At 61.7% G+C, this 56,621-nt stretch carries 49 protein-coding genes and 1 pseudogene; 25 read left to right on the top strand and 25 right to left on the bottom strand.

The window, feature by feature from the left end:
- Positions 1 to 246: 246 nt before the first annotated feature.
- The 4 genes from CLV45_RS17555 to CLV45_RS17540 all read right to left on the bottom strand — a co-directional run bounded on the left by CLV45_RS17555 (position 247) and on the right by CLV45_RS17540 (position 6,171).
- A complete protein-coding gene (locus tag CLV45_RS17555; protein ID WP_100337786.1) occupies positions 247 to 3,219 on the bottom strand; it encodes a DEAD/DEAH box helicase in 2,973 nt (990 codons plus the stop codon).
- 178 nt (positions 3,220 to 3,397) lie between these two features.
- Positions 3,398 to 4,627 carry an FtsX-like permease family protein gene (locus tag CLV45_RS17550; RefSeq protein ID WP_100337785.1) on the bottom strand — a complete coding sequence of 410 codons (1,230 nt, stop codon included), beginning with the start codon at positions 4,625 to 4,627 and terminating at the stop codon, positions 3,398 to 3,400.
- Between the two features lie 177 nt (positions 4,628 to 4,804).
- Entirely contained in the window at positions 4,805 to 5,614 is an 810-nt protein-coding gene (locus tag CLV45_RS17545) for a class I SAM-dependent methyltransferase (protein WP_100337784.1), read from the bottom strand.
- 113 nt (positions 5,615 to 5,727) lie between these two features.
- Positions 5,728 to 6,171 (bottom strand): ribosome-binding factor A, encoded by a 444-nt coding sequence (locus CLV45_RS17540; protein ID WP_100337783.1) that lies wholly within the window; start codon positions 6,169 to 6,171, stop codon positions 5,728 to 5,730.
- Between the two features lie 200 nt (positions 6,172 to 6,371).
- On the opposite strand from CLV45_RS17540, the gene CLV45_RS17535 reads away from it, so the two are divergent.
- Complete coding sequence (locus tag CLV45_RS17535) at positions 6,372 to 7,787, top strand: hypothetical protein (RefSeq protein ID WP_157807614.1); 1,416 nt, start codon at positions 6,372 to 6,374, stop codon at positions 7,785 to 7,787.
- Between the two features lie 67 nt (positions 7,788 to 7,854).
- Here the strand turns inward: CLV45_RS17535 and rpiB are convergent, their stop codons facing one another.
- The 3 genes from rpiB to CLV45_RS17520 form a co-directional block, all read right to left on the bottom strand.
- Positions 7,855 to 8,283 carry a ribose 5-phosphate isomerase B gene (rpiB, locus tag CLV45_RS17530; RefSeq protein WP_100337781.1) on the bottom strand — a complete coding sequence of 143 codons (429 nt, stop codon included), beginning with the start codon at positions 8,281 to 8,283 and terminating at the stop codon, positions 7,855 to 7,857.
- Between the two features lie 145 nt (positions 8,284 to 8,428).
- Positions 8,429 to 9,289, bottom strand: a complete 861-nt coding sequence (gene tatC / locus CLV45_RS17525) for a twin-arginine translocase subunit TatC (protein ID WP_317045120.1) — start codon at positions 9,287 to 9,289, stop codon at positions 8,429 to 8,431.
- 152 nt (positions 9,290 to 9,441) lie between these two features.
- On the bottom strand, positions 9,442 to 10,734 hold the full coding sequence (locus tag CLV45_RS17520) for a serine hydroxymethyltransferase (protein WP_100337779.1): 1,293 nt from the start codon (positions 10,732 to 10,734) through the stop codon (positions 9,442 to 9,444).
- A gap of 176 nt (positions 10,735 to 10,910) precedes the next feature.
- Here CLV45_RS17520 and CLV45_RS17515 point away from each other — a divergent pair, with 176 nt between their 5' ends.
- Together CLV45_RS17515 and CLV45_RS17510 are read left to right on the top strand one after the other, a co-directional pair.
- Positions 10,911 to 11,435, top strand: a complete 525-nt coding sequence (locus tag CLV45_RS17515; protein WP_100337778.1) for a sigma-70 RNA polymerase sigma factor region 4 domain-containing protein — start codon at positions 10,911 to 10,913, stop codon at positions 11,433 to 11,435.
- 63 nt (positions 11,436 to 11,498) lie between these two features.
- The gene (locus tag CLV45_RS17510; RefSeq protein WP_157807613.1) at positions 11,499 to 12,293 is read left to right on the top strand and encodes a tetratricopeptide repeat protein; all 795 of its coding nucleotides are present in this window, start codon (positions 11,499 to 11,501) and stop codon (positions 12,291 to 12,293) included.
- Positions 12,294 to 12,313: 20 nt separating this feature from the next.
- Here CLV45_RS17510 and CLV45_RS17505 read toward each other — a convergent pair whose 3' ends face one another.
- The 3 genes from CLV45_RS17505 to CLV45_RS17495 form a co-directional block, all read right to left on the bottom strand.
- Positions 12,314 to 13,012 carry a metallophosphoesterase gene (locus tag CLV45_RS17505; protein ID WP_100337776.1) on the bottom strand — a complete coding sequence of 233 codons (699 nt, stop codon included), beginning with the start codon at positions 13,010 to 13,012 and terminating at the stop codon, positions 12,314 to 12,316.
- Between the two features lie 206 nt (positions 13,013 to 13,218).
- On the bottom strand, positions 13,219 to 13,434 hold the full coding sequence (locus tag CLV45_RS17500; protein ID WP_100337775.1) for a hypothetical protein: 216 nt from the start codon (positions 13,432 to 13,434) through the stop codon (positions 13,219 to 13,221).
- 96 nt (positions 13,435 to 13,530) lie between these two features.
- Positions 13,531 to 14,034 (bottom strand): hypothetical protein, encoded by a 504-nt coding sequence (locus CLV45_RS17495; protein WP_100337774.1) that lies wholly within the window; start codon positions 14,032 to 14,034, stop codon positions 13,531 to 13,533.
- Positions 14,035 to 14,142: 108 nt separating this feature from the next.
- Between CLV45_RS17495 and CLV45_RS17490 the strand changes: the two genes are divergently transcribed.
- The 9 genes from CLV45_RS17490 to CLV45_RS17450 all read left to right on the top strand — a co-directional run bounded on the left by CLV45_RS17490 (position 14,143) and on the right by CLV45_RS17450 (position 21,661).
- Positions 14,143 to 14,736, top strand: coding sequence for an NADAR family protein (locus CLV45_RS17490; protein WP_100337773.1), 594 nt, complete (start codon positions 14,143 to 14,145; stop codon positions 14,734 to 14,736).
- Between the two features lie 360 nt (positions 14,737 to 15,096).
- Positions 15,097 to 15,366: a 4a-hydroxytetrahydrobiopterin dehydratase gene (locus CLV45_RS17485; RefSeq protein WP_100337772.1), complete on the top strand. Its 270-nt coding sequence runs from the start codon at positions 15,097 to 15,099 to the stop codon at positions 15,364 to 15,366.
- A gap of 443 nt (positions 15,367 to 15,809) precedes the next feature.
- Entirely contained in the window at positions 15,810 to 16,508 is a 699-nt protein-coding gene (gene rsmI, locus CLV45_RS17480) for a 16S rRNA (cytidine(1402)-2'-O)-methyltransferase (protein WP_100337771.1), read from the top strand.
- The gene (lnt, locus tag CLV45_RS17475) at positions 16,456 to 18,165 is read left to right on the top strand and encodes an apolipoprotein N-acyltransferase (RefSeq protein WP_245882905.1); all 1,710 of its coding nucleotides are present in this window, start codon (positions 16,456 to 16,458) and stop codon (positions 18,163 to 18,165) included. The genes rsmI and lnt overlap by 53 nt, the downstream gene beginning before the upstream one ends.
- Before the next feature lie 56 nt (positions 18,166 to 18,221).
- On the top strand, positions 18,222 to 18,440 hold the full coding sequence (locus CLV45_RS17470; protein ID WP_100337770.1) for a hypothetical protein: 219 nt from the start codon (positions 18,222 to 18,224) through the stop codon (positions 18,438 to 18,440).
- Positions 18,441 to 18,484: 44 nt separating this feature from the next.
- A complete protein-coding gene (locus tag CLV45_RS17465) occupies positions 18,485 to 19,297 on the top strand; it encodes an inositol monophosphatase family protein (RefSeq protein WP_100337769.1) in 813 nt (270 codons plus the stop codon).
- Positions 19,298 to 19,602: 305 nt separating this feature from the next.
- Entirely contained in the window at positions 19,603 to 19,800 is a 198-nt protein-coding gene (locus CLV45_RS25225; protein ID WP_211289966.1) for a FeoB-associated Cys-rich membrane protein, read from the top strand.
- Positions 19,801 to 19,930: 130 nt separating this feature from the next.
- Positions 19,931 to 20,272: a hypothetical protein gene (locus CLV45_RS17455; protein ID WP_100337768.1), complete on the top strand. Its 342-nt coding sequence runs from the start codon at positions 19,931 to 19,933 to the stop codon at positions 20,270 to 20,272.
- Positions 20,273 to 20,362: 90 nt separating this feature from the next.
- Complete coding sequence (locus CLV45_RS17450; protein ID WP_245882904.1) at positions 20,363 to 21,661, top strand: erythromycin esterase family protein; 1,299 nt, start codon at positions 20,363 to 20,365, stop codon at positions 21,659 to 21,661.
- A 244-nt stretch (positions 21,662 to 21,905) separates the two neighbouring features.
- Here the strand turns inward: CLV45_RS17450 and CLV45_RS17445 are convergent, their stop codons facing one another.
- The 4 genes from CLV45_RS17445 to CLV45_RS17430 all read right to left on the bottom strand — a co-directional run bounded on the left by CLV45_RS17445 (position 21,906) and on the right by CLV45_RS17430 (position 28,835).
- Positions 21,906 to 22,925, bottom strand: coding sequence for an SPASM domain-containing protein (locus CLV45_RS17445; RefSeq protein WP_100337766.1), 1,020 nt, complete (start codon positions 22,923 to 22,925; stop codon positions 21,906 to 21,908).
- A 180-nt stretch (positions 22,926 to 23,105) separates the two neighbouring features.
- Entirely contained in the window at positions 23,106 to 24,575 is a 1,470-nt protein-coding gene (locus CLV45_RS17440) for a TlpA family protein disulfide reductase (RefSeq protein WP_100337765.1), read from the bottom strand.
- Between the two features lie 198 nt (positions 24,576 to 24,773).
- A complete protein-coding gene (gene radA, locus CLV45_RS17435) occupies positions 24,774 to 26,159 on the bottom strand; it encodes a DNA repair protein RadA (protein WP_100337764.1) in 1,386 nt (461 codons plus the stop codon).
- A 150-nt stretch (positions 26,160 to 26,309) separates the two neighbouring features.
- Positions 26,310 to 28,835: a T9SS type A sorting domain-containing protein gene (locus tag CLV45_RS17430; protein WP_100337763.1), complete on the bottom strand. Its 2,526-nt coding sequence runs from the start codon at positions 28,833 to 28,835 to the stop codon at positions 26,310 to 26,312.
- Between the two features lie 137 nt (positions 28,836 to 28,972).
- On the opposite strand from CLV45_RS17430, the gene CLV45_RS25505 reads away from it, so the two are divergent.
- The 4 genes from CLV45_RS25505 to CLV45_RS17410 all read left to right on the top strand — a co-directional run bounded on the left by CLV45_RS25505 (position 28,973) and on the right by CLV45_RS17410 (position 33,944).
- Positions 28,973 to 30,373 carry a sensor histidine kinase gene (locus tag CLV45_RS25505; RefSeq protein WP_100337762.1) on the top strand — a complete coding sequence of 467 codons (1,401 nt, stop codon included), beginning with the start codon at positions 28,973 to 28,975 and terminating at the stop codon, positions 30,371 to 30,373.
- A gap of 202 nt (positions 30,374 to 30,575) precedes the next feature.
- Positions 30,576 to 32,231 (top strand): FAD-dependent oxidoreductase, encoded by a 1,656-nt coding sequence (locus CLV45_RS17420; protein WP_100337761.1) that lies wholly within the window; start codon positions 30,576 to 30,578, stop codon positions 32,229 to 32,231.
- A gap of 250 nt (positions 32,232 to 32,481) precedes the next feature.
- A complete protein-coding gene (locus CLV45_RS17415; protein ID WP_100337760.1) occupies positions 32,482 to 33,312 on the top strand; it encodes a metallophosphoesterase family protein in 831 nt (276 codons plus the stop codon).
- On the top strand, positions 33,312 to 33,944 hold the full coding sequence (locus CLV45_RS17410) for a hypothetical protein (RefSeq protein WP_100337759.1): 633 nt from the start codon (positions 33,312 to 33,314) through the stop codon (positions 33,942 to 33,944). The genes CLV45_RS17415 and CLV45_RS17410 overlap by 1 nt, the downstream gene beginning before the upstream one ends.
- A gap of 225 nt (positions 33,945 to 34,169) precedes the next feature.
- Here CLV45_RS17410 and CLV45_RS17405 read toward each other — a convergent pair whose 3' ends face one another.
- The 8 genes and pseudogenes from CLV45_RS17405 to CLV45_RS17365 form a co-directional block, all read right to left on the bottom strand.
- A complete protein-coding gene (locus tag CLV45_RS17405; RefSeq protein ID WP_157807612.1) occupies positions 34,170 to 35,561 on the bottom strand; it encodes a lysophospholipid acyltransferase family protein in 1,392 nt (463 codons plus the stop codon).
- Positions 35,562 to 36,219: 658 nt separating this feature from the next.
- Positions 36,220 to 37,290, bottom strand: a complete 1,071-nt coding sequence (locus tag CLV45_RS17395; RefSeq protein WP_100337756.1) for a chorismate mutase — start codon at positions 37,288 to 37,290, stop codon at positions 36,220 to 36,222.
- A 292-nt stretch (positions 37,291 to 37,582) separates the two neighbouring features.
- Positions 37,583 to 38,425, bottom strand: coding sequence for a prephenate dehydrogenase (locus CLV45_RS17390; RefSeq protein ID WP_100337755.1), 843 nt, complete (start codon positions 38,423 to 38,425; stop codon positions 37,583 to 37,585).
- Positions 38,426 to 38,502: 77 nt separating this feature from the next.
- A complete protein-coding gene (locus CLV45_RS17385; RefSeq protein ID WP_100337754.1) occupies positions 38,503 to 39,687 on the bottom strand; it encodes a pyridoxal phosphate-dependent aminotransferase in 1,185 nt (394 codons plus the stop codon).
- A gap of 182 nt (positions 39,688 to 39,869) precedes the next feature.
- Positions 39,870 to 40,703, bottom strand: a complete 834-nt coding sequence (locus CLV45_RS17380) for a prephenate dehydratase (RefSeq protein WP_170061885.1) — start codon at positions 40,701 to 40,703, stop codon at positions 39,870 to 39,872.
- 461 nt (positions 40,704 to 41,164) lie between these two features.
- The gene (locus CLV45_RS17375) at positions 41,165 to 42,796 is read right to left on the bottom strand and encodes a vWA domain-containing protein (RefSeq protein WP_100337752.1); all 1,632 of its coding nucleotides are present in this window, start codon (positions 42,794 to 42,796) and stop codon (positions 41,165 to 41,167) included.
- Between the two features lie 586 nt (positions 42,797 to 43,382).
- A pseudogene (locus CLV45_RS25650) lies at positions 43,383 to 43,742 on the bottom strand (carboxypeptidase-like regulatory domain-containing protein); the annotation flags it as partial.
- A 475-nt stretch (positions 43,743 to 44,217) separates the two neighbouring features.
- Positions 44,218 to 46,224, bottom strand: a complete 2,007-nt coding sequence (locus CLV45_RS17365) for a vWA domain-containing protein (protein ID WP_100337750.1) — start codon at positions 46,222 to 46,224, stop codon at positions 44,218 to 44,220.
- A gap of 411 nt (positions 46,225 to 46,635) precedes the next feature.
- On the opposite strand from CLV45_RS17365, the gene CLV45_RS17360 reads away from it, so the two are divergent.
- Both CLV45_RS17360 and CLV45_RS17355 read left to right on the top strand, forming a co-directional pair.
- Positions 46,636 to 47,253: an RNA polymerase sigma factor gene (locus tag CLV45_RS17360; protein WP_100337749.1), complete on the top strand. Its 618-nt coding sequence runs from the start codon at positions 46,636 to 46,638 to the stop codon at positions 47,251 to 47,253.
- Positions 47,240 to 48,373 (top strand): energy transducer TonB, encoded by a 1,134-nt coding sequence (locus CLV45_RS17355; protein ID WP_100337748.1) that lies wholly within the window; start codon positions 47,240 to 47,242, stop codon positions 48,371 to 48,373. Before CLV45_RS17360 ends, CLV45_RS17355 begins: the two co-directional genes overlap by 14 nt.
- Positions 48,374 to 48,587: 214 nt before the next feature.
- Here the strand turns inward: CLV45_RS17355 and CLV45_RS17350 are convergent, their stop codons facing one another.
- Complete coding sequence (locus tag CLV45_RS17350; RefSeq protein ID WP_100337747.1) at positions 48,588 to 48,971, bottom strand: dodecin family protein; 384 nt, start codon at positions 48,969 to 48,971, stop codon at positions 48,588 to 48,590.
- A gap of 350 nt (positions 48,972 to 49,321) precedes the next feature.
- Here CLV45_RS17350 and CLV45_RS17345 point away from each other — a divergent pair, with 350 nt between their 5' ends.
- From CLV45_RS17345 to CLV45_RS17315, 7 genes are all read left to right on the top strand, one after another.
- Positions 49,322 to 50,086: a porin family protein gene (locus CLV45_RS17345; protein ID WP_100337746.1), complete on the top strand. Its 765-nt coding sequence runs from the start codon at positions 49,322 to 49,324 to the stop codon at positions 50,084 to 50,086.
- 279 nt (positions 50,087 to 50,365) lie between these two features.
- Positions 50,366 to 51,769 carry a class II fumarate hydratase gene (gene fumC, locus CLV45_RS17340; protein ID WP_100337745.1) on the top strand — a complete coding sequence of 468 codons (1,404 nt, stop codon included), beginning with the start codon at positions 50,366 to 50,368 and terminating at the stop codon, positions 51,767 to 51,769.
- A gap of 136 nt (positions 51,770 to 51,905) precedes the next feature.
- Entirely contained in the window at positions 51,906 to 52,502 is a 597-nt protein-coding gene (locus tag CLV45_RS17335; RefSeq protein WP_100337744.1) for a GNAT family N-acetyltransferase, read from the top strand.
- Positions 52,495 to 52,878: a diacylglycerol kinase family protein gene (locus CLV45_RS17330; protein ID WP_211289965.1), complete on the top strand. Its 384-nt coding sequence runs from the start codon at positions 52,495 to 52,497 to the stop codon at positions 52,876 to 52,878. The genes CLV45_RS17335 and CLV45_RS17330 overlap by 8 nt, the downstream gene beginning before the upstream one ends.
- Before the next feature lie 61 nt (positions 52,879 to 52,939).
- The gene (locus CLV45_RS17325) at positions 52,940 to 53,407 is read left to right on the top strand and encodes a DUF6970 domain-containing protein (RefSeq protein ID WP_100337743.1); all 468 of its coding nucleotides are present in this window, start codon (positions 52,940 to 52,942) and stop codon (positions 53,405 to 53,407) included.
- 60 nt (positions 53,408 to 53,467) lie between these two features.
- Positions 53,468 to 53,965 carry a DinB family protein gene (locus CLV45_RS17320; protein WP_100337742.1) on the top strand — a complete coding sequence of 166 codons (498 nt, stop codon included), beginning with the start codon at positions 53,468 to 53,470 and terminating at the stop codon, positions 53,963 to 53,965.
- Positions 53,966 to 54,062: 97 nt separating this feature from the next.
- A complete protein-coding gene (locus tag CLV45_RS17315) occupies positions 54,063 to 54,671 on the top strand; it encodes a thioredoxin family protein (RefSeq protein WP_100337741.1) in 609 nt (202 codons plus the stop codon).
- A 76-nt stretch (positions 54,672 to 54,747) separates the two neighbouring features.
- Here CLV45_RS17315 and CLV45_RS17310 read toward each other — a convergent pair whose 3' ends face one another.
- A complete protein-coding gene (locus CLV45_RS17310; RefSeq protein WP_100337740.1) occupies positions 54,748 to 55,368 on the bottom strand; it encodes a DUF4382 domain-containing protein in 621 nt (206 codons plus the stop codon).
- Positions 55,369 to 55,699: 331 nt separating this feature from the next.
- The gene (locus CLV45_RS17305) at positions 55,700 to 56,542 is read right to left on the bottom strand and encodes a DUF4382 domain-containing protein (RefSeq protein ID WP_100337739.1); all 843 of its coding nucleotides are present in this window, start codon (positions 56,540 to 56,542) and stop codon (positions 55,700 to 55,702) included.
- Positions 56,543 to 56,621: the final 79 nt, after the last annotated feature.

Raw genomic sequence — 56,621 nt, 5'->3', positions numbered from 1 at the left:
GCATTACAGCATTGCTTGGCAGCTCTTCGTTCTTGAAGTTAAGAAAGCGCCAGCTCCTTCTTCGGAGCCAATATTCTGTTTGCCCTACTCGCAACATAAGGCGGTATCTGTATCCGTAGGACTGCTCGGGCTTGTATTTGCGTTGACCTTCCTGATTACAGGAGAATAACAGACAGCAAAATACTATTGGCGCTACTCGCTGCCATCGACTGCAAAAGAGTAAACTGTAATAAGGAGCTGCTGGCATTACCCCAGCAGCTCCTCAATGTCCTCCTTGGTCAGGCTCTTGATAATGGCTTCGTCGGTGGTTATCAGGTCGGTTACCAGCTGAATCTTCTTGTTCTGCAGGGCCAGGATTTTCTCCTCCACCGTGTTCTTAGTGATGAACTTGTAGGTGAATACTGTGCGCTGCTGCCCGATGCGGTGGGCCCGGTCCACGGCCTGGGCTTCCACGGCGGGGTTCCACCAGGGGTCCAGGATGAAGACGTAGTCGGCAGCGGTGAGGTTGAGGCCCACGCCGCCCGCTTTCAGGCTGATCAGGAACACCCGCAGCTCCTCGGTTTCCTGGAAGCGGGTCACTTCCTTGTGCCGGTCCCGGGTGTTGCCGTCGAGGTAGGCGTACTCCACCTGCTTTTCATCGAGCGAAGCCCGCACGATGTCGAGGTGTTTTACAAACTGACTGAACACCAATACCTTGTGGCCTTCCGAAACTACGCTGCGAATCATGCGAATCACCTCCCGCAGCTTGCCCGACTCGTGCTCGTAGTCCTCGTGGGCCATGCGCGGGTGGTTGGCAATCTGGCGCAGCTTGGTCAGGCCCTGCAAGAGCATAAACTGGGTGCCGGCCGTACCGTGCTCCTCAATGTTCTTCAGGATCTTGTTGCGGTAGTAGCTCTTGGTTTCCTCGTAGCACTGGGCCTGCTCCTCGGTCATGGGGCAGTAGCTCAGGTGCTCAATCTTGCTTGGCAATTCCTTAGCTACCTGGGCTTTGTGCCGACGCAGAATAAAGGGCTTAATCAGGGCGTGCAGCTTGCGGGTGCGCACCTCGTCCTTGCCCTTCTCAATGGGCTTGAGAAACTCCTTACGGAAAAACGTTTGGGTGCCCAGCAAGCCGGGGTTGATAAACGACATCTGGGACCATAAGTCCATCGTGCTGTTTTCCACCGGCGTCCCGGTCAAAATCAGGCGGTGGCGGGAGCGGAGGCCCCGCACGGCCTGGGACGTCGTGGAACTCGGGTTCTTAATAGCCTGCGACTCGTCCAGAATCACGTAGTCGAAGCCGTAGGAGCGCAGCAGCTCCGCATCCAGGCGCACAATGCCGTAGCTGGTCAGCACCACGTCGTAGTCGGCAAACTGCTCCACGTTTTTGTCGCGGTAGGTGCCGGTGTAGGTCAGGATGCGCAGGCCGGGCGTAAACTTGGTAGCCTCGCTCAGCCAGTTGTACACCAGCGAAGTGGGCATGACCAGCAAAGAAGCCGCGCCTTTCGACTCCCCGCTTTCCTTGCGCTGCAGCAGCAACGCCAACGTTTGCACGGTCTTGCCCAGGCCCATATCGTCGGCCAGACAGCCGCCGAAGTGGTAGTCTTTCACGAAGTGCAGCCAGTTGTAGCCCGCCTTCTGGTAGGGTCGCAGCTCGCCCATGAAGCCGGCCGGCATGGGCTGGTCTTCCACGGTTTCGAAGCCTCGCAGCCGTTCCAGCTTCCGCGACATAGTCACGGTGGCCAGGTTGCCGTTCTGCAAATCCGACACCAGCGCCAGGTGGTGCTTGCGCAAGGTCAGGGTAGAATGGTGCTCCTCGGCAAAGGCAAACAGCTCCAGGTACTGCGTAAACCACTCCTCGGGAATGATGGCAATCTGCCCGTTGGGCAGGCGGAACTCGTGGCGCCGCCCCAAGATGTAGGGCCGCAGCTTAATAAACGGTATTTCAAACTCCCCGAAGCTCACCGTGCCGTGCACGTCAAACCAGTCGTTGCCCTCGGTGATGCCCACCTGCACCGTTACGGCGCCGATGAAGTAGTCCTTGCTGGAGGAAGTGCCCTGCTGCACCGTAAAGCCCATGCGGGCCAGCTCCTCGGCGTGGCTGTGCAGCCAGCGGAAGGCGGTGGCTTTTTCGAGCACCGCGCGGCCGTTGCGCACTTCCAGGGCCCGGTCGGCCAGCTCCCGGATGATTTCCTGCTCCCGGTCCAGGTTGCGGATGAGGCGGTGGAAGATGTAGGAGTCCTCGTTCTTTTCCAGCTTCACGCACACCCGCTTGTCGTAGCTGTTGTGCACGGTATGGTCGCCGTAGCGGAACGACAGGTCAAAGTGAATATGCTCGGAAGGCGCAGCCAGCACGGCCGTCGTCCCCGAGTCGCTGCTGCCGTTGCGGCGCACGGCGGCGGGGCGGCTGCGGTCCTCGTCGGCCACCACCACGGCGCCGGGCACGTCGGTAAACGTGAGCTGGGGCCGGGCCACGTAGCGCTCCGAGCGAATGTCGAAGCCCCGGGCGTGCACGTCGAACGACTCTACCAAGGGAGCTACGAAGCGCTGGAAGTAGCTGTCCTCGACCTGGCGCGGAATGACGATAAACTTCTTATTCAGAAACGGCTGCAGCTTTTTGCCATCCACATCGTTGCGGAAGTTGTGCAGCACGTCGTTGAGCAGCATCCAAGCAGGCTGGAAGCACACCATTACGGCGTTCTTAAACTGGAAGTCGAGCTTCTGGCCCTGGTACTGAATGGTGGGGAAATAATGGGTACTGTCCTCGTTGCGGCGGAAGTGAAACAAGACCGAAGCCGGCTCCGGAGCCACCCCGATTTCCTTCCAGGTCGGCTCCCCGTCCTTGCCCATGATAAAGACGCACTTGCCCTGCAGGCGCTCCAGAATCTGGCCCATGCGGTCCTGCACGTAGCGGCAGATGGCGTCCTGCAGGCCTTTGTCGCCCTTTTCGGGGTCGTAAATCTTGAAGAAAAAGTCGGCGGGCGTCGTTTTTTTCGCCCAGAACTCCTTAATCACCGCATCCTGCTGGATTTGGTCGGTCAGGGCAATGAGCTCGAAGTCGATTTCATCCAGGCCATCCGCGAATTCCGGCGCATTTTTGGCCGAGACTGTCTGGTGCTGGAGCGTGAGTTGGCCTTTGGCGTTACGCTGAACCACGTAAGACTCAAATAGATAGCCTAAATACTCGTGCTCAAGCAGCGAATAGACAATCTGAAAAGGCTGTGAAGTGGAAACCTTCATAGTCGGATGAGAAGCCTGAATAAGGCATTGAAATTAAGGACAAATCCTAAATACCACGGTATTTAGAGAAAAGTAAAATTTATTATTGAAATAGTGAAATTATGAAGACATAAGTAGTGCAACCAGGGGACGAACGATGCTTATGAGTAGATGAACTACTATAGTAACCGCGAAAGGGTTACAAGTTCTCACGCAAATCCAAGCGGGCCGCATTCAGGGCCGGGCGGATGGAAACGGTGATAGTAATGACGATAATAGCAATGCCGGTAAGTACAATATCGGTCAGCTGCATCTTCACTGGGTATGAGTCGACTACGCTCGTGGCCATGCCCATCGATACAATATGGAAGGTCTGCTGAGCCCAGCAGATGGCCACGCCCAGCGTGAGGCCGGTAATGGCCCCGACCTGAGCCACAATGGCGCCTTCGAGCAGGAAGATGTTGCGCACCATGCGGCTGGTGGCGCCCATGGCCAGCAGAATGGCCACGTCCTTCTTCTTATCCAGCACTAGCATCGAGAGTGAGAAGAAGATATTGAGCGAAGCAATGAGCAGGATGAAGGCGAAGGTGATGAAGACGAACATCTTCTCGACCTTAATGGCCTTGAGCAGGCTCACGTGCTGCTCGTCGGAGTCGTGCACGTAGAACTTGTTGCCCAGCACGTGCTGTAAGTCCTGCTTTACTTCCTCAATCGTGCGACTGGCTCCGACCTTGACTTCCAGGGCCGTGCGGCGGTTGCCGTAGTTGAGCAGGCTCTGGGCAAAGTCGATGGGCACGAAAATGTAGCTGTCGTCGATGTGCTGCTCGATCAGGAAGACGCCGCCGGCAATGATGGTTTGCTGGCTGAAGGCCGTTTCCGGGTTCATCGACAACGTTTTCTTGCCCGTGTTGCGCGGGTAGAGCAGGTGCAGGGGCGCAAAGCGGTTGTCGAGGGCAATGCTGAGCTCGTGCTGCACGCCGGCCCCGAGCAGGGCGTAGTTTTCGCCGCCGCGCACCAGGCGGTGGTCACCTTCCACAATGGCCGAGTCGATGTCGCTCTGGGCAAAGTAGTTCTCACTGACGCCCTTCATCTTGACGACCATCTGCCGGTCGTGGTACTGTAGCAGGGCGTTGTCCTCGATTACCTCGGTAAGCAACCCCACGCCGGCCGTGCTGCGGATGCGCTGCATCAGTTGCTCGTTGGTTTCGAAGGACTTACCCTGCACGGCGGTAATGAGCAAATCGGGGTCCGACTTGCCGTAGAGCGTGCGGACCAGGTCCTCCAGCCCGTTGAACACCGACAGGACGATAATCAGCGCCATGGTGCCCACGGCCACCCCCACCATCGAGATGTTGGAGATGATGCTGATGATGTTCCGCTTGTTCTTGGACGAGAAATAACGCCGGGCGATGAGCAGGGACACGTTCATGCAGGGCGCTGTTTAGGGTTGGAGGAAGGAGAAGGTCGACAACACGAAGCACTTGTACGAAAGAAGCCGCAGAAAGCCGTGTTTACTGGCTGCGGGCCCCGGAGAATTAGCAGGCAAGATAACGGGCCCCGGGCAATTAAGCCCCACGGTAGCCCGCTTACTTCGGGTGGCCCGACGTTATTTCCAGGCTTTGACAATCAGGCCCGTGCCCGAGTCGTGCTTGGCCGTGGAGTCAATCCAGTTCAGCAGCAGGCAGAAGGGGAAGGTGATGAGGTAATAGAAGGGCAACAGGATGAAAAACCACTTCGAGATGCCCAGCATCAGAATCGGGTATTTCATGCTCAGGCGCCACGATACCTGGCCCGGCTCGCCGTAGCTGTAGCGGGCCTCAATCCGCTCGAAGCCGGCGGTGCGCAGCTTCTGCTGAATCTCGTGGATGTTGTAGCCGTCGCGCACGTGCTCTTCGATAAAGCTCGTCTCGCCGTCGGCGTGCACGTCGGAGCCGCCCTGGTCACTGGGCGTCGAAATGAGCAGCATGCCCCCGTCCTTGAGCGAGGCGTGGATGTTGCGGAACACTTCCACGTCTTCCAGAATGTGCTCCATTACGTCGACCGACAAAGCCAGGTCAAACGAGTTGGGCTCCTGGTACAAAACCAGGTCCTGGACGGCAAACTGCACGTTGGTGCGCCCGATCTGGCGGAAGAACTGGTTGGAGTCGGCAATCTGCTCGTCCTTTACGTCGACGGCCAGGATGTTCCACTTCTTGCTTAGGCCCGACAGCCAGTAGGTGTACTGCCCGTAGCCCGAGCCGGCGTCCAGAATGGTTAGGTTCTCATCCTGGCGGCCGGCGGCCCACTGGCGCAGCTCGCGGTGCACGTGCCAGGTGCGCAGCAGCAGCAAATCGAGCAGGGTATAAAACAGGCGGCGCAGCCACGGCGTCCGGTTAAATACCTGGCCCAGTGACTTCTTAATCGGGTCGTAATACAAAGCAGTGAAGGAGTGAAATGGTGAATGAGTGAGGTGGTGAGTGGGTGAATAAGTGAAGTGTTCAATTGGCGCGGTCCGGCGCCGTAGGCTGCTTCACTCATTCACTCACTCACTCATTCACTATCCTCGTCGGCGAAGAGCTTGGGGCGGGCGGGGCCTTTGGGCTCGTCGGTGGTTTTGGGGTCGGTGGGGTCCTCGGGCGTTTCAGCCGGAATGTCGAGCTTGCCCAGCACGGCGTCCATGTGGGCGGCGTACTCGGCGCTGTCGTCGAGGAAGAAAACCAGTTCGGGGATGATGCGCACCTGCTGGCGAATCCGCTTGGCCAGGGCCTGGCGGATTTCCTTGCTGTTGTCACGCACCAGTTCGAGCAGGGCCGGGCCAGTGTTGGCCAGCAGGCTGCTCAGGTACACGCGGGCCACGCCCAAGTCGGGCGACACCCGGATGGTGCTGATGCCCGGCGGTAGGCCGGGAAACAGGTGCGGTAAGTCGCGTTGAAAGACGGCTGCCAGGTCCTGCTGCAGGAGGCTGGCAAACTTTTGCTGTCGTTTACTTTCCATAAGAATCAGCAAAGATAGGAAGTTGGGGGCTTGGGGACTTAGGAACTTCGGACTTAGATTTTTCAGCCGTAGATACGGACTCCGGTTTGGGTGGGCCAACGACCCGCCGGGAAACCCGGAAAAGCGGCCGTGCGGCTTGCCCGGATGCGCGTACCTTTGCCGCTGCTTGTCTTCGAGCTTCCTAGAACCCCGCTCCCGCTGTGCTTCGTTTCTTTAAAAGTCCGCTCCCGACGCGCCTGGTGGCTTTGCTGCTGCTGGTGCTGGCTTTGCGCCTGCCGCTGCTCTGGCTGGGAGTTCCGCTTACGGCCGCCGAGCTGCGCGCCCTGCTCATTGGTGAACGGCTGAATGAAGGCGCCCTGCTCTACCGCGACATCTACGACAGCACCGCCCCGCTGGCGGCCCTGCTCTTCGGAGCCCTCAACGCCGTGCTGGGCCGGCCGCTCTGGCTCTACCGGATTCTGGCCCTGGTGCTGCTGCTGTTTCAGGCCCTGCGCCTGAACCTGGTGCTCAACCGCGCCGACGTGCACCCCGACCGGGGCTTCGTGGCAGCGCTTACCTATCTGCTGCTGGCCAGCCTCACCACCGACCTTGATACCCTCTCGCCCCTGCTTATCGGGCACACGTTTATCATCACGGCCCTGAGCGCCCTGCTGCCGACCTCGCGGGAAGGCTACGACAACCGGCGCCTGTTTCGGGCGGGCTTCCTGATGGGCGTGGCGGCCTTGTGCTACCTGCCGCTGGCGCTGTTTCTGCTGGTGGGCTTGTTTGCCGTTATCATCTTTGCAGCCAACTCGTTCCGGAGCTTTCTGCTGCTGCTCTGCGGCTTTCTGTTCCCGTACGCAGCCGTGGGCACCTTCTTTCTCTACACCGAGTCGTTGCCTAACTTCTCCCAGTTTCACTTTAAGCCCACGCTGAGCGGCCTGGTGGCGGGCACCGATGGAATGCCGCTGTTTGTGCAGCTACGCCTGCTGATTCTGCCCGGTATCGTGCTGGTGCTGGCCTTGTTCCGCTCGTTCACCACCTCCCTGGGCCTGGTGTTTCAGGTCAAGTTTCAGCAGCTGATGCTGGTGTGGCTGCTGGTAGCCGTGGCTATGGCGGCGGCGGGCCGGGGCATGGCGCCGGGTACGATGGTGCTCGTACTGCCGCCCATCACCTATTTCTGCCTGTATCTGTGGCAGAAAGCGTCCCGGGCCTGGGTACCCGAGCTACTGCTGCTGCTCGTTATCGGGGCCGTGGTGCTGGTGCGCTACCGCACCACGCTGGGCCTGGAAACCGTGATTCAGATTCCGGCCGAGCAGCGTTACGCCGTGCAGCCCAACCCCGCCTATGCGTCCTTGCAGGGCCACCGCCTGCTGGTGCTGGGGCCCGACCGGCGTTCCTACCTCTACAACCGCCTGGCCACGCCCTACCTCGACTGGCGCCTGGCCCAGGTCGATTTCGGGCACCTGAACGAGTACGGCGCCATCTTCCGCCTGGCCCACAACTTTGCCCAGCTACCCCCGGAGTACATCATCGACGAAGCCGGCCTCGTGCCCGAGCTCCAATACAAAGTGCCCGCCGTATTTGCCCGCTACCAGCTCACCCGCATTCCGAAAGTGTACCAGCGCAAGAAGTGAATGAGTGAAGTAGCCTACGGCGCAGTACCGTGCCAATTGAACACTTCACTCATTCACTCATTCACCGCTAGCAGTCAATCTTGCTGACGCGGTTTTGGTGGCGGCCCCCTTCGAAGGTGGTGTTCAGGAACTTGCTGACGATGGCGCGGGCAGTTTCTTCGCTCACGAACCGCTCGGGCACGCAGATAATGTTGGCGTTATTATGCTGCCGGGCCAGCTCGGCCAGCTCGGGCTGCCAGGCAATGGCCGCCCGGATGCCCTTGTGCTTGTTGGCCGTAATGGCTACGCCGTTGGCCGAGCCGCAGACCAGAATGCCCTGCTCAAACTCGCCGGCCGTAATGGCGTTGGCTACGGGGTGCACAAAGTCCGGATAGTCCACGGAATCAGCGGAATGAGTACCGAAGTCCTTCACCTCGTAGCCGTTGTCGCGCAGCCAGTGGGCCAGCATTTCCTTGTACGCAAAGCCGGCGTGGTCCGAACCAATGGCAAGTTTCATAGCTAATGTGCTGATTGTGGGTTGAATGTGCTGATGTGCGAATGTTTGGGTAATGTGCGAATGTGAAAAATGCGGGTAATGTGCTGCCTCCCGAAAGAAGTTGGTCTGACCATTAGCACATTACCCGCATTAGTACATCAGCACATTAAGAAGATACTCCGTCGTTTTCGGCCAGCTGGGCGTTCAGGGCGGCGGTGCGGCCCCGGGCTACTACGCGGGCAATGTTGATGCTGAGCTCGTAGAGAATCAAAATCGGGATGGTGACGATGATCTGAGCCGAAATGTCGGGGGGCGTAATGACGGCCGCCACAATGAGGATGACCACAATGGCGTGCTTGCGGTAAAGGCGCATGATTTCGGGCGTAATCAGGCCGGCCTTGGCCAGGAAGAACACTATCATGGGCAGCTCAAACACGAAGGCCGTGGAAATGGACATCGTGGTGAGCGTGCTCAGGTAGCTCTGCAGGTCAATCTGGTTTTCGATGGTCGGGTCGACGGTGTACGAAGCCAGGAAGTTGATGCTCAGCGGGGCGGCAATGTAGTAGCCAAACAGCAGGCCCAACGCAAACAGCACCGAGACGAAGAATACCGCGCCCTGGGAGTTTTTCTGCTCGTGCGGGTAGAGGCCGGGCTTGATAAAGCGCCAGATTTCCCAGAATGTGTAGGGGAAGGCCAGCACCAGCCCCACCATAAACGAGGTGCTGATGTGCATCGTGAGCTGCCCGCTCATCTCCCGGTTCTGGATGATGAAGCCCACCTTGTCCATGCACAAATCCGGGGCCCCGATCCACTGGCCAAACCGGCAGAACATGCGGTAAGTCCAGAAGTCGGCCCGTGAGGGGCCCAGAATCAGGTCGTGAAACAGGAAGTCTTTGGCAAAAAACGCGGCCGTCGCAAACACGACAATCGAGATGGCCGAGCGGATAATGTGCCACCGCAAGGCCTCCAGATGGTCGATGAAGGACATTTCGTGTACTTCACCCACAGTGGGTTGGTCAGTATTCAAGGAAGCAGTGAATGAGTGAATGAGTAAATGAGTGAGCCGAGCGTGGAATGAATAACAAAAGACAAACGAAAACGAACGGGTTCAGGATGCTACCCGGCTGGTTTTTACAAGTCAATTCACTCATTTACGCATTCACTCATTCGCTCATTGAATTAGGCAAAAAGTGGGTACTGCTGCATCCATTCGTTGATCTGGCCGCGCACTTTGAGCAGGTGGGCCTCGTCGCTGTGGTGCATCAGCACGTCGTCGATAAACTCCACGATGCGGGCCATGTCGGCCTCGCGCAGGCCGCGGGTCGTGACGGCGGCCGAGCCGATGCGCATGCCGCTGGTTACGAAGGGCGACTTATCATCGAAGGGCACCATGTTCTTGTTGATGGTGATGTCGGCCTTGATGAGGGTGTTTTCGGCCAGCTTGCCGGTCAGACCCTTGCTGCGCAGGTCGATGAGCATCAGGTGATTGTCGGTGCCGCCGCTGATAATCTGGTAGCCGCGGTCCACGAAGCCTTTGGCCAGGGCCTGGGCGTTGCGGATTACCTGGTGGGTGTACTCGGTATAGGCGTCTGAGAGGCATTCACCAAAGGCCACGGCCTTGGCTCCGATGACGTGCTCCAACGGGCCGCCCTGGGTGCCGGGAAATACGCCCGAGTCGAGCAAAGCCGACATCATGCGCAGCTCGCCCTTGGGCGTTTTCAGGCCGAAGGGGTTTTCGAAGTCCTTACCCAGCATGATCAGGCCGCCGCGGGGGCCGCGCAGGGTTTTGTGGGTGGTCGTCGTTACGATGTGGCAGTGCTCGAAGGGCGAGTTGAGCAAGCCCTTGGCAATCAGGCCCGAGGGGTGGGAAATATCGGCCAGCAGCAGGGCACCTACTTCGTCGGCGGCTTCGCGCAGGGCTTTGTAGTCCCAGTCGCGGGAGTAGGCCGAGGCCCCGCAGATGATGAGCTTGGGCTGCTCGCGGCGGGCCGTTTCCTTTACTTTCTCCCAGTCGATCAGGCCGGTTTCGGGCTCCACGCCGTAGAAGCTGGGCTGGTAGAGCTTGCCCGAGAAGTTTACCGGGGAGCCGTGGGTGAGGTGGCCGCCGTGGCTCAGGTCGAAGCCCAGGATTTTGTCGCCGGGGTTCAGAATGGCCAGCATGACGGCCGCATTGGCCTGGGCCCCGGAGTGGGGCTGCACGTTCACCCACTCCACGCCGAACAACTCCTTGGCCCGGTCGATGGCCAGCTGCTCGACCTGGTCCACAATTTCGCAGCCGCCGTAGTAGCGCTTGCCGGGTAGGCCCTCGGCGTATTTGTTGGTCAGGATGGAGCCCTGCGCCCGCATCACTTGCTCGGAAACGTAGTTTTCCGAGGCAATCAGTTCAATACCGTGGGTCTGACGTTCCTTTTCCTGGCGGATGAGGTCGAACAGGACCGTGTCCTGTGCAATGGGGGCAGTGCGAGTTTCCATAGGTTCAAAGGTACGGGTGAATCGTTTATCAGGGAACATCCGGCCGGCAACAATCGGCGGGGCAGCCCCGACGGGCTGCTTGGCGGTGCGAACTTACGAGAGTGGGCGCAGGAATGCCGGGCTCGGCTTTTTGCCGGCTTCGCTCGTATTGTCATCCATTCGTTGTTACTTGAAGCATGAACCAGCCTCTGGCCGAAGCCCTGACCCATCTGCGGATGGGAAATCAGACGTTTTTGATTACGTTTTACGAGGCCCAGCGGGACCATTTTGCCCGGTGGGCCCGCCGGCAGCACCAGTTGGAGCCCGCCGCCGCCCACGAGCTGCTGCGCGCCGTGCTGGTCGACTTCTACGACCAGGTGGCCGACGGCCGGGTGACCAAGCTACCGCCCGATTTGCGCAACTACCTCTACGGCATGGCCCAGGAGCAGATTCAGGCCCAGAAAACTACCGCCGAGCTGCCCCAGGTGGAAGCCGGCCGCCGCCAGCAGCTGCTCAAGGTGTTCACCCAGCTGGGTGCCGACTGCCAGCAGGTGCTCATGTACTTCTACTTCCGGGGCTACAATTTTGAGAAGGTGGCCGGCAAGATGGGCTTCGCCAATGCTACCGTGGCCCGCTTGCAGAAAGCCAGCTGCCTGCGCAAGCTCATCGAGCTGCGGGCCCGGGCCCTGGACCCGAACGACACCCCGGCCGCTGCCGTCTGATTCTGCGTAGCTTAGCGCCTCGTTACCGTTATTTACTTCCGCCTTTTCTTTGCTTGAACCTGCATGATGTCGCCCGCTGAGCTGCGCCCGTTTTTGGATGAGCTGGAACGCTTTGCCGACGGCCAAATGACGACTATCGAGCAGGATGCCTTCGAGGAGCGCCTGCAGCGGGACCCGCATTTGCGGGAAGCTTACGAAACCTACGAGCAGGTGACGGCTGACCTGCGCTGGGTGGCCGGGCACGAAACCCTGCGCCACCGCCTGCTGGCCCTCGACCGGCGGCTCGACCAGCGCCAAACGGCTCTGGTGCGCATCAAGCGGCGGCAGCGGCGGGCCCAGACGCGCTGGGGCACCGTGTTTACGGTGCTGGTCGTGGTGTTGCTCGGGCTCTGGTTTGTGCTGCGGCCCGGCGGCCGGCCGGCCGACAAAGCCTGGAGCACCTACTACGTAGCCGACCCGGGTCTGCCGCAGTCGGCCACGCTGGATGAGCACCGGCCGCTGCTGGCCGAAGCCATGGAGCAGTACCGGCAGGGCCACTACCCGGCCGCTTTGCACGCCCTGCGCCGGGTGCCTACCGACAACCTGGGCCCCGACACGATGCTCTACTACAACGGGGTTTTCCTACTCAGCGCCGGGGATGGCCGCGCGGCTCGCCCCTACCTGCGCCGCGTGATTCAGCAGCCCGGCTCGTTGTTGTCACGCAAGGCCCGCTACCACCTGGCCGTGGCCCACTGGGCGGCCCAGCAGTGGCCCGAAGCCCGCGCCGCCTTTCGCGAAGTTGCCATCGACTCGCTCAACCCGTACCGGCGCGCTGCCCAGCAGGTGCTGCGGGCCAACGTGCTGCGGGACGAAGATTAAGCCGGCCCCGAGGGCACTGGTTAGCGCTGCGTGATAAAGTAGGGCGGCTCGATATTGGGCTGCAGCGTGAGCTCAAACGAATCCAGCTCCAGCACGGCCAAGTGGGAAAGCTCGGGGTTGAGCCGGTACACGCAGCCCGTATCTAGGCCGATGGCCCCGGCCTTCAGCTTCACTTTCTGCTTTACCTGGGCCGTGGGCGTGGGCACGTGGCCGTGCAGCAGGCGCCGGCCCTGCAGGCGGGAAGCATCGAAGGTAAACTGCTTGGTATTGAGCATCGTGTGCCAGTCGGTGCGCATCTTCTCGGGCGGCAGGCGGAAGTTGAAGCCGGCGTGGACCAGCGTAAAGCCCTCAATATCGAGCTGGTAGGGCAGCGCCTCCAGCCACTGCAGGTAGGGTTCCGGAATGGCCTGGCAGTCGGGCACGCCGAAGCTTTTGAGCGTCAGGCTGCGGTCGGCCTGGGAAGCCCACGAGAGGTGAGTCCGCCCCCGGGCCGCGTCGAGCAGCTCCTGGTCGTGGTTGCCGCGCAGGCTCTGCACCTGGTAGCCCTGGGCCGTGAGCTGCATCAGGTAATCGAGCAGGCCGCGGCTGTCGGGGCCCTTGTTGACGTAGTCGCCCAGCAGGTAAAGCTCATCCTGCGGCCGCAACGCCAACACTTTCTCGACTAGGTGTCGGAAGGTGTGTAAGCAACCGTGGATATCAGTGGTGACGTAGCGGGCCATGCAGAAATGGAAGCCAGCCCAGGAGGTTGGGCCGAATTAGTTCTATACGGTACCGCCGCGGCTTCCGGTTTGCTCCTCCTTGCAGGCAGGGATTAACGGGCCCCATTGAAGCGCCTCCTAACTTGTATAACAAACCAGCGCCCGGCCTACGAAACAGAGTCGTGGGCCGGGCGCCGGGGTACTGGTAAGAAGGAAGTCAGACTAGCCTAGCTGTAGGGCGGCTTGTCGAGGTCGGGCTTTTCGAGGTTGCGGTTGGGATGGCGCTGGGGCGCATCCTGGGCTTCCTGCTCCAAGCGGTTTTCGGTTTCCTCGTCCTGCATGTTCACCGGCAGGTTGCCGGCGCCTTTGGGCTGCTCCGACTGGGAGGGGCTGCCGTGGTTTTCCTTGGACTGCTGGTTGGTGTTATTGCTCTTGTAAGGCATGGCGTTCTTCGGGTTAAAGGTTGAAAAGCAATGCAATAGAAAAAATAAACCACCGGGCACCAGGGCTGCCGCGTGGGTAGCGGCGGCCCCGCGGCCTTACTGGTCAATAGCCGTGTCGGTGGCGTTGGGGTCGGTTAGTTCGGCGTTGGTCTGGGTGGAGGCGCCTACTTTGGAAGGGTCGGGCTGAATCTGCTCCATCTGGCCCATGCCCACGCGGGAGTTGGGGTTTTGCATTTCGTCGCGGCCCCGACGGTCGTCGGCTTCGAGCTCATCCATCGGGGGCGCTACGCGGCGCTCGTCCATATCATCGTCGGCGGGCAGGTCCTGGTTGGGGCGCTGGTCGGCGCCTTCGTCGGCGGTGCGGAAGTTGTCGGCGGGGTGGTCGGGGCGGTCAGCGTCTTCGTTGACCGAAACGGCCGTGCTGCCCGTACCGCTGTCGGTGCCGTAGCCTTCCTTGCCTTCGCGGTTGCCGAAGCCCCCGCGGGCGGCTTCGTTCTTGGGCGGATCCGCGTCGGGAATGATGTGGCCGGCCTGAAACTCCTCGTTGGTCGTGTCGTCGTTTATCACCCGCACAGGGCGGTTATTTGGGTTAATAGCCATGGGGGTCGGTTGGGGGTTAGGTTGATAGGGTGGTAGGGAAGTGTACTAGGTTTTGCGGAATAGGGTTTTGCTGGGCGGTTGCGGGAAAGGCCGTAAACTGCGCCTGCTATGACGAACTCCGCTTCCTCCGCCCCTATTTATTCCCTGGATTCCCTCCGCGCCGCCCTGGCCGCCGGGCAGTCGTTCGAGTACCTCTATTTTTGGGGCCACACGCCCAAGCCGGGTGCCGTGGGCAAGGAGTGCTTCAGCCAGTGGTACCCGGCCGCTTTCGAGCTGGAAGGCCACAGCTACCCCACGGCCGAGCACTACATGATGGCCGAAAAAGCCCGGCTCTTTCAGGACGAAGCTACCCGGGCCGCTATTCTGGCCGCCAAGAGTCCCAACGACGCCAAAAAGCTGGGCCGGCAAATCCAGAACTTCGAGGAGGCCGCCTGGCTGGCCGCCCGCTTCGACATTGTGGTGCGCGCCAACGCGGCCAAGTTCAGCCAACACCCCGCGCTGCGGGAGTTTCTGCTGAACACCGGCCAGCAAGTGCTGGTCGAGGCCAGCCCCGTGGACGCCATCTGGGGTATTGGCCTGGCCCAGGACCACGCCGCCGCTGCCAACCCAGCTACATGGCGTGGGCTTAACCTGCTGGGCTTTGCCCTAATGCAAGTGCGCGACCTGCTGACTGGTTCAGATCATATACCTGAAATCAAATAGACATCATAAAAACATCCTATGCTGAGCCATGTCACGCTAAAATTTCCGGCAGTACCACCCGCTTTTGATACTGTTATCAGCAGAATCAGTAGTGTCGTAGGGCATGAATTAAGCTTTGACCCAGAAACATTTATTCTAAGTAGCAAGGAAATAGGGCGTCATATTGACCTGGATTTGGACATAAAAAAGCGCAGTTATTATGTCACGGCTTTTAACTCAACAGAGGGTAACGTTAGATACCTAGGGCTTACAGCTATATTCGTATTAGAGCAGCTGGGTGGAGCAATTCAGATAGATGTGCCTTTAACATCCCCTCGGCGGATACCAGAATGGGTTGGCCTTAGCTGGGAACAGGCCAAAATGCACCGTCTCGCTGAAACTACGTGGACCGAACAGGACAACAGCCTCTGCCGCAGCTTTCAATTCGCCGATTTCAAAACGGCCTGGGCCTTTATGAGCGAAGTGGCCGCCGAAGCCGAGCGCCTCGACCATCACCCCTGGTGGGCCAACGAGTACGGCCGGGTGGAATTTCGTCTGCGCACCCACGACGCGGGCAACACCGTCACCAAGCGGGACCACCGCCTGGCCGCCGCCATCGACGCCGCAGCCGCCCGCTACGGGGTGGGCTAACGAGTATCGAGAAAGGGCATCTCTGTATCGAAACTTCTTGTCTGTGTATAGAAAGTTATCTTCAATGGATAGATATATCTCTTCAATGAATAGAAATTTCCCTTCGATGAATAGAAGTTTCTCTTCGATGAATAGAAGGTCCTCTTCGATGCATAGAAATATCCTTGCGATGCATAGTGCAACCTCTTCGGTGCATATAAAGACCTCTTTGATGGATAGAAAAGCCGCTTCGGTAGATATAAGAAGCTCTTCGATGAATATATGGAGCCTCGCTGTAGATATATGAAGCATGAGGATATATCTATCAGTTTCGTCAACCTATCGAGTTTGCCTTACTATGTATCTATACCTTCCATATGCATATCTAGCACGGAGGAGGTAGTGAAAGTGGCTGGGCTAGTAAGCTTCCGCCAGGAGTGACGCCGCGTGTTACCTTTGCCTCTATGTCTGACTCGTCTGAAACGCCTACCGTTCTGTACCTCGTGCCCACGCCCATCGGCAACCTGGAGGATATCACCCTGCGGGCCATCCGAATTCTGGGCGAAGTGGATGTGGTGCTGGCCGAAGACACCCGCACCAGCGGCCGGCTGATGCAGCATTTGGGTTTGAAAAAGCCCATGCTGAGCTACCATCTGCACAACGAGCACCAGACCGTGCAGCGGGTGCTGGACCGCCTGGAGAAGGGCGAGAAGATGGCCTTGGTGTCGGATGCGGGTACGCCCGGAATTTCCGACCCCGGGTTTTTGTTGGTGCGCGAGTGCCTGGCTAAAGGGCTGAAAGTGGAGTGTTTGCCCGGGGCCACGGCCTTCGTGCCGGCGTTGCTCAAATCGGGCTTCGGGGCGGAGCGGTTCACGTTTGAGGGCTTTCTGCCGGTCAAGAAAGGCCGGCAAACCCGCATCCGGGAGCTACAGCAGGAGCAGCGCACCATGATTTTTTACGAGTCGCCCCACCGCATCGTCAAGACCCTGGAGCAGCTGGCCGAGGCCTTCGGGCCCGAGCGGCTGGCCTCGGTAAGCCGGGAGCTGACCAAGTTATTTGAAGAAACCGTGAACGGGACGCTGGCTGAGCTGGCGGCCGATTTTGCGGGTCGTGCAGCCATTAAAGGAGAAATCGTTGTCGTCGTTCAAGGAAATCGGGAATAGCAAGTGGGGGCCGGCGGGGCTGGCTTTCCTCACCGCGGCATTGTTATGGGTAGGCTGGCCGGTGCACCCTGCGCCCCTGGCCCTGCTCCTGCTGGTGGCCTGGGTGCCCTACCTGCGCCTGGAGCAGGTGCTGGTGCAGCGGGGCAGCAGCGGCTGGAAGGTGTTTCGCTACACCTACCTCACGCTGGTGCTCTGGAATTTGTTTGTGACCTACTGGGTGAGCTACAGCACGGTGGGCGGCGGCGTCACGGCCGTGGTGCTCAACGCCTTGCTGATGTGTTTGCCCACCATGGCCTTTTACCACACTAAGCGGCTGGCGGGCCCGGTGCTGGGCTATATTTCCTTGCCCATCTACTGGATTGCCTTCGAGCAGCTCCACCTGCACTGGGACTTCACCTGGCCCTGGCTTACGCTGGGCAACGGCTTTGCCCAGGCCAACCAGCTGATTCAGTGGTATGAGTACACCGGCTTTCTGGGCGGCTCGCTCTGGATTTGGGTGGTCAATATTCTGGTGTTCAAAGCCCTGTTTGGGTTGGGCTCCAAAACCGAAAGCTCCGCACCTGCCGCACCTCTGCGCCGCTGGGCTGCGCCGCTGCTGGCCACGGTGCTGCCCATCGGCCTCTCGTTGCTGGTTGGCAGCACCTACCAGGAAAAAGGCAAGCCGGTGGAAGTGCTGGTGATTCAGCCCAACGTGGACCCCTTCCAGGAGAAGTTTGAGGGCACGGCCAACTTCATTTCCTACGACGAGCAGCTCACCCGCCTGATTCAGCTCACCGAGAAGCAGCTGTCGCCCCAGACGCGGCTGGTGCTCTGGCCCGAAACGGCCCTGGACGAGCCCTACTGGGAAGCCAACTTCGAAAGCTACCCCAAGGTGCAGCGCGTGCGGCAATTCCTGAGTATGCACCCGGGGCTGGAGCTCATTACGGGCGTGACCAGCGTGGTGGCCTACCCCAGCAAGGAAACGGCCAGCGAAACGGCCCGCTTCCGCGACGACCTGGGCTACTACGACTTCTTCAACACGGCCGTGCACTTCCCCAGCGCCACGGGCCGGGCCGGGTTCTACCATAAGTCGAGGCTGGTGCCGGGGGTAGAAGGCGTGCCCAACTGGGTGAAGGCCGCCACCATCGACCTGGGCGGCACGGCCGGCGGCCTGGGCAGCCAAAAGGAGCGCACCGTGTACCGCATGGCCGCCGCCGACTCCACGTTGCGCGTGGCCCCGGTGATTTGCTATGAATCGGTGTACGGCGACTTTGTGAACCAGTACATTCAGAACGGGGCCACGCTGATTGGCATCATCACCAACGACGGGTGGTGGAGCGACTCACCCGGCCACAACCAGCACCTGCAGTACGCCACGCTGCGGGCCATCGAAACCCGCCGCGACATTGCCCGCTCGGCCAACACCGGCATTTCCGCCTTTATCGACCAGAAGGGCCGCATCCAAACCCAGACCGGCTGGTGGATTCAGGCCGGCCGCCGCTATACCGTGCGCCTCAACGAGGAGCTGACCTTCTACGTGCGCCACGGCGAGCTGCTGGGCCCCGGCATGCAGGTGCTGGCCGTGCTGCTACTGCTCGGCACCCTGATTAGGGGCCTGAACCGGCGCTTTGCCGGCCAGCCCGCCGCGGCTGAGCAAGCTGTAGCGCGAGCTTTGTAGTTCGCGCCCCCCGCGCCGACCGACCTGATAAAGTCCGGCTATCCTCAACTGACCCTATGGAACTTGTGCCCCCGTGGCTGCTGCCGCTGATTTTCTATACCATCATGCTCTGGTTTTACCGCCTGACGGAAGGCAAAACCGTGCTCGGCAAGCCCCGGCAGCAAGTGGATGAAGCTTGGCGCTCTACCACGGGCCGCACCTTGCGCCGGGCCATTATTATCGTTTCCGTGGCCTACACTGCCCTGCTCCTGCTCCAGCTGCGGGCCACGCTCTAACCCCGCTTTTGCAACCCGGCGCCCGCGCCGCAGTATTCCTGCTCATGACCGACCTCACCCAACTCAGCCTCGGCCTGGCCGAAGTATGCCGCCGCGCCGGCCAGTTTATTCGCCAGGAAGCCGCCTCTTTCGACCGCAGCCGCGTCGAAACCAAGGGCGTGCACGACCTGGTGTCGTACGTCGACCAGGAAGCGGAGCGCCTGCTCGTGGCCGGGCTGCGGGAGCTGCTGCCCGCGGCGGGCTTTATCACCGAGGAAGGCACCACCGGCGGCAACAGCCTGGCCACCAGCGCTGATACCGAGTACACCTGGATTATCGACCCGCTCGACGGCACCACCAACTTCATCCACGGCTTGCCCTGCTACTGCGTGAGCGTGGGCTTGCTGCACGGAGGGGAGCTGGCCGCCGGCGTAGTATATGAAGTAACCCGGGACGAAACCTTCCGGGCCGTGCGCGGGGGCGGGGCCTTCTGCAACGAGCGGCCCATCCGCGTCTCCGACGCCGCCACGCTGGGCCAGAGCCTGATTGCCACCGGTTTTCCCTACACCCAGTTCGGCCAGCTCCAGGACTACCTCCAAATTCTGGGGGCCTTTATGCAACGCTCCCACGGGGTGCGCCGGGTAGGCTCGGCCGCCGCCGACCTGGCCTGGGTGGCCGCCGGCCGCTTCGAGGGCTTCTTCGAGTTCAACCTCAACTCCTACGACGTGGCCGCCGGCATCCTGCTCGTGCGCGAAGCCGGCGGCAAAGTCACCCAGTTCCTGCAAGACGGTGACCCCCTCTTCGGCCGTCAGGTAGTAGCCAGCAACGGCCGCGTCCACAAAGAAATGCAGCAGACCATTGGGGAGTTCTGGCGTTAAGGTGCGAATGGGGAGGAATGTGCTGATGTGCTAATCGTCTGTCCTTGCGAGGCGCAGCCGTGGCCATCCGTCCTCTGCGCAGTACGACCTGCCCTTTTACCAGAAAGCCCTTTCCTGCATGCGTGGGAAAGGGCTTTTCACGTAAGGATACTTGGCGCATTTCAGCAGACGGGTTGCTTCGCAAGCTCGCAAGGACACATTCACCCCACATTCTGCACATTAATCACATTAGCACCTGAGCCCATTCCCCACATTAGCATATTAGACTCAAACTTTTCCCGCTTCTCCGTAGTTTTGTGCCTGTTATGAATCTGCAATACCTCATCATTGCCCTGCTCTTCTTGGCCGCTACGTTCTACGTCGGCCGTATTTTCTGGCGAGCCTTCTTCGTCAAAACGGCCAGCGGCTGCGCCAAGGGCTGCGGCGGCGCCTGCTCCACTATTGATGTGGACCGCCTGCAGCGGACCATTGAAAAGGCGACAACCCAGGCTGCGGCCCGGTAAGGAGCCCCGTACTGCTCAACTTCGGACAACCTGCCCCCGTGCCCGCTGCGTATAGCGGGCACGGGGGCTTCGTTTTTCGGCTCCCTTCCACTCACCAAACGCTGCCCTACCAACCTGAACCCCTACGACCATGCAAGACAAAGAAGAAGAACGCTCCCTGATAAATGTTGAGAAAAAGCTTAGCGCCGATGGCTTCACGCAGGATTTCGACGTGCGAGCCGGTCGGTTGGAAACGATTAATAATGAATCCAAGAGAAGCTACGCTCCCGAGGAAGTAACCATCGTGGATTTTTACCGCTTCGAAGGCGAGAGTGACCCCGACGACATGTCGATTCTCTACGCCATTGAGTGCGTTGATGGGGTCCGGGGCACGATTTCCAACGCCTACGGTACCTACGCCGACGCCGATACCGACGCGTTTCTCCAGAAAGTGGAGGACCTGGGCAAGAACCTGAAGAAAGCCCATAAGTAAGCGTTGCGCTTACCCCCTTTAAGCTCAACGGAGCGCGCTTTGGCCCAGCCAAGGCGCGTTTTTGCGTTTTCACCCCACCCAACCTGAACCGTGAAGACTTCCTCCCTCCCCACCCACCCGCTCCGCTCTGCCGCCGACCTCGACCCGCTTATGGCGGCCATCGGCGACGCTCGTATCGTGCTGCTCGGCGAAGCTTCCCACGGCACCCACGAGTACTATACCTGGCGCACGGCCCTGACCAAGCGCCTGATTCAGGAGAAAGGCTTCCAGTTTATGGCCGTGGAAGGCGACTGGCCCGACTGCTTCGAGGTGAACTGCGCCATCAAGCAGGACCAGCCGGAGTACGGCAGCGCGGCCCGGCTGCTGCAAACCTTTAACCGCTGGCCGACCTGGATGTGGGGCAACTGGGAAATAGCGGCCCTCATCGACTGGCTGCACCGCCACAACCAGCAGCGGCCCCTGCCCGAGCGGGTGGGCTTCTACGGCCTCGACGTATACAGCCTCTGGGAGTCGCTGCAGGAAATTCTACACTTCGTGAATAAGCAGGGCGACGGGGCCGTGGCCGCGGCTCACCAGGCCTTTAAGTGCTTCGAGCCCTACGGCGACGACCCCCAGGAGTACGCCCAGCACGTGGCTTTCGTGTCGGATGACTGCGAGGACGAGGTGACCCACATGCTGCAAAGCCTACGGCGGCAGCTGCGCACGAGTACCCCGCCGGCCGGGCTGGAGCGGGAAACTGCCTTTGCCGCCGAGCAAAACGCCCTGGTGGCCGTGAATGCCGAGCGCTACTACCGGGCCATGATTAGCGGCGGCCCCGCCTCCTGGAACGTGCGCGACGGCCACATGATGGAAACCCTTACCCGCCTGCTCGACCTGCACGGCCCCGACAGCAAGGCTATTATCTGGGAGCACAACACCCATATCGGCGACGCCCGCTACACCGACATGGCCCGCGACAACACCGTGAACATCGGGCAGCTGGCCCGGCAGATGTACGGCCGGAACCAGGTGTTTGCCGTCGGTTTCGGCTCTTACCAGGGCAGCGTTATTGCGGGCAAAAAGTGGGGGGCGCCCTGGGAGGTAATGCCCGTGCCGCGCGCCATCCGCGGCTCCTGGGAAGAGCTGCTGCACAACCAGCTACAAGGCGAAAACGCCCTGCTGCTTTCCCCGGAACTCAAAGGCACAGCTGCCCTGAAGCAAACCTTCGGCCACCGGGCCATCGGCGTGGTCTACCGCCCCGAGTTTGAGCAGTTCGGCAACTACGTGCCCTCCCTCATGGCTGAGCGCTACGACGCCTTCCTGTTCATTGACCACACCCAGGCCCTCCACCCCCTGCCCACCGAAGTAGCCCAACACACGCCCCCGGATATGTACCCGTGGGCGGAATAGCGGTGATTGAGTGAGTTGTCGTTCAGTGGCACCTGTCCTTGCGAGTACGGAGGACATCCACGCATTAAGCGGCGTCAATCTTTCATCTGGTAGTGACCAACGCTCTTTTACAAGAAAGCCCTTTCCTACGCATGTGGGAAAGGGCTTTTCACATTATCAACCGCAGCATATTTCAGAGGACGGGTTACTGCATCTGCGTCTCACAAGGACAGGCGCCATCGAACGACAACTCACTCATTCACCGCTACCCCCACACTTTGGTGCCTTCGGTGCAGTTGCGGCACATTTCTATCTGGTCCCGGCCTTTGAGCAGGGAGGCGCGAAACTGTTGGTACTTGGGGCCGTGCCAGAGCTGGCGGAAGGTTTCGGTTTTGAGGTCCCCCTGGCGGTACTCGGCGTCTTTGTCGAAGCAGCAGGGTACCACCAGACCGTCCCAGGTGATAACGCAGCTGTGCCACATCTTCCAGCAGTGGTCCAGGAGCTTGTTCTTGATGCTCCAGGTGCCGTTGTTGTTCTCGTAGCGCGAGTAGTAGTCGATGGTGGGAATGAGCGGGGAGCCTTGTTCGTAGTCGTAGATCTGGGCCGTTTTAAACCACACGTCGTCCACGCCCAGGTCCTTGGCCAGTTGCTTGGCATCCTCAATCTGGTGCTCGTTGGGCCGTACCACCAGAAACTGGAAGATGATGCGCGGCGTGCTGGATTTCAACTCTTTACGCCACTTGACAATATTCTTGGTGCCTTCCAGCACTTTGTCCAGCTTGCCGCCCACCCGGTACTGCTGGTACACTTCCTGGGTGGTGCCGTCGAGGGAAATAATGAGCCGGTCGAGGCCCGACTCCACCGTGCGCCGGGCGTTGTGGTCGTTGAGGTAGTGGGCGTTGGTACTGGTGGCGGTGTAAATGCCCTTGTCGGCGGCGTACTTTACCAGGTCCAGGAAGTTGGGGTGCAGGTATGGTTCGCCCTGGAAGTAGAAAATCAGGTACCACAGGCGTTGGTGCAGCTCGTCAATGGTGCGTTTGAAGAGCTCGTCGGGCAGCATGCCGGTGGGCCGCGTGAAGCTGCGCAGGCCGCTGGGGCACTCCGGGCAGCGCAGGTTGCAGCTGGTGGTGGGCTCGAAGCTCAGGGCCAGGGGCAAACCCCAGTGCCGGGCCCGGCCCGTGAGCTTGCTCAGGGCGTAGCCACCTACCACCTGGGCCGTGTTCAGGGCCCGGCGCGGGGTGAGCTTGCTCAGGAAATTCAGACCGTCGGTAAGAGTAGAAGCCATGCGGGAGCAAAGGTCGGCAACAAGAGCCGAAGTGCGGCAAGTAACCCCAAGCCCGGGGAAAGAGTTTGCCCAACGAATGCCGCCGGCCAGCGCCGCAAACCGAAGGCAGAACCTACTACAAAGAAAAAACGCCTTCCAGCGAACGGGAAGGCGTTTTGGGTTCTGTTAAAACAATGCCGCTTATTTACCGGCCGACGAGGGCAGCGTGCTGCTGTAGGTAGAGGCTTTGCCGAACGACTCCTTGATTTCATCCACGGCGGCGCGGCTGCTCAGGCGCTTGGGCTTGGTGTTGAGAAACGTGCCGTCCTCGGCCAGCAGGAAATACGCCGGCACGTCCTGGATGGCGTAGGCCCGGGCAATGGCGGAGCGCATACCGCCGGCAGCCCGCACGTGGGTGCCCGCCAGCTTTTTACCAATAACCAGCTGCTTCCAGGCCGGCTCGTTCTCGTCGAGGGCCACGTTGAGAAACACGATGGGCTTGCCGTCAAACTTCTTGGCCAGCTCGGCCGCGTAGGGCAGGTCCCGCAGGCTCAGGCCGCTGGTCGTGCGCCAGAAGTTGATGTACACCAGCTTGCCGCGCAGGCTATGCAGGCTTACACTGTCGCCGGTCGAGGAAATGAGCTTAAAATCCGGGGCCGGGGCCCCAATGGCAAAGGCCTTGTGGGTTTCGAAGTCGTGCTGGAGCACGGGGTAATACTCGTTCTTGGTATCGATGCTGCGGTAGTTCTGCAGCATGGCCGCCGACTGCTTTACGTGCCCGAAGCGGAATGACTCCTGCAGCACCCGGCCCATAATTATGGCCCGCACGGGGTCGGTGAGCTGGTTTTTGGCCATGTCGTAGCACACCTGGTAGAAGTCGGGGTCGGAGCGCTGGTGGTTGCTGGCCACGGCCAGGTGGTGCACGTAGTTGATCAGGAACTCCTGGTACTGCTCGTTCTGCAACGCCGCCGGGTTGTTAACCAAGGCTTTGTCATTGAGGAAGTCGTAGTAGGTCGGCGTCATCTTCAGCCGGCCCTCGGTGGCCACCACTTGCTCGCGCAAATCCTGGAAGGTGAGCCGGTCGTTGGCGTAGCTGTAGTCGATTTCGGCTTTGGCGTACTCCTTGAAAGCGGGGCTAAGCTGGTTGTCCTGGGCGTAGTTGTCGAAAAACTTCTTTTCCTCCTTGCGCCGGTAGTCCAGAAAGGACAGGAAGGGCGCTTCGTACAGGTTGATATTGTCGGGCAAGACCTGGAACCCGTCGTTTTCCACGAACCGCTCATCGAGCTCGGCCAGGTAGGTGTTGGCCTCCGCGCCCTTGCCCTTAAAGCTCACTGATGAGGACAGGTCTTTGCCCTTAAAGCGAATTTCCATGGCGTTGCCGGGTTCCAGAAACAGGCTGGCTACGTCGTCGCCGTATACCAGGTCGGCCTTGGTAGGACCGTTCACGGTCACGGCCAGCCGAAACTCCCCGCGGTTGTCGACCTTGGCATAGGTAATCTGCTCCTTGGGATCCAACGGACTTTCGCGCACGGACACGGCCACCGTATCGTTGGTCTTATTACTGATTTTGCCAGTCAGCATCACGGTGCCCTGCGCCCGGCCCAGCAAGGGCAAGGATAGCAGCGCACCCACGAGCAGGCTAGGTATACAGGAGCGAAAAGAATATGCCATCGGTAGAGGTGGTATCAAGCGCTAGTCATTCGAAGAATCAGCTTTGACCTAGGCGGCGTTGACAAAAGCCGAGCAGCCATAGGATTTCGCGGGAAAAGCCAATTCTTATACCGAAGATACGGCATTCGGGTTGAGAAAGTCCAATCCAGATTTTGGCTTTTTTCGTAACGGGCCCTCAGAGCCAACGTTTTGAAGGTTTTACCCGAATAATCCGCTTAGGACTTCATCCAGCCGGCCTACCGGTTGAGCCCTAATTCCGTAGCGGGCCAAGTCTAATCCGCGGGCGTTGAACTGGGAGATGTACATTTCTCGAAACCCCAGCTTCTCAGCCTCCGACAGGCGCTGATCCAGCCGGCTCACCGCCCGGATTTCCCCGCTCAGGCCCACTTCGGCCGCCAAACACACGTTGCCCGGAATCGGCAAATCGTTCAAGGACGACACCACCGCCGCGCACACGGCCACGTCCAGGGCGGGGTCGTCGAGGCGCAGGCCGCCGGCAATGTTGAGGAACACGTCGTGCTGGCCCAGGCGCAGGCCGCTGCGCTTTTCGAGCACGGCCAGCAGCATGTTCAGGCGCTTGGCATCGAAGCCGGTGGCCGAGCGCTGGGGCGTGCCGTAGGTGGCGGGCGTCACCAGGGCCTGCACTTCCACCAGCAGGGGCCGGTTGCCTTCCAGCGTGGCCCCGATGGCCATACCGCTCAGGCTTTCGGTGCGCTGACTGAGCAGAATCTCCGAGGGGTTCGAAACCTGGCGCAGGCCGGTGCCCTGCATTTCGTAAATACCTAACTCAGAAGTTGATCCGAAGCGGTTCTTGGTCGTGCGCAGGATGCGGTAACTCAGGTGCCGGTCGCCCTCAAACTGTAAAACCGTATCGACCATGTGCTCCAGGATCTTGGGGCCGGCAATGGAGCCATCCTTGGTGATGTGGCCGATGATGAGCACCGGCACGCCGGTTTCCTTGGCAAACTTGAGCAGCTCGGCCGTGCACTCCCGCACCTGACTCACCGAGCCCGCCCCCGACTCCACCAGCCCCGAATGCAGGGTCTGAATCGAGTCGACGATGACCACGTTGGGCTGAAGCTGGTCAATCTGCTTGAAGATATTCTGGGTGTTGGTTTCGGTCAGGATGTAGCACTGCGGGTGCTGGGGCCCCAGCCGCTCGGCCCGCATCTTGATCTGCTGCTCACTTTCCTCGCCCGAGATGTAGAGCACCTTCATCTGCTGCAGGCTCATGGCAATCTGGAGCATGAGCGTGCTTTTGCCGATGCCCGGCTCCCCGCCAATCAGCACCAGGGAGCCCGGCACGAGGCCCCCGCCCAGCACCCGGTTCAGCTCCCCATCATTGGTGTCGAAGCGGGATTCTTCCTCGTAGTGAATTTCGCCGATGGGCCGGGGCTTGCTCACCGTTTTGCCGCCGGGGCTGGCCGTGGGCGGCTTCCAGGAGCCAGCCGCCTGGGTGTCGTCCTTCTGGATAACTTCCTCCACGTAGGTATTCCACTCCCCGCAGGACGGGCAGCGGCCAATCCATTTCGCGGACTGGGCCCCACATTTTTGACAGAAATAAAGAGTCTTAAGCTTGGCCATGAAAACAAGGTAGCAGGAATACTAAAGAATGCGCGGGGCGGCTAAATAGTTTGGCAAGAACGGACTTTTTACGAGGCCACGCGCCACCACCAAAAAAGCCGGCCCGTCTGCTGACGGACCGGCTTGGTAAAGCGAAGCTATATACGTCGTTTAGGGCGTAACCACTACTTTCTGCTGGTACAAGCCGCCGGCGTCCTGCACTTGCAGCAAATAGAGGCCGGCGGGCACGGCCTGCAGGCTTAGCCGAGTAGCAGCCTGGCCAGCGGGCACCGTCCAGGTGCGTACCGGGCGGCCCTGCAGGTCGAGCAGGGTGGCGGGCCGGGCCTCAAGGGCCGTGGGCAGCTGCACGGTTACGGCTTCGTGGGTGGGGTTGGGGTAGACTGTGAGCGGCTGCGTAGCCACCGCATTGCGCGTGGCCAGCGTGGTGTTGGTGAGGCGGGCCAGGCCAATACGCACCTGCCCGGCCACGTAGCGGAAGGAGCCGTAGAGCAGGATTTTGCTGTCGGCGGGCTGCAGCTTGATGCCCGTTACGATACCGTCATTGGTAAAAATGGAGTGGGGTACGGCCACCGGGCTGAAACCAGTATCCAGACTGCCATCAGCAGTAAGGCGCACCAGCGCGGCGTTGGCCCCGGGTGAAGGCGTGTTGTCCCGCAGAGCCAGCAGACGGCCATCGGGCTGCACTAGGCGCGGAACATAATAACTCGTTACGCCCGAGTAGGTGGGGTCGGGGGCGCCTTCGGTCGTCAGGCGTACGAGACCGTAGGGGGCGGCCTGCCCGTTGAAGCTGGTAAAGGTGCCGCTTACTAGCAGCTTGCCGTCGGGCTGCATCAGTACCTGGTAGCTGGCCCCGGAGCCGGCAGCGCTGCCCACCGAGAAGCTGTTGTCGGCGCTGCCATCGGCGTTGAGGCGGGTTACGGTGGTGACGAAGGTGTTCACGACATCGGCCACCACGACCAGCTTGCCGCTGGGCTGGGTCAGCACTTGCAGCACGCGCCGGTCGGTGGGGGCACTGGCCGGGACGAAGGTATTGTCCAGGCTGCCGTCGGCGTTGAGGCGTACTAGTCCGCTCAGGCCGGTGCGGCTGCCGTAGCTGGTAAAGATGCCGTAGGCAAACAGTTGCCCATTGGTCAGCACCGTTACGCCCTGCAAAATGACCAGGCCCGAGCCAAACGTCTGGGCGGTAAAGGTGTTGTCCAGGGTACCGTCGGCCAGGTAGTGGCGTAGCGTAGTGCCGTTTATGACGTAGAAGCTGCCATTGGCCTGCACCTCCTGCAGCGCTCCGGTGGCTAGTGCCGTGAAGTTGCCGTCCAGGCTGCCGTCAGGATTGAGGCGGCGCACGGCGTTGGCTGCTCCAGCCACGGCCTGCCCATTGAGCTGGGTGAAGTTGCCGCTGACCAGCAGCTGCCCGCTGGGCAATGGCACCACCTGGCTCAAGGTACCGCGGGCTTCGATAGTTGGGGCAAAAGCTGCTTCGGCCTGGCCCGTAGCCATATTAAGGCGTACCAGCCCGCTGTAGTTGGCTCCGTCGTACTGCGTGAAGCCCCCGGCCAGCAGTACTTGCCCGGTGGGCAGTACCGCCAGGGCATTGGTGGCGTTATTAACGCCAGCACCGGTTGCGAAGCCGGCATCCAGGCTGCCGGTAGCCGTCAGGCGGGCTACTCGGCCCCGGCTCACCCCGTTTACCTGCGTAAAGGACCCCGTAATTAGAATGCTGCCGCTGGGCTCCAGATACAGGGCCCGCACGGTCCCATTAGCGCCGGTGCCCGGCTGAAAAGAGCTGTCGTAGGTACCGTCGGGCAAAAGGCGGGCTATGCGGCTAACGGGTTGGCCACCCAGCTGCGTGAAGCTCCCGCCCACGAGCAGCTTGCCGTCGGGCTGCTGGGCCAGCGTCGACACGGGGCCCACCGTCGTATTGAGGTTAGCGGTATAGAAGGTGGGGTCAATGGCTCCGCTGCTGGTTAGGCGAGCAAGCGAGGCAATATTCTGGCCGTTGAGATTCGTGAAGGTGCCGCCGACCACGATCTTGCCATCGGCTTGCACCACGATGGCCCAAACCATTTCCCCCTGCACCAGCGTGCCCGCTACGCTGAACGAGGAGTCCAGGGAGCCGTTGGAGTTCAGGCGCACTAGGCCGCCGGTTGGGGGAGTATTCTGCAAGCTTGGGCCCCCACCCACCAGAATCTTGCCGTCGGGCTGCAACGCCAGGCTGCCGATCTGGCGCACGGAAGCGGCCGACCCAAACGTAAACGTATTGTCGAGCGAACCGTCAGCGTTGAGCCGCACCACCATGCTGCGGGCCTGCTCATTGAAGGTCGTGAACCCCCCGCCCACTAGGATTTTGCCGTCGGGCTGCACCAGTACCGCCGATACGTAGCCGTTGGCACCCAGGCCATTCGCGTTAAAAGCCGGGTCGGGCGTGCCATCGGGGTTGAGCCGCAAAAGCTTGCCCGTGAGGTTGCCGTTCACGAAGTCGATGCCCCCGCCCACCAGGATTTTTCCGTCGGCCTGCACGGCCAGTGCATTCACGGCTTGCAGATTGCCCACCGCCAGCGGCGTTTTCAGTATCGTGGGCTTAAAGGTCAGGTCCAGGGACTGGGCCTGGGCAGAAAAGCAGTTGCTAAGCCAGCTTACGAGCAGAATAGCCAGCAGTTTACAGGTAAGAGTTGGACGCATACACAACAGTTGGTATAAGAAGGAATGGTCGAAATTTAGGGAGAAAAGTCGCCAGCTACGATATTTCTATCCGGCGCAAACCAGCCTTCTTCTACGCGGTTTCCCCTATATTCCCCTTCCCTAACGCCCCGGCCCCCATGACTGCTACCCTGACCGCTGCCGACCTGCTGGCCGTTCCTACCTTCGTGGGCTTGCCGCCCGAAACCCTCGACTGGCTTATTGCCCACGGCGAGCGGCGGGCTTATGCTCCCAACGAAACCGTGCTCCAGCCCGGCGACGAGGCCCAATACATGATGGCCATTCTGGCCGGGGGCCTGCAATACTACGCCGTGCGCAACGGGCAGCGGGAGCCGATTTTCCGCCAGGAAGCTGGCCAGGTGAGCGGGGTGCTGCCCTACTCCCGCCTGCGCACCGCGAGTGCCTACGGCCTGGCCGTGGGCCATACGGTGCTGTACTTGCTGCACCGCGACTTATTCCCCCAGCTCGAGCAGGCCAGCCCCGAGCTGGTGCAGCGCCTGGTGAGCCTGATGAGCGACCGGGCCCGCGACGAGGCCCGCGGGCAGGAGCGCGACGAGAAGCTGCGGGCCCTGGGCAAGCTCTCGGCCGGCCTAGCCCACGAGCTCAACAACCCCGCCGCCGCCATTGCCCGCGGCGCCCAGGCCCTGCAGGAGCGGGCCGCCGCCAAGCCCGGCCTGCTGCTGGATTTGGTGCGCCACTGCCCCGAGCCCGACGCCCTGGCCGCCTTGGCCGCCCTGGCCGTGCCCGGCGAGTCGCCAGTGCATGTGCTGTCGGCCCTGGTGTGCGCCGACCGGGAAGACGAAATTGCTACCTGGCTCGAAGACCAGGGCGTGCCCGACGGCTACCGCCTGGCCGCCGGTCTGATGGAAGCCGGCCTGACGATGGAGCAGCTCGAGCCGGTGGGGGCGGCACTGCCCCCGGCCGCCTTGCCGGCGGCTTTTGCCTGGCTCGAAGGCCAGCTCACCATGCTGCGCCTGATTCACGACGTGCAGGAAAGCGGGGCCCGCATCAGCACCCTGGTCCAGAACGTGAAAACCTACTCCCACATGGACCGGGGCGGCGACTACGCCCTGCTCGACGTGAAGGCCGGCCTCGAAAGCACCCTAAATATGCTGGGCTTTCAGCTGCGGGCCAAGAACATCCGCCTCGTGCGCGACTACACCGAGCCATTGCCCGCCATCCGGGGGCAGGTCAGCAGCCTCAACCAAGTCTGGACCAACCTGCTCGACAACGCCATTGACGCCCTGCCCCCGGGCGGCGAAATCACCGTGCGCACCCGGCTGGAGGGCGACTTCCTGCGGGTCTTCATCCTCGACAACGGCCCCGGCATCAAACCCGAAGTGTTGCCCCATATCTTTGAGCCCTTCTACACCACCAAGCAGGCCGGCGACGGCACGGGCCTGGGCCTCGACATTGCCCAGCGCATCATCCGCAACCACGGCGGTCGGCTGGAGGTGCACTCCCAGCCCGGCCACACCGAGTTCTGCGCCTGGTTGCCCGTCGGTGAAGTGGTGAGATAGTGAAATGGTGAGTTATCAGCATAGTAATGGACTAGCCGCCCAATAGTATTTCTCTCAGGAGCTTCCTTTTCGGTTGGGTAAAGGCTGCCTATACACTGCCTATACGGACGCTATACGGGAGTTAATCGACTACATTGACGTGGGCTCCGTGTAAAATTTGAACTAAAACAAGATTGCCTCGGGCATCTACATACATACTACCATGGAAAAGAAACCCGTCTTACTTGCCGTTGATGACGACCCCCAGGTGCTGGGGGCCATCGACCGGGACCTGCGCAGTGAATTTCGGCGCGACTACCGGGTGCTGCGGGCTTCCTCCGGGGCCGAGGCCCTGGCCACCCTGCACGAGCTCAAGGCCCGCAACGAGGCCCTGGCCCTGATCCTGGCCGACCAGCGCATGCCCGAAATGGAAGGCGTGGAGTTTCTGGAGCAGGCCCGCCGTATCTACCCCGATGCCAAGCGCGTGCTGCTCACCGCCTACGCCGACACCGAAGCCGCCATCCGGGCCATCAACAACGCCCGCCTCGACCATTACCTCATGAAGCCCTGGGACCCGCCCCAGGAGCTGCTCTTTCCTACCATTCACGACTTGCTGGCCGCCTGGCAGGCCCAGTACCGGCCCCGCTTCCAGGGTTTGCGCCTGATTGGGTTTCAATGGTCGCCCTTGTCCCACGAACTCAAGGACTTCCTGGCCGGCTACATGGCCGCCTACCAGTGGCTCGACTTTGAAGTCAACCCCGAGGCTCAGCTGCTGCTAACCAGCACCGGCTTTACGGCCCAGGACCTGCCCGTGGTGGTCTTCGAAGACGGCACGGCCCTTTCCCGGCCCGAGCGCGGGGCCGTGGCCGCGCGAATGGGCCTGGCTTCCAAGGCTTCCCAGGAGCTCTACGACGTCGTCGTTATCGGGGCCGGACCTTCCGGGCTGGCAGCGGCCGTGTACGGGGCCTCCGAAGGGCTCCGGACCCTGATTGTGGAGCGCCAGTCGCCGGGCGGGCAGGCCGGTACCAGCTCCCGCATCGAAAACTACCTGGGCTTCCCCACCGGCCTGAGCGGGGCCGAGCTGGCCCACCGCGCCTGGAGCCAGGCCATCCGGCTCGGGGCCGAAATGCTGGCCCCCCAGGAAGTAGTAAGCCTCTGCGTGCAAGACGGCTATAAGGTCCTGACCCTGAGCAACGGCAGCGAAATCCGGACCCGGGCCGTGGTCCTGACCATGGGCGTGAGCTACCGCACCCTGGAAGTGCCCGGCATCGACCAGCTCACCGGCGCGGGCGTGTACTACGGGGCAGCCCGCACCGAGGCCCGCTCCTGCGACCAGCAGGACGTTTACATTGTGGGCGGGGGCAACTCGGCCGGGCAGGCGGCCATGTATCTGGCCACCTACGCCCGCAAGGTGTTCATCCTCATTCGGGGCGAGTCGCTGGCCGCGTCCATGTCGGCCTACCTCATCGAGCAGATCCGCCAGACGCCCAACATCGAGATTCTGCCCTTCACCCAGGTGAAAGAAGTGCGCGGGCAGGACCACCTCGAGGAAGTCGTAATCGACAACAATGGCCAGCGCGAGGCCCGGCCGGCCCGGGCGCTGTTCGTCTTCATCGGGGCCAAGCCCAGCACCGAGTGGATCTGCGACCTGGCCCTCTGCGACGCCAAGGGCTTCCTGCTCACTGGCCGCGACCTGGTAGCCGACCCGCGCTACGCCACCAGCTGGAAGCATAACCGGGAGCCCTACCTGCTCGAAACCTGCGTGCCCGGCATCTTTGCCGCCGGCGACAGTCGGGCCGGAGCCATGGCCCGGGTGGCCTCGGCGGTGGGCGAAGGCTCGATGGCCATCAAGTTTGTGCACCAGTACCTGGATGAATAAGCGGGGGCTGGAGGCTCTCGGTGGACTATTTTCGAGGAAACTCAGAAAAAGAACAGGATTGGCCCGGCGCACAAAAACGGGCTTCACCGGGTGAAAACCAGCATTGGGCGGGCCCAGATGGAAACGATTCCCTCCGGCCCCGCTCCCGTTGAGCTCTAAGCCGGCAACACGCCGCGGCACGGCACAGTATATAGCGCCAAACCTATTCGAAGTTGGATAGGAGTCTTTTGCTGTACCAGTGCCGAGTGCCATGTTCCGAGCGTTACGCTTCCGCCCCACCTCTTCCCTATTGCTTGTTGCCGCGGCCCTGGGCCTGGGCAGCTGCGACCTGCTCGAGTTTAGTCCCAACGACTACCGGGCCCCCGCCGATGAGCGCCAGCTCACGGAGAAAAACCTGGCCCGCCTCCAGCAGACACCCCTGCCCGCCGGCGACACCCTGCGCTTCGTCTTCACCGGCGACTCTCAACGCTTTTACGACGAGGCCGACGGCCTGGTGGAAAGCGTGAACAAGCAGCCCGGCATCAACTTTATGGTCGTGGCCGGCGACATTTCCGACTTCGGCTTTTCCAAGGAAATGCGCTGGGTGAATGAGAAGCTGCGCAAGCTAAAGGTGCCCTACGTGACGGTTATCGGCAACCACGACTCGGTGGGCAACGGCCGCGAAGCCTACAAGGAAATCTTCGGGCCCCTAAACTACAGCTTCATCTACGGCGACACGAAGTTTATCATGGTCGATACCAACGGCCGGGAGTACAACTTCGACGGCCACATTCCGGACATGCCCTGGCTCAATCAGCAGGTCGGCAACTTGCAGGGCGCCCGGCGCCAGGTGGTGATTTCACACGTGCCACCCCAGGATGAAGACTTCGACCCGGCCGTGTCGGCGCCCTACGCCCAGGCCCTGCGCGAGGCCAAGAACCTGGTCTTCGAGATGAACGGGCACCGCCACAGCTCCAGCATCACCCAACCCTTCAAGGACGGGGTGTGGTACGTCAACTCCGACGCCTTTTCCGAGCGGCAGTACATGGTTGTCTCGGTGTGGGGCGACAAGCAGTTCCGCGTTAAACAGATCAAATTCTAATGAAACAGCGCTTTTTACCCTTCGTGGCGCTGGCCGCAGCTCTGCTTGCTCCTTCCTTCGCCCAGGCGGCTTCCGAGCCCGACGCTCCCGCTTTACCCGCCGCCGATACCCCCCATCCCTGGTACCGGCCCCGCCACCTGGTACTGCAAACCGCCGGGGGCCTGGGCATGGTATCGGCCGGGGCCGGCTACACCTACGCCCAGGACAAGATTGACACCGACATCCTGCTGGGCTACGTGCCCAAGAAGTTTGCCGGCTCCACGCTCACCCTGGCCTCGGCCAAGTTTATCTACTCGCCCTTCACGGTCCGCATTTCGGATAAGTGGCAGGTGAAGCCCGTATCGGTGGGCGCCTACTTCAGCTACACCCACGGCACGCTCAACGACGAGGAGCGCGGGCAGTATACCAAGGACTACTACTGGTGGTCGTCGGATACGCGCTACGGGCCACTGGCCGGGGGGCGGGTAACCTACGCGCGGCCCGCCAAAGCCAACGGCCGGCCCCGCACCGTGTCGGTGTACTACGATTTGAGCACCAACGACCTGTACCTGCAGAGCTACGTCACGAATACCAAAGGCCTGAGCCTGGGCCAGATTCTGGTGCTGGGGTTGGGCGTAAAAGCCGATTTTTAGGAAGGTTTGCCGGTTCCAAAACCGTCATCCTGAGCAGAGTGAAGCAGAGTGAAGGACCTTCCTCACCTACCCCGCTGCGGCCTTTACCAACGTGCAAAAGCCCTTTCCCGCGCCGGCAGGAAAGGGCTTTGGTGCATTTAATCATGCTTGTCACATAGGCGAGGAAGGTCCTTCGCGGGGCTCAGGAGGACAGAGGAAGGAATGTTCTGTTCATCTATTTACCGTCTACCCGGCCTGGCGTTGGAGGCCGGTGGCGGCCAGGAAGGCGGTGCGGGCTTCGCCGAGCAGCTTGATAATGGCCTGGCGCTGGCGCAGCAAATCTTCCATGACCGGGCGCTTGGTGCGGAACAGCTTCAGGGCGCGCAGGCGGAGCAGGCGGGCCCGCAGGTTGTTCCAGTAGCTGAGGGCATAGAAGCCGCTGGGGGCCAGACTCAGGGCGTAGAGCAGGGTCCAGAGCCAGTTTTGGGTGAAGTGGTGGACTAGGCCAATCTGCAGGGCGTAGCAGATACCAAAGGTCAGGATGCCGGTGACGAACATGATGGGCGCCACGAACTCCAGGTCCTTGGTGGCCCGCTTGGCAATCATGGAGGGCAGAATGTAGGGAACGTAGTTGTTTAGCAGCCCATATATATAGAGCGGGAAGCCCAGCACCAGCTTCAGACCCGAAACCGAGGCCCGGGCCCAGCGCTGCCCCCGGCCCTTGCTCGATTCGAGGGCCTCGTCGGTGAGGCGGAGGCGGTCCAGGTCGAGGAGGTAGGCGCTGAGCTGCTCGCGCACCTGGAGCAGGCGGGCGGGGTCGTGCTGCTCGAAGTAGGGCACGGCCTCCAGCAGGGCCCGGCTGAGCTGAAAGTTGTCGTAGAGGGTTTCCTCGTCGTCGGGGATGAGGTGCTCGCCGAAGGTGCGCTCAATCTGGAGCACCAGCTCGTCCTCGGCCGCGTCGCGGGTGATGACCAGGCGCTGCTCCAGCCGCCGCCGGATTTCCTCGGTCAGGGCGTCGGCGGCAGCTTCGGGGTCGGTGCGGAAGGCGTCGGCATAGTCGGCCACCACGATGGGCTTACCGATGTTGACGAAGACGTCGGAGCGGAAGCGGCTGGGGTCGAAGTAGTTGATGCCGATGGGCAGGATGGTGAGGCCCAGCTGGAAGTCGTGGCGGGCCTCGGCGCCGAGGCTGATGCGGGCCGCCCCGGTTTTGAGGGGGCGCAGGCGCCGCTCACTCACGCTGGTGCCCTCGGGGAAAATCTGGATGGTGCCGCCCTTGTCGAAGTAGTTGTAGCACTGACCGAAGGCGGCCTCGTTGCGGGCGGCCAGCTCCTCGGGCGTCACGCCGGAGTCGCCGCTTTCGGCATCCTGGCGGCGGTAGATGGGAATGCAGTTGCCGGAGAGGAAGATGGCCCGGGAAATGGGGTTCTTGAAAAAGGTGCTCTTGGCCAGGAAGGCAATGGGGGCGCGGCGGTTGGCGGCCACCACCAGCGGGTCCATGAGGGTATTGGGGTGGTTGGAGACGATGAGCATGGGGCCCGGGGCTTCCAGCCGCTCGTGGTGGCGGATTTCGAGGCGGCGGAAAAACACGCGCAGGGCAAGCTGCACCACGGGCTTTACAACAGTGTAGAAGAGCATGGGCCTAAGTACGGCCAATTCTCGGAGCCGGACAATGAAACGGGCCGGATAGGCGGTGGGTGGGCGGTTTTTGAAAAGTCTGACGCTAGGAGGGCGGTTTGGGCGCTGTCTGGCCATAAAACCAGCAATTCCTTTCTGAAGCGCGGGGAGTATATGTCTAACAAAACGACTTTTTACCCGCAATCTGCCGGCCTGAGCCCGATTTGTAGAGCGTTGGTAAGGCTCCTAAAGTCGTTGACGGGACTCCTAAAGCCTGAAGTGCGGTTCCTAAAGCTTGAAGTAGGGCTACTAACGCCTGAAGTGCGGTTCCTAAAGGCTGAAGTGAGGCTCCTAAAGCCTGAAGTATGGTTCCTAAAGGCTGAAGTATGATTCCTAAAGCCTGAAGTACGGCTCCTAAAGGCTGAAGTACGGTTCCTAAAGCCTGAAGGGCGGCTCCTAAGGGTTTTGAGCGGGCTTCGAACAGGTCGGGGTGGGCCCTTCTATAGGAAAGCCGCCCTTCGCTGGCGGGCAGCGAAGGGCGGCTTGGGGTAGCGACGCATGGTTGCGTCTTGTCGGTCGGGCGGAGCTGAATCATCCTACCCTATTCCTGCTGGCAGAGTTGTTCAACGGGGAGAGGCGAGGTTGCGTCTCCACATGAGCGTGCACAACGCGGCCCTGGTTAGCCTTCCATCACCTTGTTCTGGTGGTTGATGGACTCCAGGTGGACGGCGGCAAAGTACTGCTCGATAAACTCCGGGGTGAGGCCGACGGAGCTGCCCTGGCGCTGGGCCCGCTCCAGGACCTCGTTCCAGCGGCCGGTCTGGAGGATGGTGATGTCGTTTTCCTTCTTGTAGACCCCGATTTTCTCGGCCACGGCCATGCGGCGGCCCAGGAGCTGGATGATTTCGGCATCGAGCTGGTTGATTTGCTCGCGCAGGCTGGAGAGGGCCGTCAGGAATTCGCGCTGGTTGGTGGTTTCGTGGCGCCACACCAGGTCCCGGATCAGGTCGCGGAGCACCTCGGGGGTGATTTGCTGCTTGGCGTCGCTCCAGGCGTTGTCGGGGTCGATGTGGCTTTCAATCATGTTGCCGTCGAAGCCCAGGTTGAGGGCCTGCTGGGCCACGGCGGCCAGGGTGTCGCGGCGGCCGCAGATGTGGCTGGGGTCGCAGAGCAGGGGCAGGTCGGGGTGGCGGCGCTTCATTTCGATGGGCAGGTGCCACATCGGGGCGTTGCGGAAATCGGTGTTGCCGTAGGAGCTGAAGCCCCGGTGAATGAGGCCCACCTGGCTCAGACCGGCCTTTTGGAGGCGCTCCACGGCCCCGGCCCAGAGCTCGAGCTCGGGGTGAATCGGGTTCTTGACGAGCACCGGTACCTGGACGCCGCGCAGCACGTTGGCAATTTCCTGGACCGAGAAGGGGTTGCCGGTGGTGCGGGCGCCTACCCACAGAATATCGACGCCGAAAGCCAGGCAGTCTTCCACATGCTTGGCCGTGGCCACTTCCACAGCAATGGGCAGGCCGGTCAGTTCGCCGGCTTTCTTGAGCCAGGGCAGGCCTTTGGTGCCGATGCCTTCGAAGCCGCCGGGCTTGGTGCGGGGCTTCCAGATGCCGGCGCGCAGGGCTTGCACCTTGCCGGTGGCGGCCAGGCGCTGGCAGGTTTCGAGAACCTGCTCCTCGGTTTCGGCCGAGCACGGGCCGGAAATGAGGTAGGGCTTGTCGTCGGGCTGGCGGTTGAAGAGTGCGGATTGCATGGTTATGAGGGGGTTATGTTTTTGCGTTGTTGAGAGGGAGGCTATGCTAGTTCCCCTCCTTGTTGAAAGGAGGGGTGGCCGAAGGCCGGGGTGGTTACTCGTTGTTTACTTAGGCTGTCATCTGAGTTTGTCGAAGCATCTTTACCGCTTCATTGAGCAAGCCGATTGATTACTACTGCGGTAGAGATGCTTCGGCTTCGCTCAGCATGACGTTCTTTTTGGTCGTTCAACGATTGGACCACCCCGCCCTTCGGGCACCCCTCCTTTCAACAAGGAGGGGAGTTTCGTTCTGTTACTTCAGAATCTTCTTTATCAGGTTGGCTTGCTGGATTTGCTGGTAGACGGCGGGGTAGTCTTCCTGGGCGATGAGGTGGCGCAGGTGCTGGAGCTGGTGGATGTGCTCGTCGAGCACGTCGAGGACGTTGACGCGGTTTTGGCGGAAGATGGGCACCCACATGTCGGGGGAGCTTTTGGCCAGGCGCACGGTGGAGGCGAAGCCGCCGCTGGCCAGGGCAAAGATCTGCTGCTCTTCTTTTTCCTTTTCCAGCACGGTGAGGGCCAGGGCAAAGGAGGTAATGTGCGAAATGTGCGAGACGTAGGCCGTGTGCAGGTCGTGGGCGGCGGCGTCGAGGTATTCGATGCGCATCTGGAGCTGCTCGAACAGGCGCTGTACCTTGTTGACGGCATCGGCGTCGCTCTGCTCGGCGTCGCAGATGACCAGGGTTTTATCGGTAAACAGCTCGGGCACGGCGGCTTCGGGGCCGGAGTACTCGGTGCCGGCCATGGGGTGCACGGCCACGAAGCGGCCCCGGCACGGGTGCTGGGCCACGGCCGCCAGCAGCATGGATTTGGTGGAGCCCACGTCGATGACGACCTGCTGGTCGGCTTCGTCGAGCACCTGGGGCAGCACGGTGAGCATGGCATCCATGGGCACGGCTACGACTACCAGGTCGGCGCGGCGCACGGCTTCGGGCAGGTCGGTAGTGCCTTCGTCGATGAGGTGTAGGTCCTGGGCTTTGCGGAGGTTTTCGGGGCTGTGGTCCACACCGATGACGTGCTGGGCCAGGCCCTTAGCCTTGAGGCTGATGGCCAACGAGCCGCCGATTAATCCTAGGCCTATTATCGTTACTACCATTGTGAAGTGGTGAGATGGTGAACTGGTGAAATGGTGAGTTTGATGTTCGACTGGCGCAGAACCGCGCATTAAAAACGTCAACTCACCATCTCACCACTCACCATTTCACCTTTGATTCGGGTTAAAGCTTGTTCCAGTACCGCAGTGGTTTGGCAGAGGCTGACGCGGATGAAGCCGTTGCCGTTGGAGCCGAAGATGCCGCCGGGAGTAAGGAAGACCTTGGCCGCGTGCAGAAGCTCGTCGCTCAGGGCGTAGCCGTCGGGGTAGCCGGCCGGAATAGCAGCCCACACGAAGAGGCCCACCTGGTTTCGCTCGTAGCGGCAGCCGATGGTGTCGAGCAGCTCAAAGACCAGCTCCCGGCGGGCGGCGTAGTGGGCGTTGAGCTCCTGGTACCAGGTTTCATCGAGGCTCAGGGCTTCCACGGCGGCCAGCTGCACCGGCAGGAACATGCCCGAGTCGAGGTTGCTCTTGAAGCGCAGCACTTCCTGCAATAGGTCGGCGCGGCCCAGGAGCATGCCCACGCGCCAGCCGGCCATATTGTGCGACTTGCTCAACGAGTTGAGTTCCAGCACCACTTCCCGGGCCCCGGGCACGGCCAGCAGACTCTGGGCCGGCTCCTGGTTGAGGATGAAGCTGTAAGGATTATCGTGGACCAGCAGGATATTATGCTCGGTGGCAAAGGCCACCAGTCGGACAAAGAAAGCGGCGTCGGGCGGGGTGCCGGTGGGCATGTGGGGGTAGTTGACCCACATCAGCTTCACCCGGCTTAGGTCGCGCTGGGCCAACTGCTCCAGGTCGGGCAGCCAGTTGTTTTCGGCCGTCAGGTCGTAGTCGACGGGCGTGGCGCCGGCCAGGTGGGCGGCGGCGCGGTAGGCGGGGTAGCCGGGGTTGGGAATCAGCACTTCGTCGCCGGCTTCCAGGAAAGTCATGCTCACGTGGATGATGCCTTCCTTGGAGCCCAGCAGGGGCAGCACTTCCGTTTCGGGGTCCAGCGTGACGCCGTAGCTGCGCTCATACCAGCCGGCCATGGCCTGGCGCAGGGCCGGCACGCCCTTGTAGTTCTGGTAGGCGTGAGTGTTGGGCTGAGTGGCAGCCTGATTCAGGGCCGCAATTACCCGCGGGTGGGGCGGCATGTCGGGGCTGCCGATACCGAGGTTGATAACCTGGGCCCCGGCCTTGTTCATAGCGTCGATTTCGCGCAGCTTGCGGGAGAAGTAATACTCCTGGGTGTGCTGGAGGCGGCTGGCTACGGAGACTTGCATGGGGTTTGGGGTGTTTCTGGGGTTGGTTGCTTATTCTTAACCGTCACGCTGAGCTTGCCGAAGCATCTCTACCGAAGTGGTAATTATATTACTCTGGTAACGAAGCGGTAGAGATGCTTCGGCAAGCTCAGCATGACGTTCTTACCGATGTTCTTATTTGCTGACGTTCTTTCGATTCGGGCTTACTTGTGCGTGGTGCCTTTGTGGTAGATGCCCAGCACTTCGAGGCCTTCGGTTACCGGCTTCATGGCCTGCAAAGCAGCTTCGAGCTGGGCCGGGTCGTCGAATTCAAGGTCGGCGTGGAAGTAGTAGTGCCAGGTTTTGGCCGGAATCGGGAAGGACTGGAGCTTGGAGAGGTTGATGCCCTGGTCGGCAATGCGGATCAGAACCTGGGCCAGGCTGCCCTGGGCGTGGGTAGTGTGGAAGTAGAGCGAGGCCTTATTGGGTGCTTCCACGGCCGCCGCGTTTTCGGGCCGGTCCACCACCAGGAAGCGGGTGTAGTTTTTCTTTTCGGAGTGAATGTCCTTGGCCAGGATTTCGAGGTCGAACAGCTCGGCGGCCAGCTTGCCGGCCACGGCGGCGGTGCCGGTGCGCAGCCCTTCCCGGATGCGCTGGGCACTCAGGGCCGTGTCCTCGGTTTCGACCAGGCGCCAGGGGCCGTGCTGGTTGAGAAAGTCGGCGCACTGCAGCAGGGCCATGGGGTGGGAGTGCACCTCCCGGATATCGTCGAGCTGCTGGCCGGGCAAGGCCATCAGGTGCTGGCGGATCTGCAGGTACACTTCCCCGGTCACGCGCAGGCCGGCTTGGCGCAGCAGGTTGTAGTTGGGCAAAATGCTGCCGGCAATGGAGTTTTCAATGGCCATGAGTCCGTGCCCGGCCGTGCCGCTGCTCACTTGCCGCACCACTTCCCCAAACGTGGCGCAGGGCGTCGTCAGGGCCGTGGGGCCGAAGTAGTGGCGGGCGGCAATCTGGTGGAAACTACCTTCAAAGCCCTGAATGGCGACGGTGGAAAGCATGGTGCGGGTGCTAGGGAAAGACATAAAAAAAGGCCTCCGGAGTGCGGGGCCTGGTTTTGCTTCTGGTGCTGCGCTTCGGTCAGCTCTGGCAAACGGGGCCCCGCTTCTTCGTAAAGAAGAAGTAATAGTAGCCGTAATAAAAGAAGACGGAAGCGGGCATGTGAAGCGGAAAAGTAAGCGTAAAAAAAGCGCCTCCCGAGGTTGTCGAGAGGCGCTGAGAGTTTCGGTTGGAAAAGCTACAGGAGGGCCGCTCGACTACGCGTGGGCGTAGTAGAAGTAATAGCTAAAAAAGAAGCGGCCGGTGTGCTGCGACATGAGAATCAGGTGCTTTGTGAGGGCAAGGTGGGACCAGGTTCTGGTAATTCCAAATTAAATTTTGCCGGGTTATACGAACAAACGTTCGGTAGCCAGCTTGTTTCCGAACTTCTGACCGGTAATACAATCCGCACAAAAACAGCCGCTTACCGGTAGCTCCACTGCTCCTCGGGCAAGGCTTGGGCGACTTCACTGCTTAGCTCACCAGCCTGCCGCACCAGCTCCGCAAATTCCCGGCGGGAGCCGTCCGCGTCCCGGCCGCGCACCGACTGCGCCAGCTGCCCGGCCGCCGCGTAGCTGGCCGTGCCCCGGTGTTCCGACTGCCGCAGCAGCAGCCCAAACTCGGCCACGGCCGCGGCCAGGCGCAGGTTGTCGGAGGCCTGCTCCACGCCGGTGTCGGAATTGCGCACGGGCAGCTTGAGCAGGCGGCTAACACTGCCTTGGGGTTCCTGGTAGCGCAGCTTTACGGTAAGCAGCTCGGCGCTGGCGGCGGAAACTGGGCCGTAATCAGTAGCAACGCCCGGGGAAGACTGGTACTTGAGCGGGTCGACGGCGGGGCGGGTGTTGGCGGGCACAATTTCGTAGAGGGCCGTGACTTGCTGGCCCGCGCCCAGCTCCCCGGCATCCTTGGTATCGTCGTTGAAATCCTCGGCGGCCAGCAGGCGGTTTTCGTAGCCGATGAGGCGGTACTGCGCTACCTGGGCGGGGTTGAACTCGACCTGCACTTTCACGTCCTGGGCCAGGGTAAATAGCGTGCCGCCAAATTGCTGGACCAGCACCCGCCGGGCCTCGTTCAGGTTGTCGATGTAGGCATAGTTGCCGTTGCCTTTGTCGGCCAGCACCTCCATCTTGCTGTCCTGCAGGTTGCCTTCCCCGAAGCCCAGCACCGACAAAAACACGCCCGACTGCCGCTCCTGGGTCACGAGCTGCTCCATGGCCTCGTCCGAGCTTTCTCCCACGTTGAAGTCGCCGTCGGTGGCCAGGATGATGCGGGTGTTGGAGCCGGGGCGGGCCTGCTGCCGGGCCACCTGGTAGGCCAGACGCAGCCCTTCGCCGCCCGCCGTGGAGCCGCCGGCTTCCAGATTATCCAGGGCTGCCAGGATCTGCTGGGGCTGGCTGCCGGGCGTGGGCGGCAGCACCAGGCCCGCCGCCCCGGCATATACTACAATAGAAACGTAGTCCTGGGGCCGCAGCGTGTGCACCAGCTGGCGCAGGCTGGCCTTGAGCAGGGGCAGCTTGTCCTCGTCGTTCATCGAGCCCGACACGTCGAGCAGGAAAACCAGGTTGGCCGGCGGCAGTGCCCGGGTGGCTACTTCGCGGCCCTGCACCCCCACCAGTACCAGCCGGTGGGCGGGGTTCCAGGGGCAGCGGGCCACTTCGGCGTTCAGCGTGGCCGGGGCGTCGGAGGAGCGGGGCTGGGGGTAGTCGTAGTGAAAGTAGTTGATGAGCTCCTCGACCCGCACGGCTTCGGGCGGGGGCAGCTGGCGGTTCTGGGTCAGGAAGCGCCGCACATTACTATAAGAGGCTGGGTCTACGTCGATGGCGAAGGTGCTCAGCGGCGTTTGGCGCACGTCCTCGAAGCGGTTTTCGGGCAGCCGGGCGTAGGTTTCGGCGTTGGCCGGCGCGGGCGGAGCTTCATCCAGCTGGGGCTCGGCCGGGGGCAGCTGCTCGTAAACGCTGGCCTGCTCGAGAGGCTCGGTAGATTGTTTTTGTTGGCAGGCGGGCAGCAGCAAGCCGCCGGCCAGCAGCCACAGGGGGCGCAAGCGGAATATCGACATGGGAAGAGAAAGGCTAGAGGAGAAAAAACGACCCGAAAAGCCATGCTGCCGCCGCTGAACTCACAAACTCGAATTCAGAACTTTTCCGGGAAAAGAAGCGCGTGGCCAGGAGCGTCCGTCGCGAGCGGCGCGGCCTGAGAACGGGGCAGCAGGACTCTGCTGGCAGAGCCGGTTGTACGGGCAAGTAAACGAAAGCAGCGCCGCTTAGTGGTTGTTTATACCTAAAGCTGGTAATACGTAACCCGGCAACGGCAGACTTTTTCTAATAAAATTCGGGCAAAAATAAATCAGGGTTAATTGCATAATAATAAGGCGAGGCGAAACGTTGGCGGCCGCGCCTAAAACCAAAACTCCTGACCAGTCGCCCACCGGTCAGGAGTTCCTCCAAGGTTGGTTCGTGGGCGGGAAAGCGGTTACCCGCCGAACCGACCCGCCCCGGGTGGCGCCCTGCAGGCCGGAGCCCGGCCGCGGCGGTGCCCGGGCCACTTGCTGCCATTAGGTAGCAGCCGCGCGGCCCAGACGGTGATTCGGCCGGCGGCCAGCAGGCGCCGCCAGCCGGAAGTGAGAAGGGCAGAGCTTCTCATGACTAGTCGCGCTGAAAGGCGTACCAGACGCGCCGTGGAACGCTGCTCAGCCGTTGCCACACGCCCCGCGGAGTGTAGATAGGAGAGTACCAAACACCTCCTAATACCTCCATATTCAGCCCCACATGCATGTTCTGGGCTTGAGGTCCGGTAGGCATCGGAAGCTCTTGGTAGAGGTAGCCAATAGTCGCGAATGTCAAGAGCAGGTTTTGCTGGTCGGCGGCCACGCGCAGGGAGAAAGTCCCGTCCGAGTTGGTCGACACGCCGTTGGTCGTGCCCTTTACCAGCACCGTCACCCCGGGCACACCTTCCCCGTTCGTCTTATCCACGACCCGGCCGGTGAGCAGCCTGGAGTTGTCGCTGATCCGCTCGTCCCTATCAACGGGTTTGGCTTCGGCCCTTGATTCTGGCTGGTCAGTGCGGCGGCTGGCGCTGGGGTGCTGGCTGGTGGGGTGCTGGGCCTGAGCGGCTTGGGGCAGCAGGGTGCGGAAGCCGAGCAGGGCCACCGTGGCCGCTACGGCCGGGCGCCACCACCCGCCGGCCCGGGGTGGAGCTACCACCAGTGGCTGCAGCGGCCGATTCAGCTGACTGCCTCCAAACCGCCCGCAGGCCTGGCCCGCCGTGGCCGCCAGCACCGCCAGGATTTCGGCATCGGTTTTCTGAGTGAAGTCAATAACTACCTTCTGGCAGGCGGCGCAGTGGCGGCCGGCGCCCTGGGGCGTCATCAGGGCCCAGGGCTGGGCGCAGGGCTCGGAAATACGGAGGGAAACGGCAGAGGGGCGCATACGAATAGCTTAACTCATCAGAAAACCAGGATGGAAAAAGCGGGGCCGCGGCTTAACGCACGCCCACGGTGCCCGTGACCAGACTCAGCCCCTCGGCCAGCTTGACCAGGCGCACAAACTCGGCGCGGTAGCCGTCGGCATCCTGGCCGCGGGCCTGCTGGGCCAGTTTGGCAGTGCTGTCGTAGGTAGCCGTGCCGCGGTAGTCCGACTGGCGCAGCAGCATGCCGAACTGGGCCACGGCGGCGGCGAAGCGTAGATTGGCGGAGGCTTGAGCCACGGGTACGGCCGCACCGCGCAGGGTGCGCTCCAGCAGCTTGCTGGTGTTGCCCTGGGGTTCCTTGTAGCGCAGCTTTACCGTCATCAGGTCGGCCGAGGCGGGGGCAGGCGGCGCGGGCGCGGGGTTGGGCTGGTACTTGAGCGGGTCGAGGCCGGTGGGGGCACCGGGCGGAATCAGCTCGTAGAGGGCCGTGACGGTGTGACCCGCTCCCAGCTCCCCGGCGTCTTTGCGGTCATTGTTGAAGTCCTCATCGGCCAGGGCACGGTTTTCGTAGCCAATGAGGCGGTATTGCTGCACCCGGGCGGGGTTGAACTCGAGCTGCAGCTTCACGTCCTTGGCCAGGGTGAAGAGTGTGCCGCCGAACTGCCGGACCAGCACCCGCCGGGCTTCGTCGAGGTTGTCGAGGTAGGCATAATTGCCGTTGCCCTTATCAGCCAGCCGCTCCATCTTACTGTCCTGCAAGTTGCCCTGGCCCACGCCCAGCACGGTCAGGAACACGCCCGATTCCCGCTCCTCGGTAATAAGCCGCTCCATGGCCTCGTCGCTGCTTTCCCCCACGTTGAAGTCGCCGTCGGTAGCCAGAATCACGCGGTTGTTACCTTCTTTCTGAAACTGCTGCCGGGCTACCTGATACGCCAGGCGTAGGCCCTGGCCGCCGGCCGTGGAGCCGCCGGCCTCCAGCCGGTCCAGCGCGGCCAGAATGGTTTCCTGCTGGTTGCCGGGGGTGGCGGGCAGCACCAGGCCGGCCGCCCCGGCGTACACCACCAGGGCTACCTTGTCCTGGGGCCGCAGCTCGTGCACCAGCTGGCGCAGACCGGCCTGCACCAGCGGCAGCTTAGCTGGTTCAGCCATGGAGCCCGATACATCCACCAGAAATACCAGGTTGGCGGGCGGCAGCTTCGCAGTACTCACCTGCCGGCCCTGCAGGGCCACGTGCAGCAGCTGGTGGTCGGGGTTCCAGGGGCAGACGGCCAGCTCGGTGGTGATGGAAACCGGGTCGGGGCCGGTGGGCTGGGGATAGTCGTAATGGAAGTAGTTGAGCATTTCCTCCACCCGCACCGCGTCCTGGGGTGGACGCTGGCCCTGGTTGAGGAAGCGTCGCACGTTGGAGTAGCTGGCCGCGTCCACGTCGATGGAAAACGTGCTCAGGGGTTCTTGCTGGGCCGAGTGGAAGCCGTTGTCGTGGATGGCGGCGTACGACTCGCCCGGGCCCGGCGCAGGGCGGGGAGGCGCCGAATCGTAGAATACATCTGCTGCAACAGGTGCATTCCGTTGGGCTTTACTTTTCCGCATCCTCCCCGCCGATGGCTGTTGCTGAATGACCACCCCGGCTACCTTGCCTTCCAACCCCTGTACCTGCGACACGGAGCCGCTTACGGACCGCCGAACTTGCTCGGTGCCATACCCCGTAACGACGACTTCACTCAATTGCGTGCCTTCGTGGGTCAGACGAATGGTGAGCGGGCCCTTTTTCGGCGCGCGCACCTGCCGGGACTGGTAGCCCAGGGCGCTGACCACCAGCGTATCGTGGCCCGCTGGCATAAGGAGTCGATACGTGCCCGCAGAGTTGCTTGTCGCTCCCACATTCGTGCCTTTTACCACGATGGTAGCCCCCGGCAGCCCCTGGTTGGTACCGTCGGCGAGGATGCGGCCCGTGAGGGTGCGCGGGGTGGCTATCGGGGCCGACTGCCGGGGGCGCGGGGCCGGCGGCGTGGTAGTCTGCTGCGCAACGGCGGGCAGGGCCAGCAAGCCGCCCAGGCCGAGAAGGAGGATCTTGTTCATACAATCAGACGACGGTGATGAGGAAGGTTTCACCAGTGCTGATGCCGACCCGGCCCGGATTCCATACCGCCCGCAAATAAATTTTGGCCCCGGCCGGATTCTTCTATCTTGCTGACTACTACAGCGGAGCCCTGAAATTCGGCAACTCGTCCAATAGCGCAGTAGCGCGAACGGTGTAGTTTGCGCCACAAGCAGTTTACATCCTGGCGCACCCGCGTCCGCCCGGTCCTGCACCGGGCGGACGCGTTATTTTGCCGCAGCCTCGCGGCTCCGAGTCGGGAAGTCGCCGCTCCGAGTCGCGACGTTGCGTCCTCGAGTCGCAATGTCGCGGCTTGGAGTCGCAAAGCGCCCGATAACGCCCCGATGCCGTATCTTGGCCCCTGGCCAAATCGGCCCGCCCCTCCCGTTGCTATGTTTTTCAAACGCCGCCCTACCTCGCCCCATGAGCTCTCCGATCAGGAGCTGCTCACGCGCTACCGCCTCGACGGGGCGGTGGCCGACCTGGGCGTGCTCTACGAGCGGCACATGCCCCTGGTGTTTGCCGTGTGCCGCAAGTACCTGCGCCCCGACGAAGACGCCCAGGACGCGGTGATGCAGCTCTTCGAGAAGCTTCTCGATACGCTGCGCCGCCACGAGGTAGAGAACTTTCCGGCCTGGCTTCAGACCACGGCCCGCAACCACTGCCTGATGATCCTGCGGGCCCGGCAGCGGGCCGGCCCCGAGGGCGCCCTGGTTCTGCATTTTCCTGATGCGGCCGATATGGAATCGGCGGGCGTTCTGCATCAGGCAGGTGATGCTACTGAAGAACAAGACCTTACCGAAGCCCGCCTCCAGGCCCTGGAGCACGCCCTGGCCGATCTGCCCGCGGGGCAGCGCCGCTGCCTGGAGCTGTTTTACCTCGAAAAGAAGTGCTACCGCGACATTGCCGACCTCACCGGCTTTGACCTGGGCCTCGTGAAAAGCCACCTGCAAAACGGCAAGCGCAACCTCAAACGTTACCTCGACTCAGCTCCCAATGCGGCCCGCTAACCAGCCTCCTGTTCCACCCCAGCCCCCGGCCCCCAATGCGGCCGGGCACCTGCCGCTGCCACTGCTGCGGCAGTACGTGGCCGGAGCCCTGCCCGCCGCCGAGCAGCACCGCGTGGAGGCCCACACCCTGGGCTGCCCGCGCTGCGCCGAAGTGCTGGAGGGCCTGGAAATGTCGAGCCCCGCCGTCACTGACCAGGCCCTGAGCGAGCTGCGCAGCCGCCTGCACCAGCGCGTAACCCAGCCGGAGCACGCCCCACGGTCCGCCGCCCGCGCATGGCAGGCGGTGGCCGCCGTGCTGGCCTTGCTGCTGGTGAGCACCGCCCTGTGGTGGGGCCTGCGCCGCCCCGCCGCCCCGGCTCCCGAGCCAGGGTCCGTAGCCGTGCAACTGCCCACCCCGCCTTCTCCTTCAGCAGTTTCGCCGGATCCGGCCGCGGCTGCACCCGAGCCGGCCGTAGCCGCGGCCGAAAGTGCCGCTGTGCCCGAAACTCCGGCAGCACCAGCAGCGGCGGCCCCGGCCTCGGCCAGCCGGCGGGCGGCGGCTCCGGCGCGGTATACTCGGCGCCGGCCGGTGGTGGCCGCTACCCGCCCGCCGGCTGCGGCCCCGGCGGCCGTGCCCGGCGACAAAGTGGCATCGGGTTCGGTAGCCATGCAGGCTCCCGTAGCGGCAGCTCCCAGTCGTAGCGAGTCTGCCGACCTGAAGACCATGCAGAGCCGGGTATTGCTGGCTAGCAAAGCCGCCGATACGGTGGCTGGCCCGCCTGCCGTGGCCAAGGCCCCGGTGCCCACGGCCGAGGAAAGTGCTAAGCGCCAAGCCGCGTTGCCACCCGCCCCTGTTATCAGCCCCCAGCCGGTGGAAGGCTACCTTAAGCTGCGCGAATACCTGCGGCGCGAGGCCATGTTCCGGCCCGAGTACCCGGCCCCGCCGCTCTCGGGCAGCGTGCGGGTGCGCTTCACGGTGAAAGCCGACGGCACGCTCGACAACTTCAAAATCCTGCGGGGCCTGCGCCGCGACTACGACCAGGAAGCCATCCGCCTGCTCTGCGAAGGACCTGCCTGGCAGCCCGGCGCCGCCAACGGCCGCCGCGCCGACCAGGTCGTAGACATTAACGTCACGTTTTAGCAGTGGTGAAATGGTGAGTTTTTCGTTCGGGCTCTTTTCTCATCTGTCATCCTGAGGCGGAGCCGAAGGACCTTCCTCGCCTACCCCACTAAGGACTCTACAACGTACAAAAGCCCTTTCCCACGCAGGCAGGAAAGGGCTTTTCACGTTTAATTACGCTGTTTACAGAGGGAGGAAGAGTCTTCGTTCCGCCTCAGGATAACCGATGGGAAATCTAGCCGCTGTAGCCGCCGCCGCTCTGGGGCTCGGTGGCGCTGCCGCCGGGCTCCACGTCGCGGGGCAGGTCGGGCTGGGTTTTCACCTGTACCTGGCTGTAGTCGGGGCTGCCGTCGCCGGCGGGAGTGGGCGTGTCGATGGCCGCGGCGGGCTGGTGTTGGGCGCTGGGGTCCCACTTGTGCATCACCTCGAAGCTAATCTTGGCCGTAATGCGGTACTCCACAATCTTATTGTCGCGCACGCGGCAGCTCTGGTCTTTAATATAGATGGACCGGATGCCTTTGACGGTAGTGCTGGCTTCGGTCAGGGCGCGTTGCAGGGCATCTTCGAAGCTCTTTTCCGAGGAGGCCAAAACCTCAATTACTTTCTTGATTGTGCTCATAGCGCGGGGTATTTGGGGTGAATGGTTGGGAAACGGTGTACGCAAACCGCCACCAAACAGCTGTCGAGCCCACCCAATTCATAATGCCGGGCCGCGGCTCAGCGCGCTGCACTACCCGGCGGCTTCCGGCCCTCCGGTCGGGAGTTTGCCGGATTTGGTCGATGCGGCAAAAAGCTAAGTGACTGATTTTCAGAAACGGCATGAGCCGCCAGCGCAAGGACCAGGTGCCATGGTAGCCAACTGGCACGGTTTTGTAATGTATGCTCCTCAGAACGCCCGCTGCAGCAACGCGCGCCCCGCTGCGGCCGGCCCCTTTCTTTAGACATCTCCCTCCTGTTTTCCCTTTTGCCATGAACTCCAAAAGCCTTTTCGGGCGCTTGGCTGTAGCCGCGCTGTTGCTTTCCTCGTCGTTTTCAGTAGCCCAAGCCCAGGTACGCCGCCCGGTATATTCCAACTCCCCGGCCCGCCCGGTGTACTCGGCCCCGGTGCGGACTACCCCCGCCACGCCCGGCGTCAAATTTGGTCTGCGGGCCGGCGTCAACGTTTCTGACTGGTCGGGTGATGCCGTGCAGAGCGTGATGGACCTGGCCGGCTACACCAACGGCGCCGTGACCAAGGAAATGAAGCCCGGCTTCCACGCCGGCCTCTACGCCACCATTCCCCTCAGCCCCGGCTTTGCCATCGAGCCTGGGGTGTCCTACTCCGAGAAAGGCGCCAAGCTGGTGGGCACCCTGCCCTGGGAGCAGTTTGATTTCCTCAACGCCCGCGTCACGGCCACCTCGCGCATGTCCTACATCGACGTGCCGGTGCTGTTCAAGGGCTACCTGACGCCCGGTTTTTATCTGTTTGCCGGTCCCCAGGCCTCGTTTTTGGTCAGCAATAAGGTGCGGGTACAGGCCGGAGCCCTGGGCTTCAACGCTTTTTCCACCGACTTCGACGTGAAAGACCAGTTCCGCTCCGTCGACTTCGGCATGGTGGGCGGCCTGGGCTACCAGTTCGACAACGGCCTGGGCCTGAGCGCCGGCTACGATTTTGGCCTCTCTTCCCTGGACAAGAACAACAACTTCGACGCCCAGAACCGGGTGATTAAAGCTTCGGTGAACTACTCGTTCTAAGCACGCCCTGCATCTGTCATCCTGAGCCCAGCGAAGGACCTCCCTCGCCTGCGTGATGCCTGTTCTTCAATGCGAAAAAGCCCTTTACTACTCGCGTGGTAAAGGGCTTTTTCACGTTGGCAAAAACCGCAGGGGAGTAGGTGAGGAAGGTCCTTCACTCCACTTCGTTCCGTTCAGGATGACAAATGGGGACCGTAGTGCGTCTTTTTAGGCCTGAGTTCGGGTTGTTGCGTACTTTTACCGCTACCAAATACGGATTCGTCACTTCATTCCCGCTACATGCAATTCCGCACCGAGAAAGACACTATGGGCACCGTGCAGGTCCCCGCCGACGCCTACTGGGGCGCCCAGACCCAGCGCTCTATCGAGAACTTCCAGATTGCGCAGGATATCAACCGGATGCCCAAGGAAATCATCCGGGCGTTTGCCATTCTCAAAAAGGCCGCGGCCCTCACCAACCGCGATGCCGGCGTATTGCCCGCCGAAAAAGCGGAGCTGATCGGGAAAGTGTGTGACGAAATCCTGGCCGGTGGGCTGGCCGATGCCTTCCCCTTGGTGGTATGGCAAACCGGCTCGGGCACCCAGTCGAACATGAACATGAATGAGGTAATTGCCTACCGCGGCCACGTGCTGCAGGGCGGCAGCCTCGCCGACGAGAAGAAGGTGCTGGCCCCGAACGACGACGTGAACAAGTCGCAGTCATCGAACGACACCTTCCCCACGGCCATGCACATTGCCGCCTACCAGACGCTGGTGGAGGTAACCATTCCGGGCATCACCAAGCTGCGCGACACGCTCAAGCGCAAGAGTGAGGAGTTCATGCACATCGTCAAGATTGGCCGCACTCACCTCATGGATGCCACCCCGCTGACCGTGGGCCAGGAGTTTTCGGGCTACGCTTCCCAGCTCGACCACGGCCTGCGCGCCATCAATAACACCCTGGCTCACCTCTCGGAGCTGGCTTTGGGCGGTACGGCCGTCGGCACGGGCATCAACACGCCGCCCGGCTACTCGGAAGCCGTGGCCAAGCACATTGCCGACCTGACCGGCCTGCCTTTCATCACGGCCGAAAACAAGTTTGAGGCCCTGGCCGCCCACGACGCCATTGTGGAAGCCCACGGCGCGCTGAAAACCGTGGCGGCTTCGCTGATGAAGATTGCCAACGACATCCGCCTGCTGGCTTCGGGCCCCCGCGCCGGCATCGGCGAGCTGTTCATCCCCGACAACGAGCCCGGCTCCAGCATCATGCCCGGCAAAGTAAACCCCACCCAGAGCGAGGCCATGACGATGGTAGCCGCTCAGGTAATGGGCAACGACGTGGCTATCAACATCGGCGGCATGAACGGCCACTTCGAGCTGAACGTGTTCAAGCCGGTTATGATTTACAACTTCCTGCACTCGGCCCGCCTGATTGGCGACGTGTGCGTGTCGTTCAACGACCGGTGCGCCGAGGGCATCCGGCCGCTGGAGGAAAACATCAAGAAGCACGTCGATTCGTCGTTGATGCTGGTCACGGCCCTAAACCCCCACATCGGGTACTACAAAGCCGCCGAAATTGCCCAGACGGCCCACAAAAACGGCTCGACGCTGAAGGAAACTGCGTTACAGCTGGGCTACCTCACCGAGGAGCAGTTCAACGAGTGGCTGAAGCCCGAGGACATGGTGGGCGAGATTAAGAAGTAGTAGAACAATATTAGAACGTCATGCTGAGCCCCGCGAAGCATCTCGCCCGCAGGAGTAATTAAGTTTGCTTTGGCGGTAGAGACGCTGCGGCAAGCTCAGCATGACGTTCTGGTTTTACCTTTCCTGACCCCACCCCATGGACTGTTCCCGCTGTATCACGCTCGAAAACGCCCGCGTCCGGCTGCGGCCGCTGGAAACGTCGGACTTTGAAGACCTGAAGGCCGTCATCTTCGACGACGAAATCTGGCGCTTTACCACTACGCCCAACCCCGGCGACGCCGTGGGCCTGGCCGCCTACCTGACCCAGGCCGTGCAGGACCGGGAAAAGAACTACCGCTACCCTTTCGCCATCATCGACAGGCAGACGGGGCGCGTGGTGGGCAGCACCAGCTACGGCAGCTTCGCTTTGCCCGAAAAGCGCCTGGAAATTGGCTGGACGTGGATCGGGCGGGACTACCACCGTACCGGTCTGAACCGCGCCGCCAAGCACTTGCTGCTCAAATACGCCTTCGGGGAGCTGGGCTGCGAGCGGGTAGAGCTCAAAACCGACGCCCGCAACTGGAAGTCGCGGGAGGCCATGCGCCGCATGGGAGCTACCGAGGAAGGCACGCTACGCAGCCACATGTTCACCCAGGGCGGTATGCGGCGCGACTCAGTGTACTTCAGCATTCTAAAGCCCGAGTGGGACCAGCTGCGCCTCACCGTCTTCCGCGAATTCGACGCCCGTGGCTGAGCCCAAAGACAGTTTGCTGCGGCGCCGCGTAGCTAGCTTTGGTCACGCTTTTCGGGGCGTGGCCTCGGCGTTGCGCTCGGAAGTGCATCTGCGCTTTCACGCCCTGGCTACGGTTGTGACTATCGGCTTTGGATTCTATTTCGGCATTTCCCGGCTGGAGTGGGCTTTGGTGGCGCTGGCCGTGGGCACGGTATGGTCGGCGGAGCTGGTGAATACGGCCGTGGAAGCCGTCGTGGACCTGGTGTCGCCCGACTACCACGTGCTGGCGGGCAAGGCCAAGGACGTGGCGGCTGGCGCAGTGCTGGTGGCCGCTGGGGCGGCGCTGGTCGTGGGCCTGCTCGTGTTTGGCCCCCGGGTCTGGGCTTTGTTGGGCTGAGGAGGCAACCCTCCGTTTTGGCGTGCGTTCATTACATTCGCGCCCTCTAATCCCTTGTGCCATGCGTTTGCCCCTGTTTGTTGCCGCCGCTTCCCTTGCCGCCCTGCTGAGTACGGCCTGCAACCGCGGCGTATCGGTCAATACGCCGACTGACCCGCCCGTGAGCGGCAGCGTAAACGGCAACGACACGCCCAACCCGACCAGCGCCAACACCACCGACCTGCGGGCCTCCGCTACGGCGGCCTTCGATACCACGGCCCGGCCCAAGTGGTTGGCCGACCGGATTCAGTACCATTTGGCCGAGCCCAAGCAAAACCCGGCCGTCCAGATTACGCGCTACAGCTACAAGGGGCAGGTAGTGTACTACGAAACGCTGGGCTGCTGCGACCAGTTTTCCAACCTCTACAACCAGCAAGGCAAGATGCTCTGCCACCCCGAAGGCGGCCTAACTGGGCGCGGGGATGGACAGTGCCCCGACTTTGACAAAAACAAAACCGGGGAAACCCTGGTTTGGCGAGACCCCCGCTAACTGAATGGCCGCGGGCTGCCGCGCCGCTTTTTCCGCCTTTGCATTTACCTTTTTACCACCATGATTAACACCAACGAAAAGCTGGGGGCCTACAACGTGTGGGCTAACGAAACCCTGCTGCGCCACCTCGACGGCTTAGTAGCCGCGGGTCAGGAAATTCCGGCCGTGTGCCTGCGCCTCTTCAGCCACGTGCTCAACGCCCAGGCCATCTGGATTGCCCGCCTCTCCGGTACCAAAAGCCCGGTGAAAGTGTGGCAGGAGCACGATTTGGCCGGCTTGCACCAGCTCCACGAGCAAACCTCCGAGCACCTGCACCAGCTCATTCGCACCGCCGACGAAGCCGAGCTGAACCGCCTGATTTCGTACACCAACTCCGTAGGCGACTCCTACACCAGCCAAGTGTCCGACATCTTCACCCACGTGCCGGTGCACGCCAACTACCACCGGGCCCAGGTAGCTACCCGCCTGCGCGAGAATGGCCTGGAACCCATCAATACCGACTTCATTACCTACTGCCGGGAGCTGTCGGCGGCCGGTAAAGACCAGGTAAGCCTGTAAGCAACTAGCCCAGCGGCTGGTGCGTAGCCCTTTGGTTTCCAAACCGAAGGGCTTTTTGCTGGTTATACGCCATTCCCTTTCCATTCTCTCCTCCGATATGGCAACTCCCGTCCTGACTCCTGAGCGCCTGGCCGCCAGCTACTCCTATCCTGCTTACCGCCAGCTGATTGACGAGTTGCAGGCCGAAGGCAAAACCACCGGCCCGCAACAGTCGGAGCTGCTGACCAACTACACCCGGCTCAACGTGCAGCGCATGGGGCGCCTCGACAAAACCATTCACCTGCTACCCGAGTTGCAGGCGGCCGTGGCGGCCCTGCCCCGGCGCTACGCGTGGCTGATCATCACCGAGGGCTGGTGCGGCGACGCGGCCCAGATTGTGCCCGTGCTGGAGGCTGTGGCCCAGGCGTCGGGCGGCACCATCAGCACCCACTATCTGCTGCGCGACGACAACCTGGATTTGATGGACCAGTACCTGACCAACGGTGGGCGCTCCATACCCAAGCTGGTGGTGCTCGATGCCGAAACTCTAACTGAAGTAACCCACTGGGGCCCGCGGCCGGAGCCGGCTCAGCGCATGTTCCTGGACCTGAAAAGCCAGAATCTGCCCTTTGAGGAGTTTAGCACCCAGCTCCACGGCTGGTACGCCAAAGACAAAACCCAGAGTACTCAGCGTGAGCTACTGGCCTTGCTAGCGGCCCTAGCCTAAGCTTGCCGAGCAGCAAAAAGCCCCTCGCCTTGGTAGGTGAGGGGCTTTTTATGTAAGCTTAACGAGTGGCCAGAGCTTACTGGATCTGGTGGCTGGTAACCTCGCGGTGCGTCCGGGCCTCGCCCTCATCACCATTGCCACCCAGTGTTTGGATGACGTTGCCTTCCAATACGGGCTTTAGGCCATAAGTGCCGTTACCGCGGGCTACTACCTGCCAGTTGGGGTCAATGGTAACCAGAACTGCGTAGCTCGAGCCGCCGTTTACGGGGCGGTTTACCTTCACCTTCAGGCCCGACTGTTCGCCGCTGGGCGTATCCAGAGCCACCGTGCGGCCGTTGTTAAGCGTGATGGTGCTGGCCGAGCCGAGTACCAGACGCAGCTGCTTTACGGTGCCGGCCTGAAAGCCCGCCGTGACGAACAGGGGAGAAGCAGCAGTACCGGATTTGAGCAGGTCACGCTTGCCAGCGGCTACATCCCGCAGCGTAGCCCAGTTGCTGGTGTTTTCGTCAGCGTCCTGGCTTACGTCCACCCGTTGCAGGTCAATGTTGACGGCGAAATACGTTATTGCTACCGGGGTCTTTTTGGCATCCTGCGTCGAAGACTGAGCGGAAACAGCTACGTCTTTCAGCGCGTCTTCGCAGCCGGTCAGCAGTACTCCGGCGCTGAGCAGGCCGGAAAGGAGTAGATTGGTCTTCATAGAAAAAAAACGGTGGTGAACAGGTGAGGTTAGATTTTGCCGGCTCAAACCTAGAAAATTACAGCCATTATCTAACTATAGAGTAGTGTAAATATTTTCATATAATGCTGTTTTTGAACAATATAACAATGGAAGGATAAGCTGTGGTACTATTCCCATATTGGGAAAACCCTATACTACTATGTGCTTTAGTCGTCAACCCCGCAGTAACATTTGCCATCGGCAAAAATATCAATCCTAGAACTACGCAAGCCCGTTGGGGTGCTGAAGCAAAAGGCCCGGCTTGTGTAAGCCGGGCCCTGGCGCATAGGAAAAAACCAAGATCAGCAGTTTAGTCAGCCAAACCTACCGTCGGGACGTTGGTGAGCTGGTTGTTCACTACCACCACGCCAGTACGCACTGCCGAGTGATAAGCAGGCTGGTTGGTCGGGGCCGTAGTCGTAGGGAAATACTCCAGGCGGTAAGTACCCGAGGGCAAACCCTGCAAACGGTAAGCCCCGGTGGCGTCGGCGTTGGTGCTGAAGGTATCGGCCGGCGTCAAAGACGAGCGGATGGCCAGCACCTGGGGCAGGGCCGCGGCGGGCGTGACCTGACCGTAGATGCCGCCGGTAATTTCCTGGGCCACCAGGCGCACTACGGGCTTGAGCAGGTACCGCTCTTTCTTGTCGTTGCCGGGCTTCCAGTTGCCCCGCTCTACGATGGACTTAGCCACGTCGAAGTCGAGCAGCAGCTGGTAGGTTTCGCCGGCCCGCAGCGTGGCCTTGTCCAACTTAAGCTTTACGCCGGAGGTTTGCCCGCTGGGCGTTTTGAGGGTATATACTTCCCCGTCGCGGGCAGTTACGGTGTTGTTGGAACCCAGAATCAGGCGGATTTCTTTCAGGTCGCCGGGAGCAAAATCAGTGCTCACCAGCAGGGCCGAGCGGCCGTTGACGTAATCCAGGATGTTGAGCGTCTGGGGCGTAAAGTTCAGCTTCTCCCAGCCGGCGGGGTCGGCCTCGTCTTTCAGGTGCACCTCAATCTGCTGCACGTCCAGGCTCACGCGGCTGAAGTCGCCGGGGGCATCGGTGAGGCGAACTTCCAGCTTGGCCTGATTTTGCGCGTCGTTGTCTTCGGAGCAGCCGGTAAATGCCAGGGCGGCTACTACGGCCAGCGGGAGGAGGAGTTGAAACTTCATACGGTAGGAGGTAAGAGTGAAAAGAGCGGAAATGACGAGTTTGTACGCAAGCTCATCATCTTCGTTTTCGACAAGAATC

This window comes from Hymenobacter chitinivorans DSM 11115 (genome assembly GCF_002797555.1).
Classification (GTDB): domain Bacteria; phylum Bacteroidota; class Bacteroidia; order Cytophagales; family Hymenobacteraceae; genus Hymenobacter; species Hymenobacter chitinivorans.
The sequence above is the reverse complement of the archived record's forward strand: the minus strand, read 5'-3'. Positions and strand labels throughout refer to the sequence as shown.

Excerpts from the sequence above, each read along its gene's own strand:
- CLV45_RS17320 (WP_100337742.1), top strand. The coding sequence starts at position 53,468 with ATGATTAACACCAACGAAAAGCTGGGGGCCTACAACGTGTGGGCTAAC.
- CLV45_RS17345 (WP_100337746.1), top strand. The coding sequence starts at position 49,322 with ATGAACTCCAAAAGCCTTTTCGGGCGCTTGGCTGTAGCCGCGCTGTTG.
- CLV45_RS17520 (WP_100337779.1), bottom strand. The coding sequence starts at position 10,734 with ATGGAAACTCGCACTGCCCCCATTGCACAGGACACGGTCCTGTTCGAC.
- CLV45_RS17515 (WP_100337778.1), top strand. The coding sequence starts at position 10,911 with ATGAACCAGCCTCTGGCCGAAGCCCTGACCCATCTGCGGATGGGAAAT.
- CLV45_RS17470 (WP_100337770.1), top strand. The coding sequence starts at position 18,222 with ATGGAACTTGTGCCCCCGTGGCTGCTGCCGCTGATTTTCTATACCATC.
- fumC (WP_100337745.1), top strand. The coding sequence starts at position 50,366 with ATGCAATTCCGCACCGAGAAAGACACTATGGGCACCGTGCAGGTCCCC.
- CLV45_RS17355 (WP_100337748.1), top strand. The coding sequence starts at position 47,240 with ATGCGGCCCGCTAACCAGCCTCCTGTTCCACCCCAGCCCCCGGCCCCC.
- CLV45_RS17555 (WP_100337786.1), bottom strand. The coding sequence starts at position 3,219 with ATGAAGGTTTCCACTTCACAGCCTTTTCAGATTGTCTATTCGCTGCTT.
- CLV45_RS17310 (WP_100337740.1), bottom strand. The coding sequence starts at position 55,368 with ATGAAGACCAATCTACTCCTTTCCGGCCTGCTCAGCGCCGGAGTACTG.
- CLV45_RS17385 (WP_100337754.1), bottom strand. The coding sequence starts at position 39,687 with ATGCAAGTCTCCGTAGCCAGCCGCCTCCAGCACACCCAGGAGTATTAC.
- CLV45_RS17485 (WP_100337772.1), top strand. The coding sequence starts at position 15,097 with ATGCACCGTCTCGCTGAAACTACGTGGACCGAACAGGACAACAGCCTC.
- CLV45_RS17405 (WP_157807612.1), bottom strand. The coding sequence starts at position 35,561 with ATGCTCTTCTACACTGTTGTAAAGCCCGTGGTGCAGCTTGCCCTGCGC.
- CLV45_RS17510 (WP_157807613.1), top strand. The coding sequence starts at position 11,499 with ATGATGTCGCCCGCTGAGCTGCGCCCGTTTTTGGATGAGCTGGAACGC.
- CLV45_RS17550 (WP_100337785.1), bottom strand. The coding sequence starts at position 4,627 with ATGAACGTGTCCCTGCTCATCGCCCGGCGTTATTTCTCGTCCAAGAAC.
- CLV45_RS17315 (WP_100337741.1), top strand. The coding sequence starts at position 54,063 with ATGGCAACTCCCGTCCTGACTCCTGAGCGCCTGGCCGCCAGCTACTCC.
- CLV45_RS25225 (WP_211289966.1), top strand. The coding sequence starts at position 19,603 with ATGAATCTGCAATACCTCATCATTGCCCTGCTCTTCTTGGCCGCTACG.
- CLV45_RS17505 (WP_100337776.1), bottom strand. The coding sequence starts at position 13,012 with ATGGCCCGCTACGTCACCACTGATATCCACGGTTGCTTACACACCTTC.
- radA (WP_100337764.1), bottom strand. The coding sequence starts at position 26,159 with ATGGCCAAGCTTAAGACTCTTTATTTCTGTCAAAAATGTGGGGCCCAG.
- CLV45_RS17540 (WP_100337783.1), bottom strand. The coding sequence starts at position 6,171 with ATGGAAAGTAAACGACAGCAAAAGTTTGCCAGCCTCCTGCAGCAGGAC.
- CLV45_RS17380 (WP_170061885.1), bottom strand. The coding sequence starts at position 40,703 with ATGCTTTCCACCGTCGCCATTCAGGGCTTTGAAGGTAGTTTCCACCAG.
- CLV45_RS17305 (WP_100337739.1), bottom strand. The coding sequence starts at position 56,542 with ATGAAGTTTCAACTCCTCCTCCCGCTGGCCGTAGTAGCCGCCCTGGCA.
- CLV45_RS17495 (WP_100337774.1), bottom strand. The coding sequence starts at position 14,034 with ATGGCTATTAACCCAAATAACCGCCCTGTGCGGGTGATAAACGACGAC.
- CLV45_RS17500 (WP_100337775.1), bottom strand. The coding sequence starts at position 13,434 with ATGCCTTACAAGAGCAATAACACCAACCAGCAGTCCAAGGAAAACCAC.
- CLV45_RS17325 (WP_100337743.1), top strand. The coding sequence starts at position 52,940 with ATGCGTTTGCCCCTGTTTGTTGCCGCCGCTTCCCTTGCCGCCCTGCTG.
- CLV45_RS25505 (WP_100337762.1), top strand. The coding sequence starts at position 28,973 with ATGACTGCTACCCTGACCGCTGCCGACCTGCTGGCCGTTCCTACCTTC.
- CLV45_RS17365 (WP_100337750.1), bottom strand. The coding sequence starts at position 46,224 with ATGAACAAGATCCTCCTTCTCGGCCTGGGCGGCTTGCTGGCCCTGCCC.
- rpiB (WP_100337781.1), bottom strand. The coding sequence starts at position 8,283 with ATGAAACTTGCCATTGGTTCGGACCACGCCGGCTTTGCGTACAAGGAA.
- CLV45_RS17490 (WP_100337773.1), top strand. The coding sequence starts at position 14,143 with ATGACGAACTCCGCTTCCTCCGCCCCTATTTATTCCCTGGATTCCCTC.
- CLV45_RS17350 (WP_100337747.1), bottom strand. The coding sequence starts at position 48,971 with ATGAGCACAATCAAGAAAGTAATTGAGGTTTTGGCCTCCTCGGAAAAG.
- CLV45_RS17455 (WP_100337768.1), top strand. The coding sequence starts at position 19,931 with ATGCAAGACAAAGAAGAAGAACGCTCCCTGATAAATGTTGAGAAAAAG.
- CLV45_RS17335 (WP_100337744.1), top strand. The coding sequence starts at position 51,906 with ATGGACTGTTCCCGCTGTATCACGCTCGAAAACGCCCGCGTCCGGCTG.
- CLV45_RS17465 (WP_100337769.1), top strand. The coding sequence starts at position 18,485 with ATGACCGACCTCACCCAACTCAGCCTCGGCCTGGCCGAAGTATGCCGC.
- CLV45_RS17445 (WP_100337766.1), bottom strand. The coding sequence starts at position 22,925 with ATGGCTTCTACTCTTACCGACGGTCTGAATTTCCTGAGCAAGCTCACC.
- CLV45_RS17375 (WP_100337752.1), bottom strand. The coding sequence starts at position 42,796 with ATGTCGATATTCCGCTTGCGCCCCCTGTGGCTGCTGGCCGGCGGCTTG.
- CLV45_RS17360 (WP_100337749.1), top strand. The coding sequence starts at position 46,636 with ATGTTTTTCAAACGCCGCCCTACCTCGCCCCATGAGCTCTCCGATCAG.
- rsmI (WP_100337771.1), top strand. The coding sequence starts at position 15,810 with ATGTCTGACTCGTCTGAAACGCCTACCGTTCTGTACCTCGTGCCCACG.
- CLV45_RS17430 (WP_100337763.1), bottom strand. The coding sequence starts at position 28,835 with ATGCGTCCAACTCTTACCTGTAAACTGCTGGCTATTCTGCTCGTAAGC.
- CLV45_RS17415 (WP_100337760.1), top strand. The coding sequence starts at position 32,482 with ATGTTCCGAGCGTTACGCTTCCGCCCCACCTCTTCCCTATTGCTTGTT.
- CLV45_RS17440 (WP_100337765.1), bottom strand. The coding sequence starts at position 24,575 with ATGGCATATTCTTTTCGCTCCTGTATACCTAGCCTGCTCGTGGGTGCG.
- CLV45_RS17395 (WP_100337756.1), bottom strand. The coding sequence starts at position 37,290 with ATGCAATCCGCACTCTTCAACCGCCAGCCCGACGACAAGCCCTACCTC.
- CLV45_RS17420 (WP_100337761.1), top strand. The coding sequence starts at position 30,576 with ATGGAAAAGAAACCCGTCTTACTTGCCGTTGATGACGACCCCCAGGTG.
- CLV45_RS17410 (WP_100337759.1), top strand. The coding sequence starts at position 33,312 with ATGAAACAGCGCTTTTTACCCTTCGTGGCGCTGGCCGCAGCTCTGCTT.
- CLV45_RS17390 (WP_100337755.1), bottom strand. The coding sequence starts at position 38,425 with ATGGTAGTAACGATAATAGGCCTAGGATTAATCGGCGGCTCGTTGGCC.